The organism is Streptomyces sp. NPDC054863, assembly GCF_053610825.1.
Genome location: NZ_JBSGZD010000003.1, coordinates 48307 through 101872 on the forward strand (window position 1 = coordinate 48307; position 53566 = coordinate 101872).

The 53566-nt window shown below is 71.6% G+C and carries 44 protein-coding genes and 1 pseudogene; 23 read left to right on the forward strand and 22 right to left on the reverse strand.

From position 1 onward, the window contains the following. Window positions 1-93 precede the first annotated feature (93 nt). The 11 genes from ACWGIG_RS01340 to ACWGIG_RS01390 are packed head-to-tail and all read right to left on the reverse strand — an operon-like array spanning window position 94 to window position 12487. The gene (locus ACWGIG_RS01340; RefSeq protein WP_453319399.1) at window positions 94-957 is read right to left on the reverse strand and encodes a TIGR03619 family F420-dependent LLM class oxidoreductase; all 864 of its coding nucleotides are present in this window, start codon (window positions 955-957) and stop codon (window positions 94-96) included. A 53-nt stretch (window positions 958-1010) separates the two neighbouring features. After that, the gene (locus ACWGIG_RS01345) at window positions 1011-2246 is read right to left on the reverse strand and encodes a serine hydrolase domain-containing protein (protein WP_453319400.1); all 1236 of its coding nucleotides are present in this window, start codon (window positions 2244-2246) and stop codon (window positions 1011-1013) included. Between the two features lie 56 nt (window positions 2247-2302). Further along, complete coding sequence (locus tag ACWGIG_RS01350) at window positions 2303-3022, reverse strand: HAD-IA family hydrolase (protein WP_453319401.1); 720 nt, start codon at window positions 3020-3022, stop codon at window positions 2303-2305. Further along, window positions 3019-4101 (reverse strand): sugar phosphate isomerase/epimerase family protein, encoded by a 1083-nt coding sequence (locus tag ACWGIG_RS01355; protein WP_453319402.1) that lies wholly within the window; start codon window positions 4099-4101, stop codon window positions 3019-3021. The genes ACWGIG_RS01350 and ACWGIG_RS01355 overlap by 4 nt, the downstream gene beginning before the upstream one ends. Then, on the reverse strand, window positions 4098-4868 hold the full coding sequence (locus tag ACWGIG_RS01360) for an SDR family NAD(P)-dependent oxidoreductase (RefSeq protein WP_453319403.1): 771 nt from the start codon (window positions 4866-4868) through the stop codon (window positions 4098-4100). Before ACWGIG_RS01360 ends, ACWGIG_RS01355 begins: the two co-directional genes overlap by 4 nt. Beyond that, complete coding sequence (locus ACWGIG_RS01365) at window positions 4868-6079, reverse strand: alcohol dehydrogenase catalytic domain-containing protein (RefSeq protein ID WP_453319404.1); 1212 nt, start codon at window positions 6077-6079, stop codon at window positions 4868-4870. The genes ACWGIG_RS01360 and ACWGIG_RS01365 overlap by 1 nt, the downstream gene beginning before the upstream one ends. 53 nt (window positions 6080-6132) lie before the next feature. Beyond that, window positions 6133-7266: an ROK family protein gene (locus tag ACWGIG_RS01370; RefSeq protein ID WP_453319405.1), complete on the reverse strand. Its 1134-nt coding sequence runs from the start codon at window positions 7264-7266 to the stop codon at window positions 6133-6135. Between the two features lie 12 nt (window positions 7267-7278). Then, complete coding sequence (locus tag ACWGIG_RS01375) at window positions 7279-8229, reverse strand: aldo/keto reductase (protein WP_453319406.1); 951 nt, start codon at window positions 8227-8229, stop codon at window positions 7279-7281. Between the two features lie 44 nt (window positions 8230-8273). Then, a complete protein-coding gene (locus tag ACWGIG_RS01380) occupies window positions 8274-9929 on the reverse strand; it encodes an FAD-binding oxidoreductase (RefSeq protein ID WP_453319407.1) in 1656 nt (551 codons plus the stop codon). Then, window positions 9926-11248 carry an acyltransferase family protein gene (locus ACWGIG_RS01385; protein WP_453319408.1) on the reverse strand — a complete coding sequence of 441 codons (1323 nt, stop codon included), beginning with the start codon at window positions 11246-11248 and terminating at the stop codon, window positions 9926-9928. Before ACWGIG_RS01385 ends, ACWGIG_RS01380 begins: the two co-directional genes overlap by 4 nt. A gap of 15 nt (window positions 11249-11263) precedes the next feature. Then, complete coding sequence (locus tag ACWGIG_RS01390; RefSeq protein ID WP_453319409.1) at window positions 11264-12487, reverse strand: sedoheptulose 7-phosphate cyclase; 1224 nt, start codon at window positions 12485-12487, stop codon at window positions 11264-11266. A 296-nt stretch (window positions 12488-12783) separates the two neighbouring features. Here ACWGIG_RS01390 and ACWGIG_RS01395 point away from each other — a divergent pair, with 296 nt between their 5' ends. Then, window positions 12784-16914, forward strand: a complete 4131-nt coding sequence (locus ACWGIG_RS01395) for a type I polyketide synthase (RefSeq protein WP_453319410.1) — start codon at window positions 12784-12786, stop codon at window positions 16912-16914. Between the two features lie 103 nt (window positions 16915-17017). Further along, window positions 17018-17725, forward strand: coding sequence for a TetR/AcrR family transcriptional regulator (locus ACWGIG_RS01400; RefSeq protein ID WP_453319411.1), 708 nt, complete (start codon window positions 17018-17020; stop codon window positions 17723-17725). On the opposite strand, the gene ACWGIG_RS01405 is transcribed toward ACWGIG_RS01400, so the two are convergent. Both ACWGIG_RS01405 and ACWGIG_RS01410 read right to left on the reverse strand, forming a co-directional pair. Continuing rightward, window positions 17674-18450 (reverse strand): response regulator transcription factor, encoded by a 777-nt coding sequence (locus ACWGIG_RS01405; protein WP_453319412.1) that lies wholly within the window; start codon window positions 18448-18450, stop codon window positions 17674-17676. The genes ACWGIG_RS01400 and ACWGIG_RS01405 overlap by 52 nt on opposite strands. Next, window positions 18447-19565: a sensor histidine kinase gene (locus tag ACWGIG_RS01410; RefSeq protein ID WP_453319413.1), complete on the reverse strand. Its 1119-nt coding sequence runs from the start codon at window positions 19563-19565 to the stop codon at window positions 18447-18449. The genes ACWGIG_RS01405 and ACWGIG_RS01410 overlap by 4 nt, the downstream gene beginning before the upstream one ends. Window positions 19566-20152: 587 nt before the next feature. On the opposite strand from ACWGIG_RS01410, the gene ACWGIG_RS01415 reads away from it, so the two are divergent. Both ACWGIG_RS01415 and ACWGIG_RS01420 read left to right on the forward strand, forming a co-directional pair. Next, window positions 20153-22363: an MMPL family transporter gene (locus ACWGIG_RS01415; protein WP_453319414.1), complete on the forward strand. Its 2211-nt coding sequence runs from the start codon at window positions 20153-20155 to the stop codon at window positions 22361-22363. 443 nt (window positions 22364-22806) lie between these two features. Beyond that, complete coding sequence (locus ACWGIG_RS01420; protein WP_453319415.1) at window positions 22807-23160, forward strand: hypothetical protein; 354 nt, start codon at window positions 22807-22809, stop codon at window positions 23158-23160. Window positions 23161-23550: 390 nt separating this feature from the next. Here the strand turns inward: ACWGIG_RS01420 and ACWGIG_RS01425 are convergent, their stop codons facing one another. Next, window positions 23551-24657, reverse strand: coding sequence for a helix-turn-helix domain-containing protein (locus tag ACWGIG_RS01425; protein ID WP_453319416.1), 1107 nt, complete (start codon window positions 24655-24657; stop codon window positions 23551-23553). Between the two features lie 53 nt (window positions 24658-24710). Then, window positions 24711-24953 carry a hypothetical protein gene (locus ACWGIG_RS01430; protein ID WP_453319417.1) on the reverse strand — a complete coding sequence of 81 codons (243 nt, stop codon included), beginning with the start codon at window positions 24951-24953 and terminating at the stop codon, window positions 24711-24713. Window positions 24954-25604: 651 nt separating this feature from the next. Here ACWGIG_RS01430 and ACWGIG_RS01435 point away from each other — a divergent pair. The 3 genes and pseudogenes from ACWGIG_RS01435 to ACWGIG_RS01445 form a co-directional block, all read left to right on the forward strand. Then, a pseudogene (locus tag ACWGIG_RS01435) lies at window positions 25605-25917 on the forward strand (transposase); the annotation flags it as partial. A gap of 682 nt (window positions 25918-26599) precedes the next feature. Continuing rightward, window positions 26600-27046: a TIGR03618 family F420-dependent PPOX class oxidoreductase gene (locus tag ACWGIG_RS01440; protein ID WP_453319418.1), complete on the forward strand. Its 447-nt coding sequence runs from the start codon at window positions 26600-26602 to the stop codon at window positions 27044-27046. A 253-nt stretch (window positions 27047-27299) separates the two neighbouring features. After that, a complete protein-coding gene (locus ACWGIG_RS01445) occupies window positions 27300-27836 on the forward strand; it encodes a hypothetical protein (protein ID WP_453319419.1) in 537 nt (178 codons plus the stop codon). 348 nt (window positions 27837-28184) lie between these two features. Here ACWGIG_RS01445 and ACWGIG_RS01450 read toward each other — a convergent pair whose 3' ends face one another. The 3 genes from ACWGIG_RS01450 to ACWGIG_RS01460 all read right to left on the reverse strand — a co-directional run bounded on the left by ACWGIG_RS01450 (window position 28185) and on the right by ACWGIG_RS01460 (window position 29078). Continuing rightward, window positions 28185-28412 carry a hypothetical protein gene (locus ACWGIG_RS01450; RefSeq protein WP_453319420.1) on the reverse strand — a complete coding sequence of 76 codons (228 nt, stop codon included), beginning with the start codon at window positions 28410-28412 and terminating at the stop codon, window positions 28185-28187. A gap of 109 nt (window positions 28413-28521) precedes the next feature. Continuing rightward, window positions 28522-28713, reverse strand: a complete 192-nt coding sequence (locus ACWGIG_RS01455; RefSeq protein ID WP_453319421.1) for a hypothetical protein — start codon at window positions 28711-28713, stop codon at window positions 28522-28524. Window positions 28714-28778: 65 nt separating this feature from the next. Beyond that, window positions 28779-29078, reverse strand: a complete 300-nt coding sequence (locus tag ACWGIG_RS01460) for a hypothetical protein (protein WP_453319422.1) — start codon at window positions 29076-29078, stop codon at window positions 28779-28781. 129 nt (window positions 29079-29207) lie between these two features. Here ACWGIG_RS01460 and ACWGIG_RS01465 point away from each other — a divergent pair, with 129 nt between their 5' ends. The 4 genes from ACWGIG_RS01465 to ACWGIG_RS01480 all read left to right on the forward strand — a co-directional run bounded on the left by ACWGIG_RS01465 (window position 29208) and on the right by ACWGIG_RS01480 (window position 35448). Then, entirely contained in the window at window positions 29208-30101 is an 894-nt protein-coding gene (locus ACWGIG_RS01465) for a maleylpyruvate isomerase N-terminal domain-containing protein (RefSeq protein WP_453319423.1), read from the forward strand. Window positions 30102-30441: 340 nt separating this feature from the next. After that, the gene (locus ACWGIG_RS01470; RefSeq protein WP_453319424.1) at window positions 30442-31986 is read left to right on the forward strand and encodes an alpha/beta hydrolase; all 1545 of its coding nucleotides are present in this window, start codon (window positions 30442-30444) and stop codon (window positions 31984-31986) included. Window positions 31987-32156: 170 nt separating this feature from the next. Then, window positions 32157-33068 carry an isopenicillin N synthase family dioxygenase gene (locus ACWGIG_RS01475; RefSeq protein WP_453319425.1) on the forward strand — a complete coding sequence of 304 codons (912 nt, stop codon included), beginning with the start codon at window positions 32157-32159 and terminating at the stop codon, window positions 33066-33068. Between the two features lie 244 nt (window positions 33069-33312). Continuing rightward, window positions 33313-35448 carry an ATP-binding protein gene (locus ACWGIG_RS01480; protein WP_453319426.1) on the forward strand — a complete coding sequence of 712 codons (2136 nt, stop codon included), beginning with the start codon at window positions 33313-33315 and terminating at the stop codon, window positions 35446-35448. Window positions 35449-35644: 196 nt separating this feature from the next. Here ACWGIG_RS01480 and ACWGIG_RS01485 read toward each other — a convergent pair whose 3' ends face one another. Beyond that, on the reverse strand, window positions 35645-36280 hold the full coding sequence (locus tag ACWGIG_RS01485; RefSeq protein WP_453319427.1) for an AMP-binding protein: 636 nt from the start codon (window positions 36278-36280) through the stop codon (window positions 35645-35647). A gap of 295 nt (window positions 36281-36575) precedes the next feature. Here ACWGIG_RS01485 and ACWGIG_RS01490 point away from each other — a divergent pair, with 295 nt between their 5' ends. Next, entirely contained in the window at window positions 36576-37847 is a 1272-nt protein-coding gene (locus ACWGIG_RS01490) for a PucR family transcriptional regulator (protein WP_453319428.1), read from the forward strand. Window positions 37848-37857: 10 nt separating this feature from the next. On the opposite strand, the gene ACWGIG_RS01495 is transcribed toward ACWGIG_RS01490, so the two are convergent. Further along, window positions 37858-40209, reverse strand: a complete 2352-nt coding sequence (locus tag ACWGIG_RS01495) for an FdhF/YdeP family oxidoreductase (RefSeq protein WP_453319429.1) — start codon at window positions 40207-40209, stop codon at window positions 37858-37860. Between the two features lie 234 nt (window positions 40210-40443). Here ACWGIG_RS01495 and ACWGIG_RS01500 point away from each other — a divergent pair, with 234 nt between their 5' ends. From ACWGIG_RS01500 to ACWGIG_RS01550, 11 genes are all read left to right on the forward strand, one after another. Then, window positions 40444-41529, forward strand: coding sequence for a Dyp-type peroxidase (locus ACWGIG_RS01500; protein WP_453319430.1), 1086 nt, complete (start codon window positions 40444-40446; stop codon window positions 41527-41529). Further along, window positions 41526-42338: a family 1 encapsulin nanocompartment shell protein gene (locus ACWGIG_RS01505; protein WP_453319431.1), complete on the forward strand. Its 813-nt coding sequence runs from the start codon at window positions 41526-41528 to the stop codon at window positions 42336-42338. The genes ACWGIG_RS01500 and ACWGIG_RS01505 overlap by 4 nt, the downstream gene beginning before the upstream one ends. Next, on the forward strand, window positions 42335-42976 hold the full coding sequence (locus tag ACWGIG_RS01510; protein WP_453319444.1) for a DUF1345 domain-containing protein: 642 nt from the start codon (window positions 42335-42337) through the stop codon (window positions 42974-42976). The genes ACWGIG_RS01505 and ACWGIG_RS01510 overlap by 4 nt, the downstream gene beginning before the upstream one ends. Before the next feature lie 202 nt (window positions 42977-43178). Beyond that, window positions 43179-43862 carry an urease subunit gamma gene (gene ureA / locus ACWGIG_RS01515; protein ID WP_453319432.1) on the forward strand — a complete coding sequence of 228 codons (684 nt, stop codon included), beginning with the start codon at window positions 43179-43181 and terminating at the stop codon, window positions 43860-43862. A gap of 100 nt (window positions 43863-43962) precedes the next feature. Beyond that, on the forward strand, window positions 43963-45645 hold the full coding sequence (locus ACWGIG_RS01520) for an urease subunit alpha (protein WP_453319433.1): 1683 nt from the start codon (window positions 43963-43965) through the stop codon (window positions 45643-45645). A gap of 108 nt (window positions 45646-45753) precedes the next feature. Beyond that, window positions 45754-46794: an agmatine deiminase family protein gene (locus ACWGIG_RS01525; protein WP_453319434.1), complete on the forward strand. Its 1041-nt coding sequence runs from the start codon at window positions 45754-45756 to the stop codon at window positions 46792-46794. 78 nt (window positions 46795-46872) lie between these two features. Further along, entirely contained in the window at window positions 46873-47412 is a 540-nt protein-coding gene (locus ACWGIG_RS01530; protein WP_453319445.1) for a TetR/AcrR family transcriptional regulator, read from the forward strand. Window positions 47413-47646: 234 nt separating this feature from the next. Then, entirely contained in the window at window positions 47647-48444 is a 798-nt protein-coding gene (locus ACWGIG_RS01535) for an ABC transporter substrate-binding protein (RefSeq protein WP_453319435.1), read from the forward strand. A 13-nt stretch (window positions 48445-48457) separates the two neighbouring features. Beyond that, window positions 48458-49243, forward strand: coding sequence for an amino acid ABC transporter permease (locus tag ACWGIG_RS01540; protein ID WP_453319436.1), 786 nt, complete (start codon window positions 48458-48460; stop codon window positions 49241-49243). Window positions 49244-49249: 6 nt separating this feature from the next. Further along, window positions 49250-50077: an amino acid ABC transporter ATP-binding protein gene (locus ACWGIG_RS01545; protein WP_453319437.1), complete on the forward strand. Its 828-nt coding sequence runs from the start codon at window positions 49250-49252 to the stop codon at window positions 50075-50077. An 81-nt stretch (window positions 50078-50158) separates the two neighbouring features. Continuing rightward, window positions 50159-51631: a protein kinase domain-containing protein gene (locus ACWGIG_RS01550; protein ID WP_453319438.1), complete on the forward strand. Its 1473-nt coding sequence runs from the start codon at window positions 50159-50161 to the stop codon at window positions 51629-51631. A 28-nt stretch (window positions 51632-51659) separates the two neighbouring features. Here ACWGIG_RS01550 and ACWGIG_RS01555 read toward each other — a convergent pair whose 3' ends face one another. Together ACWGIG_RS01555 and ACWGIG_RS01560 are read right to left on the reverse strand one after the other, a co-directional pair. Beyond that, the gene (locus ACWGIG_RS01555) at window positions 51660-52277 is read right to left on the reverse strand and encodes a GNAT family N-acetyltransferase (protein ID WP_453319439.1); all 618 of its coding nucleotides are present in this window, start codon (window positions 52275-52277) and stop codon (window positions 51660-51662) included. Window positions 52278-52319: 42 nt separating this feature from the next. Next, the coding region (locus tag ACWGIG_RS01560) for a cytochrome P450 (RefSeq protein ID WP_453319440.1) at window positions 52320-53566 on the reverse strand (1247 nt) is incomplete at its 5' end.

The window sequence follows — 53566 nt, forward strand, 5'->3', positions numbered from 1 at the left end:
GCGTAGAGGTGCGGGCGGCTTACGTGTAAGCCGAACCTGTTTCCCCGGGCGACTATTCCGATGTGTGCCGTACGAGCCGAATCCTTGACCTTCTCATTGCCCGGCTGCTCTGCCGGCCCGCTCCGCCCGGCTGTTCCGCCCGCCTGCTCCGTCCGACTGCTCGCCCTGCCACTGCGCGATGCTGCGCCCCCAACTGTCCAAGGTGCGTTCGACGGTGTCGCGGTCCTCCGAAGGCAGCAGGGTGAGGACTCGGGTGATCCCCGCCTCCGCGCACTGTTCGAGCGCCCTCGGGTCGTGCGGCAGCCCGGCCAGCACCACCGGGAGCCGGCCGCGCCCCAACTCCTCGGCGCGGGAGTGCAGTTCGGCCACCCGCCGCAGGGTGCGCCGGAAGGTCTCGGGGTTCCCGTAGTCCGGCAGCCAGCCGTCCCCGTAGGCGAGCACGCGGTCGAGGACGGTCGGGCCCATGCCGCCGACCAGGACGGGCGGGTGGGGCCGCTGCACGGGCTTGGGCCACGACCACATCCGCTCGAAGGAGACGTGCTCGCCGTGGAAGGCGGCCTCGTCCTGCTGCCAGATCGTCCTGATCGCCTCGACGTGCTCCTTCATCCTGGCGAACCGGCGGGCCGGGTCCACCCCGTGATGGATCATCTCCTGTTCGACCCAGCCCGCCCCGATGCCGAAGTCGACCCGGCCGGACGAGAGTTGATCGACCGAGGCGACCGTCTTCGCCAGCACGACGGGGTCGTGCTGGGCGACCAGGCAGATCGCGCTGCCCACCCGCAGGGTGCTGGTCGATGCCGCGGCGGCGGTCGCGGCGACGAAGGGGTCGAAGGTGCTGCTGAAGGCCGGGGGAAGCCGTGCGGTCTGGTCCGTGATGGGCAGGTGGGTGTGCTCGGCGAAGTACAGCGCGCTGTGGCCGCGCTGCTCCGCCGCGCGCGCGAGGGGGCCGGGAGCCACGGCGGAGGCCGTGGCGAAGATGGTGACTCCGGTTTCGATGAGGTGACCTCTTCTCAGTTCGCTGCGGACCGGTACGCCGGTACTTCGTTGAGCTTGGCCGCGAGGGCCTTCAGGAGGGATCCGGCCCGCTTGTCGTCGGGGCCGACCGCGATCAGCCGGTTGGGGACGTACGAGACGCCGACACCGGCGCCTGGCCAGGCGAGATGGGCCGAACCGCCGCCGCCGTCGTGGCCGAAGGAGTCGCCGTCGGCGCCGGGACGCGGGGTGGTGCGCAGCCGGAAACCCGCACCGCCGTAGACCATGGGGATGTTGATCAGCTGGTCGACCTTGCGCACGTACTCGCGCCGGGCGTCGTCCGCCACCGCGCGCGAGATCAGCGTGTACTGCTCACCCGGCGCACGCCCGGCGTCGGCCGCGAGGAATCCGTACAGGGCGGAGAGCGACCTGGCAGTCCCGAAGACGTTGGCGGCGGGCACCAGGGAGGTCCGCCGGCTGCTGCGGTTCCAGACCATCTCCTCGTGCGGGAACGGAACGGGGTTCTGCCAGATGCGCTGCGTCAGCGCGTCGCCGCTGGTGAAGAAGCCCGTGTACTGGTCCAGGAAGTTCTGGCCGTACTCCAGCCGGGCGACCCGGTGCTCCAGCTCCGGGGGGATGCCGAAATGGATGTCGAGGCCGTGGGGTCCGGCTATCTCTTCGGCGAAGAACCGGTCGAGGCTGCGGCCGTCCACCCGGCGGACGACCTCGGCGACGATCCAGCCCATCGTGAACGGGCCGTAGAGGATGCCGCCCGCGCGGCTGTCGCTCTCGGGCTCCTGGCCGGCGAGCAGCTTCGCCATGGCGCGCGGATCCTGGATCTCGTCCTGGCCGACGGAGGCGCGGATTCCGGGCAGCCGGGCCGTGTAGGTCACGACCTGGCGCAGGGTGATCGCGCTCTTGCCCGCGGCGCCGAACTCCGGCCAGTAGTGCGCCACGGGCACATCGAGGTCCAGCCGGCCCCGGTCCACGAGGACCAGCAGGGCGATGGCCACGATCCCCTTGCTCGCCGAGAAGATCATCTCCAGCGTGTCGCGCTCCCAGGGCCGTCCGGTCTCCGCGTCGGCGGTGCCGCCCCAGATGTCGACCACGGGCGTGCCGTGCACCCGGGCACAGAAGGCGCCGCCGAGCTCGTCGCGCTCCAGCAGGTTGCGGGCGAACTCCTCGCGTACGGACTCGAACCCTTCGGCGACGTCACCGTGCACGAGGGAGGCCGGGGTCGCGGTCGGTGCCGGTCCCGGCGGGGAAATGGACATGCGGATGCGCTCCAGGAGAGAAGGAAGGACAGAACAGAGAGGAAGAGGCTGGTGCTCTACGGGGCCGGAAGAGGTGCGGTCCGTACCGTCAGACCCACCCGCAGCAGGCCGGAGCCGGGGGCGGTGACGGACACGTCACGCAGGTCGGTGACGCGGATCAGACCCTTCGTCACCGCACCGGCGTACGGGCCGACGACCACCGGCGTGGTGCCCGCGGCGACGGCGGCTTCGAGTCCGGCGGCGGCGTCCTCGAAGACGATGGCCGACACCGGTGGCGTCCCCAGCGTGCGGGCGGCTGCCAGATAGCCCATGGGGTGCGGCTTTCCCTCGGTGACGTCCTCGGCGCCTACGAGGCAGCGGGGGAGGGGCAGTCCGGCCGCCGTCATGCGGCGCACGGCCAGCTCCCGGCCGGCCGAGGTGACGATCGCCCAGCTCTCGGCGGGCAGGCCGGCGAGCAGTTCCGCCGCGCCGGGGACGGGCACGATGCCGTCCACGTCGTCGATCTCCGCTGCCTCCAGCCGCGCCGTCTCGGCTGCCGCGTCCACACCGTCGGGCGCGTACCGGGCGACGGTTTCCCCGGTGCGGCGGCCGTGCGCCGTCGCGAGGATCTCGTCGGCGTCCAGGCCGTGCCTGCGGGCGAAGTTCCGCCAGGTCCGCTCGACGACGACCGTCGAGTCGACGAGGGTGCCGTCCATGTCGAACAGCAGGGCTTCGGCGGTCAGTTTCACGCGGTGTGCCGGAGCCGCGGTGGGGAGTGCGTCGGTGGTGATGCTCATGACCTTCCTTCGGTGGGGTGGTGGAGAAGGCCTGCGTGGCGCCGGGCCCATGCGAGGTCGGCAGCCAGGGGGGCCGAGCCCCTGTGCAGGCTCCATGCGATGTCGGTGGCCAGGGGTTCTGTGTCCATGAGATTCGTGTCCCCGAGGTTGGTGTTCATGGGGTGGGTGTTCATGGGGTGGGTGCCCTCGGGGTCTGTGTCCCCGAGGTCTGTGCCCCCGAGGTCTGTGTCTCCGAGGTCTGCCGTCGGCCGTCCGGTCCGGTCTTCCCGGTGGTCGGTTTCCACGACGAGGGTGCGCACGGGCACGGGTGGTCCTGCGAGCGCGGTGAGCGTTTCGGCCAGGCGGCCGTCGCCCTCGCCCAGCAGCACGCTGCCGCCCGCTCCCCGCAGGCCGTCCTTCAGATGGACCTGGTCGCAGATCCAGGCGGCGTTGACCCGGATCAGCTCGGCCACGTCCACTCCGGCGGCCCGTGTGTTGTACGTGTCGAGCAGGAGCCGGAAGCACGGGGACGCGACCGCTTCGACCAGGTCCCGGGAGTCCGTGGGGGAGAGGGTGTTCTCGCTCGCCAGCAGCAGGTTCCGGTCCGCGGCCTCCTGCGCGGCCCAGGCCAGTACGGTCGCGGTCCTGCGCAGGTCGTGGGCGCTGTTGATCGCGCTGCGTCGGAAGCTGGGGACGAAGGCCAGCGGCACGCCGAGTGCGTGGGCCGCGTCCAGGAGCCGGAGCAGCGTGGTGCGGACGAGGCGCGCCCGCGTGCTGCCCTCAGGCGCCGTCAGCCCGATGTCGTTGAGCAGGTTCCCGGACACCGCGGCCAGGTCCACTCCGGTGGCTTCGGCCCTCTCGCGCAGTGCGGTGAGGGACCCGGGAGCGTCGAGCCGGGCGGCCCGGCCGGGCCCTCCCAGGTCGAGCTGGACGGCGTCGGCGCCGAGCCGGGCCGCCAGTTCCACGGCGGCGGCTCCGGCCACGGGCAGCCGCCAGTCGGCGAGGGCGATCTGCGGAGTCGGCCGCCCGCGCGAAGGGAGGACGGCGGCGGCAGCGGTGGTGGCGGCAGCAGCGGTGGTGGCGGTGGCCGGGTGGCTCACGACGCGCTCCGCCTGCTCTGGGAGACGGGCGCCTCCCCGCCGACCGGCCGCCACTGCCCCGACCCGTCGACGACCAGGCTCTCGCCGTGCTGCCCCGCGCCCGAGGTGAGCGCCAACTCGGTTGCCACCGCGCCGAATTGGGCGGGCTGCATGTAGGAGCTGTAGTCGAAGCCGCCCGGACGGCGCCGGCGGATCCCGGGGCTGTCGACCATGCCCGCCGGAAGCACCTGCACGATGCGGACGCCATCCTCCTCCTGCTCCTGGGCCACGGAGTTCAGCAGCGCCGCGCCCGCGGCCTTGGTCGCCGCGTATCCGGACCGTCCAGGTCCGGCATTGAAGACCACCTCGGAGGAGACGCCCAGGAACAGTCCGGGCCCAAAGGCGCGGCGCAGCGCGGGAAGGGATGCGGCGAGCGTGAGCCAGAGCCCGTGCAGATTGACGTCCACCTGTCTGCGCCACTCGTCCTCGGACGCCTCGCCGAAGAGCGCGCGGCGCTCCCCGTAGTGGACGGCCGAGAAGCAGGCCAGGTGCAGGTCGCCCTCGCTGGCCGAGGCCAACTGCTGCTCGGCGGCTGCGCGGTCCGTGAGGTCCAGGGGCGCCCAGCGCAGTGCTTCGGCGCCCGGTCCTGCGGGGGCGGAGCGGCTGAGCACCAGGACGTCGGCCCCGGCCTGTGCCCAGGCGTCGGCGATGCCGCGGCCGACGCCGGTGGAGCCGCCGACCACCAGGGCGCGTCGGCCCGCGAGCGGTGGGGTGCGAGGTGTCGGCATCAGTTCTCCGTAGGGGTGTGCGGGGTGTGCGGGGTGTGAGGTGTGTGCGTGGGCGTGAGGCGCACCGCGAGTTTGATGAGGCGTCTGCCGTCGGACATGCGGTCCCGGCCCTGCGCCAGCCGGCTCAGCAGGGGGGCCGCCTCTTCGAGGCCGACGCAGTGGGTGACCAGGTCGCGGTAGCGGTCGGGCGCATGGCTCAACTCGGCGGCGGCTGCCCGGAGATGGAAGTTCCCGACGCCCCGGTGGCCGAGCAGACGCACCTCGCTGCCGCTGCTGGAGCGGGTGCGTACCCAGCGGATGGGGTCGGGCAGCCCGGCGCAGTTCGCCGCGCGGACGGCGTTCAGGTCGATGCCGGGCAGCAGCGGAGTCGTCGCGAGCGGGGGCAGCCCCCCGAGCACGTCGACGGTGGTGTCCTCGCCCGCGGTGGACACCGCTTCCTCCAGGCATCGCAGCGTCGCGTCACGAGGCGTGGCGAGGAGGACCGCCGTCGGACCGTCCGCCGAGAGCGCGCGGACGACGGGGGCGTGGTCGTTGCCCTGGAGGAGGAGCAGATCCGCCTCGGCGGCGGGCCGGGCGGCGCTCCACGCCAGGCCCTGCTCGGTGTGGTGCACCAGGACGGTGCGCACGCCTTCCCCGAGCCAGTGGCGGGCGGCCCGTACCGCCAGGTGTCCGATGGTGCCGTCGCCGTGGACGATCAGGGTGCGCGGACGGAAGGCGGCCAGGGCGGAGAGCGCGTAGCGCACCACGGCGAGCGGTTCGAGGAGCGCGGCCGGTTCGGCCTCCGGTGCCCGCGGCAGTGCGATGACCTGGCCTCCGCGTACCGCCGTGGCCGGGATCAGCGTCCGTTCCTGCCAGAGGCCGTTGACGTTGTGCCCCAGCAGGAAGGAGGGGTCGGTGGGGTGGGTGGGGTTGATGACGACGGGAGTTCCCGGCGCGAACTCGCCGCTGACACCGGCGCCGACGGCCACCGTGCGGGCGATGCCCTCGTGGCCGAGGACAGGCGCTTCGTCGTCCCGCAGCCCGCGCAGCATTTGCAGATCGGTGCCGCACACTCCGACGACCTGCGGGGCGACGAGGATCTCGCCGGGCGCGGGTCGCGGTGTGGGAAGGCGGCGGACGAGGACCTGCTGTCCCTGACGGACGAGGGCACGGTGCCCGGGGCGGCCGGGCGCGGGCTCCGGGACTTGCGTCACGGACGACACTTCCGTCACGGATGGCACCTTCGCCGTGGGCGACGCTTCTGCCACGGATGGTGTTGACGCTCTCATACGTACATCTCTCCGGTTTCCTGGCCGTGCGGCGCGATGGCTTCCGTGCCTGCGCCCGCCGTGTCCGTGCCTGCGCCCGACATGTCCGTGACCGCGCCCGCCGTGACCGCGCCCGCCGTGGCCGCGATCGCCGCCCCCAGCAGCCCGTCCGCCTCGCCGCTCACGCAGACGGTGAGGCGGTCCGCGATCCACTGCGGATTCCGGTCGCTGGTCAGATAGAGCCCCTGGCGGTCCAGGTGGGCCAGTACCGCCCTGCGGTAGTGGGCGCCGAGGCCGACGGCCACGCCGCCGGTGAGCGCGATCTCGTCGATCTCCGGGTCGAGGCAGAGCGCGGTGCGCAGCACGTCGGCGACGGGCGCCGTCACTGCCGCGAGGAGCTCCTCGGCGAGCGGATCGCCCGAGTCCAGCGACGTACGGAAGGAGGACTCGAAGGACCCGCCCGCGGCCAGGCCCGCCTGCACGGCGGAGTCCAGCCACCACCCGGGCGCGCGCCCGCGCAACACCTCGGCCATGCGGGAGATCCCGGGACCCGAGGAGTACGCCGCCACATGGCCGGACACCCCGCAGTCGCAGGTCAGCTCCACCGGTCGGCCCAACAGGGCGGCCGTGGCGGGGAGATGGCCGATCTCCCCCTGCAGCCCGCACCCGTCCACCGGCACGGTGCGGGTGCGCAGGTCCAGTACGCGGCAGGCGATGCCGGTGCTGACCGTCGCGAGCAGTATCTTGCGACGGTCCTCGCGACCGGGCGCGGAGGCGAAGTGGAGCAGCGCGGCGGTGACGTCGTTGACGAGGTTCCAGCCGACGTCGGGCCGCGCCCCGCGCAGCGCGCCGAGCAGGTCGAAGGGGGCCCCGGCCGGACCCCACAGCGGCGCCGACGCATACACGACGCCACTGCGGTGGTCCAGCGCCGCCCCGAACGAGATCCCGGCGACCACACCCGGCTCCGCCGGGACGGCGTCGCTGAGCGCGGAGACCATGAGGGCCCGCAACTCGGCGACGGACGCCCGCGGATACTGCCTGCGGCCGGGCGCGGGGCGTACGGTACGCCCGGACAGGCCGCCCTCGGGCGACCAGCGGGCCCACCGCAGATGGGTGCCGCCCACGTCGATGACCACGGTCGGTGGATTCATGGCTGCGGTGCCCTACTCGGAAGCGCCGAGGGGTTCGGGGAGCGCGTCGAGCTCCGCGATGTCCTCGTCGGTGAGCCGGACCTCGGCCGCGGCGGCGTTGTCCTCCAGGTACTTCGCCCGCTTGGTGCCGGGGATGGGGATCACGTGGCGGCCCCGCTCCAGCAGCCAGGCGAGGGCGATCTGGGAGAGCGTCACGTCGTGCCGTACCGAGACGGCGCGCACGACGTCCACGATCGCGTTGTTGTGCGCCATGGCCTCCTCGGTGAAGCGGGGCATGAACTTGCGCCAGTCGCCGTCGGGCAGGTCCGCGGGCTTGCTGAAGGCACCCGCGAGCACGCCCCGGCCCAGCGGCGAGTACGGCATGAAGGAGATGCCCCGCTCCTCGCAGTACGGCAGGACGTCGTGCAGGGAACGCCGGGTGAACAGCGAAGCCTCGGACTGCACCGCCGCCACCGGGTGCACGGTCTCGGCGCGCCGGATCTCCTCCAGGGAGACCTCCGACAGGCCCAGGGCCCGGACCTTTCCTGCGGCGACGAGCTCCGCGAGGGCGCCCCAGCTCTCCTCCAGGGGGACGCCCGGGTCGATCCGGTGGATGAAGTAGAGGTCGATGAAGTCGGTGCCGAGCCGCTTGAGGCTGGCGTCGACGGCGTCGCGGAGCTGCTCGGGGCGCCCGGCGTTGGGGTGGATGCCGTTGTCGTCGACCGTCTGGCCGCCCTTGGTGGACAGCACGACCTCGTCGCGGCGGCCCGCGACGGCCCGGCCGACGAGCTCCTCGTTGGTGAAGGGCCCGTACACGTCGGCGGTGTCGAGCAGGGTGACGCCCAGCTCGATCGCCCGGTGGATGACCTTGACGGAGGTGTCGTCGTCCCTGCCGTGCGGGTCGTACCCGAAGGACATGCCCATCGTGCCGAGTCCGATACGGCCGACTTCCGGGCCGTTCGCGCCGAGGGTGGTGGTGCGCATGGGGGTGCTTCCGTTTCTCTGGGGGGTGTGCGTGGTGGCTGTGGTTACGGGCGGATCGACTGGCGGTGGCGGAAGACGTTGTGGGGGTCCCAGGTCCGCTTGGTCCGCTGCAGCCGCTGGTAGTTGCCCTTGTAATAGAGCTCGGTCCAGGGCACCCGCGAGGTGTTGAACTCCGGGTCGCTGATGTCGGCGTCCGGGTAGTTGATGTAGCAGCCGTCGGTGTGCTCGTTCGGTACGGGGACGCCGCCCGTGTCCGCGTAGACCGCCCGGTAGGCGTTGCGCACCCAGTCGATGTTCGGCGCGTCGTCGGCGCGGTCGTTCCAGTACGTCTCGTACGTGATCTTCATGACGGAGTCGCGCTGGGCGACCGCGGTGTCGGACGCGGACCGGCTGCTGATCGCACCGCCCGCGGCGGGCAGTACGAGGCCGGCGAACCGGGCACGGTGCTCGGTCGACGTCAGCTGGTCGTGGATGGTCTCGATGGCCCTGGTGCTGAGTCCCCGGCGGTGGAAGGCCGACTTGTGCTTGCCGCGCAGCGTCGGATCGGTCTGCTGGGCGGCGCTGGTGCCGACGAAGCGGGTGGCGCGCAGCCAGGGGAGCCGGTAGGTGGTGAAGTGCTCCGAAATGCTCCGGTCGCCGCTCTGCTGCGGCACCTTGTGCGTCTCGCTCCCGCCGAGGGCGCGGGTGAATCCGGCCAGGAAGTCCGTCAGCAGCTTCGCCGCGTTCGGCACGGTGGCGTCCATCTGCACCAGCATGCCCAGCGAGCCCAGGGAGCGGTGGTTCAGGAAGAGCCACGAGCAGAGGTCCGCGTAGGGGGACCGCGGGGAGCTGTTCGCCTCCAGCCACTTGCCGTAGAAGTCGACGAGCCTGACGAACCCCTCCCGGCTGACCTTCTCCCACGGCCAGGAGGCGCTGGTGACCAGCACTTCCGCGGGAGGCGCGGGCAGCAGCTGCCGGGGGTCGTCGCCCGTCGCGCCGGGGGAGCGGAACCAGTACTTCGTGATGACGCCGAAGTTGCCGCCCCCGCCACCGGTGTGTGCCCAGAACAGGTCGTGGTGCGGGTCGTTCTTGTCACGGCCCGCCACCACGCTCCTGGCCTTGCCCGAGCCGTCGACGACGACGACCTCGACGGCTTCGAGGTGGTCCACGGTCAGCCCGTACCGGCGGGACAGCATTCCGTATCCGCCGCCGCTGACGTGCCCGCCGACGCCGACCGAGAAGCACGCGCCGCCGGGCAGGGTCACCCCCCAGCTCTTGTAGAGCTCTTCGTAGACCCGCAGGAGGGTGGCGCCGCCCTCGACGGCGAAGGCGCCCCGCTGTTCGTCGAAGTGGACGTCGTCCATGAGGTTCATGTCGATGACGACCTGGACCTCGGCGTTGTGGACGAAGTCCTCGAAGCAGTGACCGCCGCCGCGCACGCTGATCCGCCTGCCGCGGGTGACGGCCCCCTGGACCAGTTCCACCACCTGAGCCGTCGTCCTGGGCAGCACGATCTGCTCGGGGGCGGACGTCCAGCGCTGGTTCAGACCGGAGGTGAGGTCGGAGTAGCGGGCGTCCTGCGGCGTCACCGTGAGCACGGCGGACCTGTCGGCGGCGGCGGGGGCCGCCGCCTGGGCGGTCGTGCCTTCGGCGAGAGTGGCGCCGAGGGCGGCGGCCGAGCCCGCCACCAGGAAGCGGCGGCGGTTGAGGTTGGTCATCATCTGCTTGAATTCCCTGTGGATATGGGGTCGTTGACCGCGCCGGCCTTCGTGGGGGCGGCTGCCCGGTCGGACTTCGACCGGGACCAGCGGCGCATGGCGGGGCGCTCGACGGTGATGTGGAGCAGCCAGCCGAGGAAGAGGCTCAGGGCGAGACTCAGTGCCATCAGGCCGAGCGCCTGGGCGGTGTCCCAGTGGCGTCCGGTCGGCGGGTCGGCGGTCGCGAGCCGCATGGGCCCGTAGTACAGGACCAGGAAGTGCACCATGTAGAAGGCGAAGGAGACCTCGCCCAGCCACACCGCCCACCGCCCGGTCAGCAGGGACCGCTTCTGCTTCACGTCCGCCGTGGCGCAGGCGGCGATCAGCAGGGCGATGGGCAGGGCGGTCGGAGCCACCAGCCCGTACGCGTCCGGCAGGAGGACCATGAGTGCGTAGCCGACGGCCAGCAGGAGCAGCGCCGGGAGCCGCCGCAGCCCGATCCAGCGCCCCGCCAGTACGATCCGCGCCATGAGGATGCCGAGCACGAAGTCCAGCAGCCGGGTGGCCGGGCAGAAGTAGACGAACCAGTACTTCCACCAGGACACCGGCTGGTCCGGGGCCGGCGGGCCGTCCGGGAGCAGCTGCGCGATCAGCGGCACCGCCCAGAACGCGGCGACGACGACACCGGCCGCGAGCCAGAGCCGCTCCGGCCTGATCCTCCTGATCGGTTTGATCAGGAAGGGGAAGGCCAGATAGAAGAGCAGCTCGCACACGAGCGACCAACTGGGGCCGTTCGGGCCGGCCATGATCTTGAGGTCGGGTACCCAGCTCTGTACGAGCAGCAGGCTCGGGAGCGCGTTCCCCCACCACACGTGCGCGCCCACGCCGAGCATGAGCAGCAGTCCGGCCAGCCAGGTGACCAGGTGGTTCGGGTAGACCTTCGCGAGCCGGCGCCTGATGAACCGGCCGGGGGTGTCCCCGGCCCGCGCGGACCAGGCGAGCACGAACCCGCTGAGGACGAAGAAGAATCCGACGCCCAAGTACCCCGCCCGGCTCAGGTACTTCCAGAACGCGTGGTTGAGCGCATCGTCGGTGAAGGGCGCGACGACCGCCACGTGCGTCACGAAGACGGCGACGGCGGCGAAGAACCGCATCCCCGTCAGGGAGGGCAGCCGCGAGGAATTCATGGGCGGGGGTACGGAGTTCACGGGCGGGGGTACGGAACCCACGGGCGGGAGTACGGCCACGGGCGGGGGCCGCAGCGGTACGGAGGTGTCCGGGGCGCCCTGGGTGTCCGGGGTGCCCTGCGTGCCCTGGGTGCTCTGGGTGTCCTGCGTGTGCATCGACGTGTCCCGCGGTCAGCTCGCCGCGGCCGGCACGCGGGAGTCCGCCCGGCGCAACTCGTCGACGGCCGCGCCGAGTTCCTCGGCGGTCACGTCGTTGACGAAGACCGCGTCGCCGATTCCCACCGGCAGCGGGAGCCGCTGCTGTCCGTCGCGGTGGCGCACCGTCTCCGCAAGCGCGGCGGTCAGCAGTGAGGCGTCCAACAGCGGGTGCCAGCGCGGGAGTTCGAGCGTGCGCATCACGTTGAGGACGCGCTCGGCCTGCTCCTCGGTGACCAGGCCGCGCCGCTGGGCGATGACCGTGGTCAGCGCCATGTCCAGGCAGACGGCCTCGCCGTGCAGCAGGGCGGGAAGGGCCCGCATCTCGATGGTCGGGCTGAAGGTGTGGCCGTAGTCGACCACCCGCTCCAGCTCGGTCTCCCAGAGATTGGGCTGGAGCTCCTCCAGCATGCCGTGCACCGCCCGCTGCACCACCTGGGCGGCGACGCGCCCCTGGGAGAGCGGGTCGCCCTGGAGCTTCGTCTCCAGCAGCCGGTCGCCGTGCTGCTCCAGGAGTGCGAAGAGGTGCCTGTCCTTGATCAGGGCGATCTTCAGGACCTCCGCGAGGCCGTTGGCGATGTGCCGACGGTCGACCGTGGCGAGGAAGGAGCGGTCCAGGAGGGTCAGGGAGGTGGCGAAGTACGTCCCGAGCCGGTTCTTGTGCCCGTTGAAATTGACCCCCGTCTTCACGCCCACCCCGGCGTCGACCAGGCCGATCAGCGTGGTGGGCACGCGCAGGACCGGTGTGCCGCGCCGGTAGAGGTTGGCGACGAGTCCGACGATGTCCATGAGGACGCCGCCGCCGATCACGATGATCGGCTCCTGCCTGCGGTTGATGCCGAAGGCGTCGAGGGCCTGGACGATCCCGCCGGCGGTGTCGAAGTCCTTCACCGTCTCGTCGGCCTTGACGGGGTGCAGCCGGAAGTCGACGCCGTGGTGCGCGAAGTACTTCTCGATCCGCTCGCCGTGCAGCGCGGCCACTTCCTCGTCGATCACCACGAACCGCCGCAAGGGGCCGGCGCCGGAGCCGGTGCCCGCGCCTTCGAGCAGCGCCGTGCTCCGGAGGTCGAACGCGTCCTCGCAGACGCGGACTTCGTAGGACAGCGGCTTCGCCGAGCGCACGGTCCAGGAGTCGATGTGCTCGCTGTGGGTGTAGAGCCCGGATGAATGGAACGGCTCGGCATGGAACGGCTCGGTCATGAAAAAAATCCCCCCCGGGGTACGTGGACAGGACCCGAAGAGGGCCCCGGAACGGTCCGTTGCGCCGACCGCTGACGTAAATGTATGCAGCAATCTAACTTTGGACGCAAGTCCATGTGCTGCACGCAACATCCACTTGACGTGGAATTGACACGTCCCCTGCTCCTCGCCCCGCATACCTGGTACGTCGCAGGTCAGGTGGCTGACAGACCCTTAACGAGGTGTTCATACGGGACGTCGGGACAACCTTGGGTCCGCGTGTATTTTTGTGCTGGAAGATGATCCAGGGGGTTGGGATGGGGCGGGCTGCTGTGCCGGAGATCGCGATCGTGGGGATGGGCTGCAGATTTCCGCAGGCCGGGGGGATCGAGGCGTACTGGCGCCTGCTCGAAGGGAACGTCGATGCCGTCTCCCTGATACCGGGGGACAGGTTCGACATCGCCGAGCACTGTGTCCCCGGCGATGCGGGACCCGGCGATGCGGGACCCGGCGATGCGGGACCCGGCGATGCGGGACCCGGCGACGCGGGACCCGGCGACGCGGGATCAGGCGACGCGGGATCCCGTGCTGAGGAGTCCGGCGCCGGGGAGTCCGGTGCCCCGGTGCCGGGCAAGTCCGTCTCCCGGTACGGCGGTTTCCTCGACGACCTGTTCCGCTTCGACGCCGGGTTCTTCGGCATCTCGGCGCGCGAGGCCGCGACGATGGACCCCCAGCAGCGTCTGCTCCTCCAGGTCGTCTGGGAGTCCGTCGAAGACGCCGGGATCCGGCCGTCGGACCTTGCGGGAACCCGTACCGGAGTCTTCGTCGGACAGGCGACGGCCGAGTACGCGGACGTTTCCCCGGCAACGGCGGCGAAGGACGTACGCGCCATGGTCGGCAGCCGCCTCAGGGCGGCCACGGCGGGCCGGGTCTCCTTCGCCCTCGACCTGCACGGGCCGAGCCTGGTCCTGGACACCGCCTGTTCGTCGTCCCTGGTGGCCGTGCACACCGCCCGCCAGTCCCTGCTCACGTCGGAGAGCGACCTGGCCATCGCGGCCGGGGTCAACGTCGTGCTCTCACCGGACGACGCCATCGCCTACTCGCAGGGAGGCATGCTCGCGCCGGACGGGCGGTGCAAGTTCGGCGACAGCTCGGCCGACGGATTCGTCCGCAGCGAGGGCATCGGCGTCGTCCTGCTCAAGCGGCTGCCCGACGCACTGCGCGACGGCGACAGGGTGCTGGGCCTCCTGCTGGGCAGCGCCGTCAACAACGACGGCCGCGGCAGCGGCCTGCTGCTGCAGCCCGCGGTGTCGGGACAGGTCGAGATGGTGCGCGAGGCGTGCCGCACCGCCGGCATCTCCCCGTCCCGGCTGGACTACGTGGAGGCGCACGGCACCGGCACCGTCGTCGGCGACGGCGTGGAGCTCCGGGCCCTCGCCGAAGCACTCGCGGGGGAGCGGAGCGCCGCACACCCGCTGCCGATCGGCTCCGTCAAGTCCAACATCGGGCACGCCGAGGCGGCGGCCGGCATGGCCGGACTCATCAAGGCCGTACTGACCGCCCGACACCGGATCATCCCCGCGTCCCTGCACGTCACACAGCCGCACCCGCTGCTGGGGGAGGGCGGGCTGCCGCTGCGGGTCGTGAGCCGCAACACCGCACTGGAGCCGGCCGGGGACACCGCCCTGCTGGGCGTCAGCTCGTTCGGCATCTCGGGCACCAACGCCCACGTCGTCGTGGGCGAATACCGGGAGAGCGCCCACCGGGAGAGCGCCGAAGCGGCCCCCGCCCCACCCGCGCGCCTCACCGGCAGACCCGAACTGCTGGTGCTCAGCGCCCGTACCCCTGCCGCACTGCGCGCACTGGCACTCGACTACGCCGACCACCTCGGACCCTCCGGTGCGGGGCGGGAGTCCGACCTGGGGGACATCTGCTACACGGCCGCGCTCGGACGCGACGCCCACCCCTACCGCATGTGGGCGGCCGGAGCGGACCACGACGCACTCGCCGCCACCCTGCGCGCCCTCGGCCACGGCGAGGAGGACCCGCACGGAGGCGCCGCCGACACGGGCTTCGGCGGCGACCGCAAGACCGCCTTCGTCTTCCCCGGCCAGGGCTCGCAGTGGCTGGGCATGGGCCGGGAACTCCTCGCGTCCTCCGCCGTGTTCCGGGAGACCATGACGGAGTGCAGTGCGGCCGTACGGGAGGAACTGGGCTGGTCGGTCCTCGACGTGCTGACCGGGGGCGCGGCCGAACTCCCCACGGAGGAACGGCCCGGCGGCGAATTCCCCGGTGACGTCGAGGTCGTGCAACCGGTGCTCTGGGCGATGGAGGTCTCCCTCGCCGCACTGCTGCGGGAGCTGGGACTTGAGCCGGACCTCTGCCTGGGCCACAGCATGGGCGAGACCGCCGCCGCGTACGTCTCCGGGGCGCTCTCCCTCCGCGACGCCGCGGCGGTGATCTGCCGCCGGAGCACCTTGATGCAGCGGACGGCCGGCAGCGGCGGAATGCTGGCGGTCGAGCTGCCTGCCGACGAAGCACGACGGGTGGCGGCCCGCTTCGGCGACACGGTGTGCGTCGCGGCGGAGAACGCTCCGGAGGCGACCGTCCTCGCCGGCGACCCCGGCACGCTGGACGAGATCGCGGCGTTCCTCGACGCGCGCGAGGTGTTCTGCCGGCGCGTGAAGGTGAACATCGCCTCCCACTCGCCGCACATGGAAGAACTCCGGGACGCTCTCACGGCCTCGCTCGCCGACCTGACCCCGACGACACCTCGGACCGGCATGTTCTCCACCACCCGGTGCGCACCCGTGGAGGACGCTCCCCTGGACGCGGACTACTGGGCGGACAACCTCCGGCAGCCGGTGCGGTTCGTGGAGAGCGTCGGGGCGGTGCTCAAGGAGGACGACTTCGTCTTCGTGGAGGTGAGCCCGCACCCGCTGCTCGTGCAGGCCCTCCTGGACACCCAGCAGCACTGGGGCAAGGAACCCGCGGCCACCGCGACGCTGGTACGACGGCAGAGCGAACTCGGCGCTCTGGCACGTGTCACCGGACACGTCTTCGTGCACGGCGGCACGGTCGACTGGAGCCGCTGGTTCGCCCACGGGGGCCGGCGCGGTGAGCTCGTGGCCCTGCCGACGTACCACTGGGACGAAGAGGAGTTCGTCCCGGACCGTTCCCCGGGCCGTACGACGGGTGGTGGTACGACGGCTGGTACGCCGGGCGGTACGACGGAGACCGGTTACGTGCGTGAGCTCCACCCGTACCGGCTGGGACTCGACGAGCTGGGCGGGGGAGTCCGGGTGCGCGGGCTCTCCATGGTTCCCCCGGCGGTCCACTTCGGCGCCGTCGCGGAGACCGCCCGGGACCTCGGCGACAGCGGGCACGTACTCCTCGAAGACATCACCTTCACCGGCCCGCCCGTGGAACTGGCCGCGCTGCGCGAGGCGTCCACCGCCCTGCGCGTCCGGCTCGATCCCACGGGTCCTGCTGCCCCCACGGACTCCGCTGCCCCCACGGATCCCGTCGACCCCTTCGGCGCACCGGGCCGCTTCCGGTTCCGCACCGACACCGTCCGCAGTGCGCCGGGACAGTCGCAGGCACCGGGCATCGCGGGCATCGTCCGGGTGGGCCGGGCGGGGGTGCGGGTGCGGGACGCGCGCAGCGCCTCGTACGGGCAGGACCTGCTCGACTCCGCGCTGACCCGCTGCACGGAGTACGTACCCGCTGCGGAGTTCCACCGCCGGGCGCAGGCGCGCGGTTTCGACATCGACCCGGCCCTGCGTACCGTCTCCCAGGTGTGGCGCAGGGACGGCGAGGCGGTGGCCCGGCTGTCGGCCGCCCACCTCCGGGGTCCCGGCGCCCTGGAAGCCGGACTGCTGCCGATGCTCGCCGCATGGCCGCACTCGGCGGCGGGCCACGGCGCGGCCGGGGCGTACCTGCCGGTTTCCTTCGACCGCGTGGAGATCACGGACGAACTCGCGGACAGCCGCTGGAGCGTGGCCCGCTTCGCGGCGGCGGGTGAGGGGGCGGGCGCGGGCGAGGACGCGCGCTGCGACGTCGTCGTACTGGCGGCCGACGGCAGGGTCCTCCTGGAGGTCACCGGCATGGGGCTGCGCAGCCTGCTCTCCGACGACGCCCCGCTGCCCGCACCCGCCCCCGCAGCCCGGGGCACTGCACCCCGTGCCACCGCGCCCCGCCACCCCGAACCTCCCGCCGACCCCGGGGCGCCGCACCGGCCTCCCATGGAACTGGTGGCCGCGGTGCTCGGGACCACGGCGGAACGGCTCGACCCCCGGCGGCCGTTGCGCGATCTGGGCCTGGACTCCCTGATGGCCGCCCAGCTCCGGATCCGGCTGAGGAACTCGTACGGAGTGGACTTCCCCGTCGCGCGGCTGCTGGGCGCGGACGGTGCGGCCACCGTGCTGAGCCCGCTCCTGGGCAAGTAAGGGCTACCTCCGCCCGGGGCGAGACAGGACTGCCGCTCACTATTGTACTGTGGTATACGTATTTCGATGGTGGGGGCCAGTACAAGCAAGGAAGCGGCAACCTGTGTCCGAGAATCCGCAGCAGCCCATGGGCCGCCGAGAACGCAGTAAACAACGTGTCAGGGAGAACATCTACGCGTCGGCCCTGGCCCTCTTCGCGGAACAGGGCTACGACAGCACCACCGTCGATCAGATCAGCGAACGTGCCGATGTGGCCAGGGGCACCTTCTTCAACTACTTCCCCCGGAAAGAGGATCTCGTCACCGCCTGGGCGGCCGAGCGGCAGCGGAAGCTCCAGGAGCGCATGGAGAAGACCATGCGGGACGCCCCGGACGACGTCACCGTCCACCTGGAGCTCTGTATGGCGGCCCTCGCCGACTTCAACGAGGCGGAGCGGGACGTGACCCCCGCCATGCTGACCGCCTGGGTCAAGGCGGGACGCCCGCTGATGGAGGAGCCGTACGCGGGCCGGATCTTCGCCGACATCATCGCCGCAGGGCAGCGCAGCGGGCAGATCGCTCCCGGCATCGACCCCCTCCGGGTCGGGAACGTGGTGCGTGACTCCTACCTGGGCATCCTCTACCGCTGGTCCCAGAACCCCGAGGGCCAGGCGCCGCTGCGCATGGAACTGCGCGAACTCCTGCGGGTGATCCTCACCGGCGTCCTCTCCTACGCCCAGCGGGGCTGGACCTCCCCCTCCACCTCTCCCGCCGCCTGCCCTCAGGACCCCGAACCGGCTGCCGGACGTGCGGTGACCAGGCCCGATTCGTAGGCCGCGATGACCGCCTGGGCGCGGTCGCGGACGGCGAGCTTGTCGAAGATGCTGGTGATGTAGTTCTTGACCGTGGACAGGCTGATGTCCAGGGCGGCCGAGATCCCGGCGTTGTCGAGGCCGGTGGCCATCAGACGCCACACCTCGACCTCGCGGGGGGTGAGTTCACCGCTGGAGCCGGCCGGCCCCGCGGGGGCCGGGGCCGCGTCGCGGGGTGTCCGTACGTAGGTGGAGATCAGCCGGGTGAGCAGGCGCGGCGCGACGACGGCCTCGCCGGTGTGGACGGTGCGGATCGCCGCGCTCAGTTCCTCCGGGGAGCTGTCCTTGGGCAGGAACCCGTAGGCCCCGGCGCGCAGGGCGCCCACGACGTACTCGTCGAGGTCGAAGGTGCTGAGGGCCAGGACCCGGCAGTCGGGCAGGGTGGCGGCGAGTTCCCTGGTCGCGCCGACCCCGTCGAGGACGGGCATCCGGATGTCCATCACCACGACGTCGGGGCGCAGTTCGCGCGCGAGGGCGACGGCCTGCGCGCCGTCCCCGGCCTCGCCCACCACTTCCAGGGACGGATCGGGGGAGAGGATCAGCGACAGGCCGCGCCGGACCAGCGGCTGGTCGTCCACGATCAGCACCCTGATCCTCGGTCCCTGCCCGTGCCCGTGCCCGTGCCCCTGCCCCTGCCCCTGTGCCTCTGCCGGAGTCGGCTGCGTGGCTTCGTCGGTCCCTGTCATCGTTGTGCCCCTTCGTGCTGTACGGCCGCCTCGGCCGTCTCGTCGGTGTTCAGCGGCAGGTCGGCCAGTACGGCGAATCCGCCGTCGGGCTGCGGGCCGACGGTGAGGGTGCCGCCGTGCAGGGCGACGCGCTCGCGCATGCCGATGAGGCCGTATCCGCCCGAGCCCACCGCCTGCGCCCCCTCCTGCGGCGGCAGGCCTCCGCCGTCGTCCCGCACCTCGATGGTGACTCCGTCCTGACGGTATGTCAGTTGTACGGTCGCGTGTGCGTCGCCCGCGTACTTACGGGTGTTGGTGAGCGCCTCCTGGGCGATCCTGAACACCGTGAGGCCCACCGTCGGCGGCAGCGGACGCTGCGTCCCGCGGACGCTGAACACGGTCGGCAGTCCGGCAAGGCGGGACTCGGTCACCAGCCGGTCGAGGTCGTCGACGCCGGGCTGGGGGAGCGCGGGCGAGTCCTCCGGTTCGTCGCCCGCCCGCAGTACGTCCAGGAGCTGGCGCATCTCGCGCAGTGCGAGCCGCCCGGAGGACTCCAGGGTGACCAGGGCGTCCCGGACCACTTCCGGCTGGGCGAGGTTGGCCCGGGCGCCCCCGGCCATCAGCTGCATGGTGGTGATGTGGTGGGCCACGATGTCGTGCAACTCCCGTGCGATACGGCGGCGTTCGTCGGCCACCGCGCGGTCGGCGAGGAGCCTGCGGTTGGCCGCCACCTCCCGCTGCCAGCGGTTCACCGCCAGGGCGGCGCCGACGACGATCAGGGCGGTGAGGGGCGGGTAGACGGCCTCCTGCCAGGGCGGAATCCGGCCCTGGACCTGGCTCTGGCTCAGCAGTGTCAGCGTCATCGTCGCGGCGGTGGCGACCGCCGTCACCCGGCCCGAGCAGGCCCTGGTGACCGAGTACAGGGCGACCATCAGGACCGCGCCGAAGTGGCTGGGCAGCGGCACGGTCAGGGCCGCCGTCACGTCGAGGACAAGGACGGCGGCGAGCACGGCCACCGGGTGGCGGCGCCGGGCGAGCAGCGGCACGGCGGCCAGCGCGACGAGGAGGAACCCGGCGACGCTCACGTCGTGCCGGCCGGCGGGGTCGTTGAAGAACACGTAACTGAGCAGGTTCATCGCACACGCCCCGCCGGTCACGAGCGCGTCGTTGCGCGTCCAGGGCGGCTCGACACCGTCGGCTCGCCACGACCCCCGGGCCTTGCCGGAGCCCGTGCGCCACCACCCCCGGCCCTCGCCGGGCTCCGTGTGCCGCGGTTTCCCGTTACCGCCGCCGGTACTGCCGGGCTCCGTGTGCCGCGGTTTCCCGTTACCGCCGCCGGTACTGCCGGGCTCCGTGTGCTGCGGTTTCCCGGTACCGCCGCCGGTACCGCCGGGTCCGGTGCGTCGGCTCCTGGGCATGTCTGGTTCTCCCTGTGTCCGGGTGTCCGGCTTCGTGGTCCGCCCTCTTGGCCTGCCGGCGTCCCGGCCCCGGAACAGGGTTGCACAGCAGGCGCGGTGACAGCACGGGCGGCGGCCTTCCGCACGTTCCTGACCTGGGCCGGGACCAGGACCCTGGTCCTGGTCGGGGGCCGGGGAGGGACCCAGGGCCCCGGTCCGGATCATCCCCTGCCACGACGTCCGGCGGCCCTCCCGGTGATGGTCTGGAGACCGGCCGGAAACCTCCGGCAGACGACCGCGTGCAAGACCGTCCGCCGGAGGACACAGTGATCCGCGCCCTGACCGGTTACTCCACCAGACACCCGTGGAAAATCATCGCCCTCTGGGCGGTGCTGGGTGTCGTGTTCAGCGCTCTGGCCCCGACCCTGCTCGGTCGCGTCACCCAGAACCGGACCGAGGACTTCCTGCCCCGCAGCTACGACTCGGCCGCCGCGCTGCAGATCGCCCAGGAGCAGTTCGGGGAGAACCCCGACGCCCTCACGGTGACGGTCCTGGTCGCCCGGTCCGACGGCAGGGCCCTCGGCGCCGCCGACCGCAAGCGGATCGCGGCCGAGGCGGCGAAGCTGGGCCAGCGCCGGGTGACCATGCCCAGGGAGGACGACATGCCGCGGTTCCTGGTCCCGGACCGCTCCCAGACGCCCAGGATCGCCCCGTCGATGACGGCGCCCGACCGGAGCTTCGCACTGCTCACCGTCCAACTGGCCGGGATTCCTTCGGACAAGGGGGTCCAGGGCGTCTACCGGACCTTCAGGGACGACGCGCGGACGCAGTTCGCCGAGGCGGGGATGCGCACCGGTTTCACCGGAGACCTCGCCGACAGGGTCGACACCACCGACGCGCACGAGACCGCCGCGAAGGTCGGCTCCACCCTCGTCATGGTGTTCATCATCCTGCTCAACGTGCTGGCCTTCCGCAGCGCGCTTGCGGCCCTGCTGCCGCTGATCGCGGTCGCCCTGATCGGCGCCGTGGCGGCGGGAGCCGTCGCGAGCGCCGCGATGCTCACCGGGCGCAAGCTGGACGCGAGCACCCCGGAGCTGATCAACGTCGTCCTGCTCGGCATCGGCATCGACTACCTGCTGTTCCTGCTGTTCCGCTTCCGCGAGCAACTGCGCAACCGGCCCGAGCAGTCCGCCCGCGAGGCGGCCGAACAGGTCTCGGGTCGGGTGGGCACCGCGATCACCTCGGCGGCGCTGACCATCGTGGCCGCGTTCGCCACGCTGGGACTCGCGACCTTCGGACAGTTCCGCTCGCTGGGTCCCGCGATCGCCGTCGCGGTCCTGGTGATGCTGCTCGGCAGCCTCACCCTGCTGCCCGCGCTGCTCGCCGCCGCAGGGCGCAAGATGTTCTGGCCCTCCAAAACCCTTCTCCACAAGCCCGGCGCAGGCCGTGCCGCCCGTTTCGGCGACCTGATCGCACGACGGCCGCTGATGATGCTGACGGCCGCCGTCGCCCTGCTCGCCGCGCTGGCAGCCGGAATGACCGGCATCCGGATGGACTACGGCCGGGGCGACTCCGGCGACCGGACCGCCGCCGCGGCCACCGCCGCCGAGATCTCCCGCACGCTGCCGGCCGGGGTGTCGGACCCGACGAGCGTCTTCGCCACCGCCAAGGACGGCGGCACCCTCGACGCCGCCGCATTCGACGGGCTCTCCCGTGCGCTCGCCCAGGTCGACGGGGTGGGCAAGGTCGCCCGTACGGTACTGAACGAGGACCGCAGGGCCGCCCGTATCGACCTCTACCCGACCGCCGACCCGCAGAGCCAGCAGGCCCGCGACCTGGCCTCGGGACCGATCCGCGACACGGTCGCCCGGCACACACCCGCCGGGACGACGGCACACGTGGGAGGGACGGCGGCGATCTTCGCCGACGTCTCCGTCGCCGTCGACCACGACCTGAGGATCGTGTTCCCGGTCGCGGCGCTGCTGATCGCGCTGATCCTGCTGCTGCTCCTGCGCAGCCTGCTCGCCCCCCTGGTCCTGATGCTCTCCGTCGGGCTCGGCTTCGCCGCCACCCTCGGCGCCGCCACGCTGCTGTTCCAGCACACCCTCGGCAAGCCGGGCGTCAACTTCACCCTCCCCCTGCTGCTGTTCCTGTTCGTCGTGGCCCTGGGCACCGACTACAACATCCTGATCGCCGACCGGATCCGGGAGGAGATGCAACGGCCCGGATCGGCCCGCGCGGCAGTGGCCCGCGCGGTGCGGCACACGACCCCGTCCATCGCGACGGCCGGACTGGTGCTGGCGGGCTCCTTCGCCACGCTCGCCGCGAACCCGGGAAGCCAGCAGGACGCCTTCGCGCTGACGCTCGGCATCCTGCTCTCCGCGCTCGTACTCTCCCTGGTCCTGGTCCCCGCCCTCGCCGCACTCCTCGGCCGGGCCATCTGGTGGCCGTTCTGCCCGAGGCCCGCCACGAGGGGCCATGCGCAGCACCGTGCGACGGCACCTGCCCCGGAGCCCGAGAAGGTCACTGCGTACTGAGACGGAGGCAGCAACTCCCCTTGCCTGCCATGGCCCGATGGACATCTCCCGGCTTCCCGCAGACGCACGGCAGCGACGCCGCGCCGAGATACGCGAGTTCCTGCGCTCGCGACGGGCGCGGCTCTCGCCGCAGGACCTGGGCATGCCGGTCCGCGGCGGGCGGCGGACGCCGGGGCTGCTTGAAGGGAGCCGTCGAAGAAGCCCGTAGGCCGAGCCGGCCCGGACACGGGTAGAGCTGTCCCTTCGGACAACTCCTCATGCCGGTCGCCACTCAACTTTGACCGGGGACCGTCTACCGGGGCGGCAGTACCGCCCCTAGGTTCTTGGCCCAGCACACACCGCGGGTGCCGAGCGACCGTCGGCACCCCGTCAACTCGCACCACGGGCCAACGCGAGGTGTCCACCAGGGGACCCGGCCCGTGACCGGGAAGGAAACCGACCCGATGACCATTCGTAAGCGCCTCGCCCTCTCCGTGACCGCCGTGGCAGTGGGCTCCGGCCTGGCCTTCGCCCCGCTGGCCTCGGCGGCCCCGCAGGCCGCCGCCAGCTGCGCCTACCCGTACGTCTGCTTCTACAAGGGCTCCACGAAGACGGGCCAGTTCAAGGACGTCACCAGCGGCTGGCAGAACCTCGGTGCCAGCAAGGGCGCCACCTCGATGGTGAACACCCGCCGTGACGACATCGTGTACACGCACTTCACCAACGGCCAGACGTGGTGTACCCCGCCCAACAACACCACCACGTTCGGCTCCTGGGTGGTCGACAAGATCCGCATCAGCTCCGCTTCCAGCTGCTGACCCGCGCCGCGACAGCGACGGCCCGCGCTCACCCGAAGAAGAGTCCCGGAAGAAGAGTCCCCGAAGAGAAGTCCCGGAAGAAGAGTCCCGTTCGTGAAGCTCCGGGCGGGACTCTTCCGGCCAGGTGATCGACGGCCGGCTGCCCCGGCCCGCCCACCTCGTCGACCGGCACGGGAACCTGCGCGCCGAGGGTGGTGGTGACAGACCCAGGCCCGACCGGCACTGCCGCCCGCCCAGGACCTGGTCGACGATCGTCGCGGCCCGAACTCCGGGAGGACTCACCACCCGGCTGGCCCCAGGCCAAGGACGCGCCCCGGGAACACCCCATGCGCAGCAACGGCCGCCCCGTCCCCCGGCAGTACGGCATCGAGGCCGGACGTTCCGACGACCTCACGCCCCGCCCCTGACAGCGGCGCCGGAGGGGTGCACCGGCTTCCGGCCCGGCCCGGCCCAGGCGGCCGACGGCGGCAGAACGGAGGCGAGCCGGTCCCGGGGCGGAGGCGTACTGCCCAGCCTGACCAGGGCAGCCGCCATCCTGTTCATCTGATCCGCACCGAGAAAGCCGACCTCGTTGCGCAGGTATCGGTGCAAGGTCGAGATTCCTATGCCTGTGTGTCGTGCCAGGAGCGGGACGAACTGGCCACCGTAGAACCGGTTCAACGCCTGCAGATCGGTCCTGAGGAGATACCGATCCACGTGCACGGCCCGCTGCCTCGGCCAGGCGGGCCTGGGCAGTTCGGGCCAGCCGCGCGGGCCGTCGTCCTCGCCGGTCGATGCAGCCTCCCCCGAGGCATCCGAAGGCTTTCCTGACATGAGAGCGCGCAGACGCACCTGCTCGCGTGCCGCGTCGAGCCGCCGGCGAGGGCTGGTGCAGGTGCGTTCCAGCAGCTCCAGCCACTCGACCCGCTCCGCGAAACTCGAAACCCGACAGGCGTCGAGAAAGGCCAGCAACCCCCGCACCGTCACGGGCTGGAATCCGTGGGCCATGGCAGCGAGCGTGGAGTGCGCGTAGTCGCACTGCCGAGCCATCGCCCGGAACGACAACGCCCGGTAGGCCCGCAGCCCCGACAGCCAGAACGGCAGCGCCCGAGGGCCCGTGGCACCCGAGGGCGGCGTCAGCCGAGCGGTCTTGTCCCAGCGCCGCCAGGTCCCCCGCCATGCGGGCCGGATGCGGTCCTCGTGGACCATGCGCCGAGTGGGAGACCCCGCCGACGCCGGACGCTCCCCGCGCAGCGCGGCCTCCCGACGGACCAACCACGCGATGGCATCGGCATCGCCACAGGCGGTGACGAACGCCTTGAGCGTCTTCTCGCTGGGTACGTTGACCCCGCTCTGCGCACTGGACAAGGTTCCGGTCGCCAGCCCGGAAATCTGTGACAGAGCACTGAGGGTGAGTCCGGCACGCTCCCGCAGTCCACGCAAGTCCGCTGCTAGCTCCACACAGGGCAGATCCGGCTCGTTCGGCAGTTCGTTGTTAGGCCGTGCCAAGTTGGTCACGCTCCTCTCGACGGAGTAGGGGTGCCGGGCGCCCCGGCACCCCCCTACCTGTTTCAGGACAACCGCAGCCGCAACTCGGCCGCCACGACACCGCTGGCGGCCACCGTCGCCACAGCGATGTGCGGAGTGCAGCCGAGCATGACCAGCCAGCCCACCCCTGCGAGCACCAGGGCCAACACCCCCGCAGCCGCAGGCGGCACAAGCGCGCCCGGAGCAGCGACGACCGCGTCACCGCGAGCGGAGCAGGGCCGGAGGGCCTGGTGGTACGAGAGAGCCTGCGGCAGGGCGAAGGACATGAGTTCTCGATTCTTCCTGTGGAGCCGGATGCCGCAGAGAGCCGCGGCACCGACCCGAGTGACCCGGACAAGGTGTACTGACAAGGTCCAGTTGACGCTGGATGCCCTGCCACGAACATCTTTACCGGCGCGACCAGGACGAGACAGCCTCTCGAACGAAAACTGAAGATCGGGCGCTGTCATTCTTCAATAATCGGAGCGGGAGGGCAGTTTTGAAGAATTGGTTCTCTCCATGAATCCACTGCTCAGGCACTGTTTCTCGGTGTCGGTGTGCGACGGCCGGTTGCGTAGTTACGCTGCCTCAGGCGATCGTCTCAGTAGCGTCGGTGGAGTGTGAACAATCCATGGCGTTTCAGGGCCTCTTGCGTCTCGACCCGGACCAGGACCCCTCAGCAGGGGAGTTGTTGACGCGACGCCACTGCAGCCGGGCGGCAGGGCCCCTCTGCTGCCCGGCGCCGCCCAAGGGCGTCTCCTTCGGATCATCTGTCGTTGACTGGCACCCAGTGGGTGCGCATTGAGCTGCTGCGCCGGATCGGACTTCTCGGCGGGGTGGACGATGGCGTGATCACCGGTTGGTGATCGACGCGATCGCGTTCAAGTACCGCACCAGGACGTTGAGGGGTCACGGCCGGTGAGCCGGACCACCAAGCCCTCGGGCGCTCCCGCGGCGGGCTGACCACGAAGATCCCCCGCCGCGGACAGCCGCAGTACGCCGCTCGCCTTCGTGCTCACACCCGGCCAGGCCAGTGACGCGCCCGCGTTCACCCAGGTCATGGGCCGGCTTCGGGTGCCCCGGCCTCTCAGTCGGCCCAGAACCCCACAGGGGGCAGTTCTGGTCGACAAGGCCTACTCGTCCCGCGTGATCCGGACTCACCTGTGCCGACGTGGAATCCGGGCAGTGATCCCGCAGCCCGCTGACCAGGACGCCCACCGCAAACGCCGGGGCAGCCGCAGCGAACGGCCACCCGCCTCGTCTGGGACACCGCATGCGCCACGATTCGGTTCGAGTTCAACGGACGGCTGGCCCTCCCGACCTCACTCTCCAGATCCGCCGAAACACGCTGCGGCCAACGGGCAGAACACCGCGCTGCAGCGTCGACGTTGAGGTCGACGGAGAGGATCCCCGCAGCATGCCGCAGCCCACGGACACCGCCGACCACAACGCCCCGCGCGGTCTCCTCCTGGACTTCGCCGGGGTACTGGCCGGTGACCCGCGCCCCGTGCACCGCGCCTGGTGCGAGTCCTAGGGGCTTCCCGCGGAAGCCTGGCGGGCGACCCTCAACGACCATCCCGATGGTCAACGGCTGTACACAGCCCTGGAGATCGGCCAGATCGGCCAGATCGGCCAGATCGGCCAGATCGGCCAAATCGGTCAGGCCGAGTGGAACGAGGGAACCGCCGTCCTGCTCGACACGCACGTCGCCCCGGAGAACCTGATGGGACGCGCCTGGGCGAAGGTGCCGTCGGCCCGCCGGATGGCGGCGCTCGCCCGTGCCGCGAAGGGCGCGGGGTACCGGCTCGCGCTCCTCTCGAACCCCGGGTGCGCACCGGACGCCCCTTCCGGCCTCCACGCCCCTGCTGGCCTGCGCCGACGGGGCAGGCTCCCCCCGAGCCGTCCCGCAGGTCCCGGTTGGTAGCCTCCCCTGATGACTGTCACCTTCGACGAAGCCGTCCGTGCCCGCCTGAAAGCCGCTCACATCTGGTACGTCGGCACCGTGTTCGCCGACGGAGCGCCGCAGGTCAGCCCGATGTGGGTGGATCTGGAGGGCGAGGGGGAGCTGACCTTCAACACCTCGGTGGGCCGGGTCAAGGAGCAGAATCTGCGCCGCGACCCCCGCGTCTACCTCTCGCACGCGGACGCCGTCGACCCCTTCGACCGCGTGCAGATCAGCGGTGAGGTGGTCCGCTTCATCGAGGGCGAGGAGGCGCACGACCGGATGGACCGGCTGGCCCGCAAGTACCTGGGCAGCGAGCGGTTCGAGTGGATCATGCCGGGGGAGCAGCGGGTGGCGGTGGTCGTACGCCCGGTCAAGGTGCGGCACATCGTCGGCGTGGAGCGCTTCAGGCCCGGCGGCCCCGTTCCCGCTCCCTGACGGGTCCTCTTCGGCCGGTGGCCCAGTCCCCGACGGCGCTGGAGCGGCTGGGCGGACCCGGCGACGTCGCCGGGGTCCTCGCCTGCATCGTCAGCCCGTCAGTGCTTGCCCTGTGGATCGGGACGCACGGGATGACCTGGGCCTTCTCGGTCCTGCCTGCGCTTCACAGGGATTCGCCGGACCCCGGCCTCGTGGGCGGTCTACGGTACGAATGCACCGCATTACCCACAGTGGTCGCCCGAGGAGGAATCCTGTGCCATCGTCCTGTGACCCCCAGTACGCTCCCGCCGGCGACGTGGGCGCGGCGCTCATGCTGATCGACTCCCGGCTCAAGGGCATCCACGACGGCAGGACCGGGACCGACCCCGAACAGCAGGCGCTGACCGACCAGTTCCTCGCGTCCTTGGGGCCCGAGGGGGCCGAGGACGTGCTGGACGGCGCGTGCACCCTCATCTACATGTTCATGACGTGGCTGCGCAGGGTCCACGAGGACCAGGACAAGGACGTCATCGAGTACGTGGTCCCCAGTCTCGTGGCCGCGCTGCGCATGATGCCCAAGAGCGTCGGCCCCGAGGCCGTCCCCACCATGGCCGGTCTGGTCGTCGCCGCGGGCACCGGACTGAGCCCCGGTCTCTGGCGCACGCAGTACGGACCGTGGACCGAGGACGAGATGAAGCCCCTGGAAGCCACCGTCTTCCTGCTCGCGGAGCACATCAACCGCATCACCGACGACCCCGACTTCGCCACCCGCATCATCACCGAGGCGCTGTCCCGGCTGGGCGAGGACTGAGCCTGCCGCACGGCCGGTCAGGTCGGTCCCGGCCCCGCCCCTCGTGTGGCGGGGCCGGGACCGACGTCTTCACCGGCGCTTCCGGCAGAAGGCTCCTGGCTGAACTCAACGGGAGGCGTCCGTCGCGGACCGCCGGGGCTTTCGCGTCCTGCACCACACCTACCTCCGGCCCGTCGGCACCCCACGGCGGGCGGCGGACCTGCTCGGCCTGCCCAGGGCGACGCGACGTACCGCAGACACCTCGTGGCCGGGACGGAGCGGCTGAGGGAGCGGCTGACGGGGCGGCTGACGGAGCGCTGACGGAGCGCCGACGGGGCGGCTGACGCGGCGGGAACGGCCGGTCTGTTCCTATCTTCCCCAGTGCACCAGCGCCGCCGCGATGAGGACGGCCCCCGCGGTGAGGAGCGCCGTGGCGGCCCACAGCGCTGCGGCGCACGGCGGGCCGGGTTCGGGCGTACGCGGGGGCAGGGGGCGTTGCCCGCAGAGGCAGGTGGCGGGCGAACCGGGCGGTGTGTGTTCGAGCCAGTAGGCGCCGAGCGGTTCGGGAGGGGTATGGGAGGGGGGCGCTTGCTTCACGGGGGCTGCTTGCTTCACGGGGGCTCCAGAGCGGGGCGTACGCGGAGGGAACCGTCGCGGTCCGCTTGCCCTGCATCGCACTCTTCACACACTGCGCCCGACGGGCGCATCAGCGATCCGGCGGCGGGTCCCCGCAAACGAGGGCGTCGGCAAGGGCGGTGCGGAGCGCGAACAGGTCGGTCAGATCGGCGTGCTGGACGAAGGTCTCGATCAGGGTGTCGAGACGCGGCAGGTCGTCGGCCGCGACCGCGTCGACGATTGCTGCGATCTGGGCCCGGGTGTCACTGGAGAAACGTTTCACCGCCTGACCCTGCCCGGATCGCGGTGCTTCTCACCGGACGGGGCGATCGGCTTCCCGCACGTCACTCACGGGCTGTGGTCCGGGGCGGCGGTGCCCGGCTGCCAGTTCGAGGTGCGGACCCGAGTGCCCACCCGCATGCCCACCCACGTACCCGTCTGTGAGCGGAGGGGCTCCTGGTGCGTGCCGCCGGGGAAGCCGTTCCCGGGCCGGGGGCGGGGCCGGGGCAGCTGACGGCCCTGCTCCTTCCAGCTGTGGACGAGGGCGTCGTAGATCGGGGTACCGGCGTCCGCGGGGTGGCCCGGCCGTGGGACGCGGGCCCTGGCGGGGGCCGGAGAAGGGGAGGGAAACGTTTCTTCAGGCTGCATGACCAGTTCAACGACACCGCCCGGCATTGCGTGTCGGGTCGCGGCCGTTTTGTGATCGTGCACGGCCCTGTCGCGGCCGGACTACCCGGCGGTAACCTTCGGGCTCGATCCGAGGCACGGGGGAGTGGCATGGGTGTGGGCACGGGCGCCGTTACGGGATTCGATCCTGTCGCCGAGCACGAGAGGACCCGCGCCGCACTGCGTGCCGCGGTCCCGCGACTGGTGCGGCTGGTGCGCCAGGTCCCCGACCCGGACGCGGCCTCGGGTGTCCCGGTGTGGACGGTGGGTGACGTCGGCGCGCACCTCGCGGCCGTGTATCTCGCCTACGGCTCCGTCGCCTCCTCCCTCTCCACCACCACTGCCGTCTCCTCCGAAGAGCCCGTGCACCGGGAACAAGTCCTGCCGCCGGGCGACATGGCGTTCATCGAGCGGATCACGGCCATGAACGACACGTCCATCGGCCTCGTCAGCGGTGCGGAACGCGCCCTGCTGGGCGAGTTCCTCACCGAGCGGGCGGAAGCCTTCCTGCGGGTGACCGAGGGCATCGCCCCGGACACGCCCGTCGCCGCACCCTGGTACGGACAGGAAGTGACGCTGGCGGCCGTGACCGGTCTGATGCTCAGCGAGAGCCTCGTACACGGTCTGGACATCGCGCGCGGCGCCGGACTTCCGTGGCCGATCGGCCCGGACGAGGCGCGCCTGGCGCTCGGGCAGATGATGCCCACGGTGCTGCCGCTGGCTCTGGACCGGGCGAAGGCGCGGAATGTCCGCATCGCGTACGACCTCGTGATCAAGGGCGGTCTGCGGCTGGCGGTCGTCGTCGACGACGGGACGGTGACGGTGACCCGCGACGCCCCGCCGCGCTCCTACGACTGCAGGATCACGGCGGCGCCGGCCGCGTTCCTGCTGGTCTCCTTCCGCCGCACGCCGATCTGGCAGGCGGTCGCACGCGGCCGGATGCGGGCCGGCGGTCGCAGGCCGTGGCTGGCCGTGCGGCTCGGCGAACTCATCGCGACCCCCTGATCGCCACCTCCTGATCACCACCCTCTGATCAACACCCCCTGACCGGGGACGAGTAGCAGCGGCCGGACTGCGCCCGATCACGGTGCGGCCCAACGGTGCGGCCCAACGGTGCGGCCCGAAGGGCCGGGCTGCTCGCCGGGGCCTCCCCCGATCGAGGGAGCACTTTTTCCCGCCTTGCGGCGATGCGCGTCCCGCGCCCCGGAAGCCAGGATCGTGCCCTGACCAGTTGACCCGAGGACGGCTGATGAACATGCAGGAGACAGAGGCGTTGCCCCCGCACACGGCGCCGGCAGCAGACGCAGTGCGTCCACCGGCTGCTCACCGGGGGCCGACGCGCGTCATGGCGCGCAACACACGAACAGCATGTCTGCTGTCCTTCGGCATCGTGGCGACGTTCGTTTCGGCGCTGACACCGCCCGCGACGGCCATCACCACGTCCGGTACCGCGCCCCGGGCGACCGTCGCGAAGAATCCTCTGCGGCAGTACACGCAGCAGAAGCCACGGTGGCAGCGCTGCGACGCGGAAAACCCCGCCGCCTTTCAGTGCGCGACCCTCCAAGTGCCGCTGGACTACGGCGATCCCGGTGGCAAGAAGATCGAGATCGCGATGTCCCGGCTGAAGGCAAGCAGTGCGAAGGAACGTCGCGGAGTTCTGCTGCTCAACCCAGGCGGTCCGGGCGGGCCGGGTCTGAACATGCCTGTCGACCCGGGAGCGGCCCTGCCCGGGGAAGTGCGGAGGCGGTACGACCTCATCGGATTTGACCCGAGGGGGGTCGGGCAGAGCTCTCCGGTCGGCTGCGGTCTGACCGCCGACGAAATGATCACCGACCGCCCGTACCGCGCCCGGACGTTCGCGAAGGACGTGCAGTGGGCGCGTACGGTGGCCGACAAGTGCCGGGCCAGGGCGGGCGACACGCTCCGGCACCTCACCACCCGCAACACCGCCCGCGACATGGACGTCATCCGTGCGGTGCTGGGAGAGAAGAAGATCTCCTACCTGGGGTACTCCTACGGCACCTACCTCGGCGCCGTCTACACACAGATGTTCCCGCGGCGGGCCGACCGGTTCGTGCTGGACAGCGCGGCCGACCCCGCGCGCTACGGGCGGGGCATGTTCCGGGTGATGGCGGAGGGGACCGAGCCCGCCTTCGTACGATGGAGCGCATGGACCGCCCGGCGGCACACGGCATACGGGCTGGGCGGCACCCCGGCCGAGGTCCGCAGGACCTTCTGGGGCCTGATCGACCGCGCCGACCGCAACCCCCTCGTCCTCGACGGGAAGTCCGTCACCGGCGACGACATCCGTGCCGGGCGCCACACGTTCTTCGACGTCCGGGCAGCCGCGGAATGGGTCGCCGCACTGAAGTCGGCCGCGGAGGGCAAGAAGCCGGCCCGGTCGGGGGCGCCCGAGCTGTCCCCCGGCCCCGCCACGACGGCGTCCGCCCGTGAGGTTCCCCCGGACAACGGGGACGCGAGCAGTTGGGCCGTTCTGTGCGCCGACACCCGTACGTCGTGGCCGGACGACCCCGCGCGGTACCGCCGCGACGCGATCCGCGACAGGATCCGGTATCCGCTGTACGGCGATTTCGCGGCCGGCATCAAGCCGTGTGCCTTCTGGAAGCAGGGCAGCGAGCCCGCGACAACGGTGCACAACAAGGTCCCCACACTGATCCTGCAGAACCAGTGGGATCCCCAAACGCCCCTGGTCAGCGGGCAGGCCATGCACCGGGCCCTGCGCGGCTCGCGGATGGTCACGGTCGCCGGGGGAGAGGGGCACGGCGTCTACCCCTTCAAGTCCTGTGCGGACGAGAGCGCCACGGTCTATCTGGTCACTGGCAGGCTCCCGGCCGAGGACCTGACCTGCCGGACACGCACTGCCCCGTAGGGCAGTTGCCCGGGAGGCCGCGCCCCTGCCCGCCTCGGCCACTGACGCGCGATGCGGGCGGCGGGCTTTGAGCCAGGTGAGGCCGAAAAGGCCGTGGTGACTGATCGTGCGGGATCAATAGCGTGGAGTGGCGATGTGATGTCCCGTACCGCCACAGAGGGGGAATCTCAGTGACCACGCACGTACAACTGCCGGGAAACGCTGCGGAATGGACCTCCGGGGACAGGGCGGCAGTGGCTGCCGAACTGGGTGGGGCCTGGCGCCACGAGGGCTGCTTCTTCGTGCACCACCACGGGATTCCGGCCGGCCTGATCGCGGAGGTCTACGAGGAGACACAGCGGTTCTACCAACTGCCCCTGGAAGAAAAGAACAGGTACGAAGCCACCGAGAAGTCCCAGTTTCTCGGATACCGCGGATTCGGCAGGGAAAAGAGCCGCACGCACAGCGGCGCCGAGGCCTGTGAGCAGTACCGGATCGGGAACGTCACCGACGAGCTCGGCATTCCGGAGTCCGTGGACTTCTACCACGCCCACTTCCCGAAATCCCTGGAACTCTTCCGCCACTTGACCCTGCTGGGCGATGGAATCCTCGCCGCCTGCGCGCTGGGGCTGGGACTGGAGGAGGACTTCTTCACCGGGCACGTGGGTACGCCCCTGCACCGGCTGGGCCTGAACCACTACGGTGCGGCCCACCCGTCCGCGGAGGACTCCGAGGTCGGCTACGCGATGTCTCCGCACATCGACCTGTCCCTGCTGACCATCCTCGACCAGGACGCACCGGGCCTGGACGTCCGCACTCCCGACGGGACGTGGCAGGAGGTCCCGGCCGTACCGGGCGCCCTGTTCGTCTTCCTCGGCGACTACCTGCAGCGCTGGTCGAACGGGCAGTACCGGGCGGCACCGCACCGGGTCGGCGCGGTGCGGGGCGACCGGATGTCGATCCAGTACAAGCACCGGCCCGACTACGGCGTGGTGGTCGCTCCGCTGGACGCGCTGACCGGCCCGGCGGACCCGCCCAGGTACGCACCGCTCAGCACCGGGTCCGAATACATATCCGTACTGAGGTCGCTGCTCGGCAGGTGACGCCTGCCCGGCGTCCGAACAGCGGGAGCACCGTTCGCGGGTTCGAGCGCTCATCAGGGTGCGTGACCGGGGGAGGAAGTGCGCCACCTGGGTGCCGCTGCCGCGTTGGGACTGCTGTGCAGTGACGGTTCTGCACTCGGATTTCACCGGCCGGTCGCGGTGTCGCGCACCAGTCGTGGCGTCACCCATGTGGAGGGATGAGTAAGTGCTCAGTCGTATCGGCAGGCTTGAGGTGCCATCTGCCGTGAAAGGGGCCGTGCCCGGCGGTCTGGTCGGGCGCGGCGGGGAGCGGAGAGCCCTTCAGGAGCTGCTGGACGAGCACAGGCTGGTGACGGTGGTCGGCGGGGCGGGCGTGGGCAAGAGCGCCCTCGTGGCCCTGACGGCCAGGACGTCGAAGGGGCCGTGGCGTCGTGTGGTCCATGTGCGCTGGCAGGGCAGCGGGCGTGGCACCCCCGGGGCGCTGGCCGCCGCGGTGTACGAAGCGGTGACCGGGGCGGCGACCGGAACGCGGCAGGGTCCGGAGGCCGTGACCGAGGGGGCCGCGGGCGGAGGGGCCGTGACCGAGGGGGCTGCGGGCGGAGCGCGGCCGGACCCGGGGGCTGCGGCGGGGATGCGGTCGGTTCCTGGGGTTGCGGCCGGAGCGCGGCCGGTCCCCGGGGCTGTGGAGTTTCAGGCGCTGGTGGAGCGGTTTGCCGCGACCGGAGTGCTCCTCGTCCTGGACGACATGGACCTGGTCCACCGGGAATGCGTGGGGCTGGTGCAGGGGCTGCTGATGGCCGTGCCGGGGCTGCGGGTCCTGGTGTCGTCGCGGTCCGCCCTCGGGCTCGGCGAGGAACAGGTGCTGGAGCTCACGCCGCTGAGCACGCAGGCGCCCGAAGGCGGGAGTGGTCGATCACCGGCGGTCCAACTGTTCCTGGACCGGGCCGGGGACCACGCGGCGGGGCTCGGCGATGACCCGGACCTGCGGTCGGTGACGGCGATCTGCCACGCTCTGGAGGGCTTCCCGCTCGCGATCGAACTGGCCGCCGAGCAGCTGGACCGGCATCGGCCGGCCGACCTCGCGGAGCTTCTGGAGCAGGACCAGTGCTGGCTGAGCCGCCCGTGGTCGGGCGTGCGGAGGCACCGCTCGCTGCGGACCGCCGTCGGCGCCAGCTACGTACTGTGCGACCGGGAGGTGCGGATCGTGTGGGGCCGGCTCAGCGTCCTCGCCGGGAGCTTCGACGAATCGACCGCCGCGGTCATGTGCGCGGGCGGGAGCGTCCTGCCGCATCAAGTTCCCTCCTGTCTCGCCCAGTTGGCGGCGCTGCACGTACTGGAGACGGTGCGCGCCCCCGGCGGGCTGCGGGAACCGCGCTACCGCATGCTGCGATCCGCGCGGGACTTCGGCGCCGAACGGCTGCGCGAGGCCGAGGAGGTCGAGGTGGCCGCGGACCGCCGCGCGATCCACTACCGGCAGATCTCGGTGGTCGCCGAAAGCCTGTGGAGCAGCGGCTCCCAGGCCCAGGCGATGCGGCTCGTGCGGGACGAGCAGGAGGACCTCAGGGCCACCCTGCGCCACGCGCTGCACCATCCCGACCACGCGGAACTGGCCCTGGAGACCGCCCTCAACCTCTGGTTCTGGTGGGCGGTGCACGACGGCGCCGAGGAAGGCCGTGGCTATCTGCTGCAGTTGCTGAAGCTGTGCCCGACCGACCGCCAACTGACGGTGCGTGGGCTGTGGTTGGCGGCCTGGCTCACCTCGTACAGCGAACCTCGGGCCGCCGGTGAGCTGCTGGACCGGGCCTGGCCGGCGGCCGTCCTGGCCGGGGACGACGCGGCGATCGGCTGGATCGCCCACGTCCAGGGCCTGCTGGCACTCGGGGAGGGCGATGCACGGGCCGCCGCCGAGTACTTCGACCAGGCAGCCCGTACGGTCCCGGCGCAGGCCTTCGGCGGGCCCAGCGCGGTGGTGAGCCTGGCCGCCCTGGCTGTCGCCCGGACGGACTTCGCGCCGCGCGCCGCGCAACGTGCCGCACGGCGGGCGCTGACCCGGCCCGGCATCCGCAGTGACGCCTGGGCGTGTGCCCTCGCCCGTTACGCGCAGGCGCTCGTCGACCACCACCACGGCCGCAGCGGTCGCGCCCGGCGCCGGGCACACCGCGCGCTCGCCTCCCTCGAAGGCCCGCTGCCGGGACCCCACGGACCGACCGCGCTGCGTCAGCTGCTGACCGCCGTCGCAGCCGAAGCCGAGGCCGAAGCAGCGGCAGAGGCCGGAGCGCGGGCCGGAGCACAGGCCGAGGCCGGAGCCGCGGCCCCCGCCCCGGCCCTCCTGCCCCCGGTGCCGAGGCCGCGCACCGGGCCGCCCTCGACCGTCCCCGCTGCGACCGAGCCGGTGTCGTAGAGCTGCTCGGCAGGGATTCGGCAGGGATTCGGCGGGGACGAAGTGCCGCATCGGTAAAGGCAGTTCCCGCACCGCCGGAGTTCCTGCCCGGCAGGGCGCAGGTGTACGTCCCGTTCTCGTCGGAGATCTCGGCTCGCGCCGCCGGATCAAGGAGGCACCGGAGTGAGGCCCCAGGACCTGGTACACCGGCAGTGCGTCACCGGGCTCCCGCCATGACGTCCCACGGCCGCAGGGCCCCCACCGCGTCCAGCTGCGGAACCCGCACCAGGCCCGCCCGCAGGGCACCGTGCGTCAGCCTGATGCCCGGGGGCGGTCCGGTCCTCGCTCCGGTCCCGGTCTCTTCGGCCGTCGTCCCGCTCCTCTCCCCGGCGCCGAGCAGGACGGCCGTGTCCTCGTCGGAGCGGTGCACCACATGGGTGTGCTCGGGCCAGAAGGCGACCTGCTCCAGGAAGCCGGGGCCGACGGGGACACACGTCGCCCGCGCGCCGGATGCGGGTTGGGACGCCGCCTCGTGCGAGGCGAAGTACAGCGAAGCCCCGAAGTGGCCGCCGCGCTGCCGCAAGCGGCGCACGTCGGACCGAGGGTTCGCCACCACGGCGGTCGCGCCGACGCGCAGGATGCCGAAGCAGAGTACGGGGAGGGCCGGGACGTTCGGCAGGACGACCGCCACCCGGTCGCCGGAGCGCACACCGTGTGCGAGCAGCCCGCCCGCCACGCGCGCGCTGAGTTCGTCCAGCGCGCCGAGGCTCAGGAAGCCGTCGTCGAGCCGGACCGCGGGCCGCTGCGGATGCCGCGCGGCTGCGTCCTTGAGATCGGTGGCGAGATTGGTCACGCTCGGTTCCCCCAGGGGTACGGATCAAAGTGGTGCGGATCATGGTGGTGCGGATCATGGTGGTGCGGATCAAGGTGTGCGGATCATGGTGGTGCGGATCAAGGTCTTTCGGACCGCGGGCCGGGCCGTTCCGCAGGGCCCCGGCGCGGTCGCATCGGCATGATCGATCTTCCCAGCACCCCGTCGGGCACGGCTATGTACCCACCGACAAGGAAGGGTGTCGGCCCCGACAATTACCTTTGCGGGTACGGCAGATGACGCCTGCCGCGGCGGCCGGCTGCTCTAGGGTCGGGGCATGCAGGACACAAGCCGGGACGGCCGCATTTCCGCCATCGCCCTCGCGCTGAGCCACCGGCTCGACGAGATCGTCGCCGGCATGGCCGATCAGATCTACGGGGAGATCGAGTTCTACCGGAACACGGTCGTCGGGCCGGAGGACCTGCACGACTCCCTGCGGCACAACGTCGGCTTCGTACTCGCCCACCTCACCGACCCCGGGTCGGCCTCGGCGGCGGCCGACCTGTCCGCACCCACCGCGACCGGCCGCAAACGCGCCGAACAGGGCGTTCCGCTGCCGGAGATCCTGCGTGCCTACCGGCTGGGCTTCGCCCTCTTCTGGGACCAGCTCCGGGCCGAGGCGCACCACGCGGGCACGGAAGCGATGAGCGCGCTCCTGCACGCCACCCCCCGCGTCTGGGCCCTGTCCGACAGCTACTCGTCGGCGCTCACGGACTCCTACCGGGAAACCGTCGCCGAGCGGCTGGTGGCGACGGACCGGCGCCGCTCCGCACTGGTCGCCGCGCTCACCGACGGCCCGCTGGCCGGCAGCGACACGATCTGGGAAGTGGCCCGCATGCTCAGCTTTCCCTATCAGGGGAAGTTCCTCGTGGTGGTGGCCGAGACCCTCAAGGTCGGCGACTCCCCGCTGCCCGGCCTGGAGGCCGGACTGCGGGCCCTGGACGTCAGATCGGCGTGGCGCGCGCAGCCCGGCCACGAGATGGGCGTGCTCTCCTGTCCGCGCCGCCTGCCGGTCGGCCGACTCCTCGAAGCCGTCCGCGCCGCGACGACCGGCCGGGCCGGAATCAGCCCCGCCTACGAGCAGTTGGACCAGACCTCCCGGGCACTGCGCTACGCCCAGGTCGCGCTGGAGTCGCTGCCCACCGGCTCCCCTGCCGTACGCCAGCTCGACGACACCCCGCTGACGGATCTGGTCATGAACAACCTGGAGACCACCCGGCGCGCGGTCTACCGCGTACTCGGTGGCGTCCTGTCACTGCCCGAGGAGGACCGCACCACGCTCCTCAAGACGGCCCAGGCCTGGCTCCAGGCGAACGGATCGGCAGCCGAGGCCGGGCGGGCCCTGTACTGCCACCAGAACACCGTCCGGTACCGCATGCACCGCCTGGAGGAATTCCTCCGCGGCCCCTTGGACAACCCGAAGATCGTCGCCGAACTCACCATGGCCCTGGACGCGGTGGGGACCTTCCCCGACCTCCTGAAACACCGCCACCTGCCCGACCCCACCGGGCCCCGGCCGGAAACGGTGCCCGGCGGACCGCCGCTCTGACGGGCCTCGCTCAGGAAGCGGGGTCGATGGTGACGTTGACGTGTTTCATGATCGGCTGGTCGCTCTGGGTGCTGTGGTCGCCGAGCGCGCACAGGACGTTCATCTCGGGCATGTAGCCGGCCGCGCAGCCGCGGGGGATGTCGTACGGGACCGCGACGTAGCGGTGGAGGTGGCGGCGGCTGCCGTCCTTCGCGGTGCTCGTGATGTCGACCGGGCCCATGTCGGCGATCCCGCGCTCGCGCATGTCGTCCCGGTTCATGAAGACCAGCGTGCGCAGGTTCTTGATGCCGCGGTAGCGGTCGTTGTCGGAGTAGATGGTGGTGTTCCACTGGTCGTGGGACCGCATCGTGCCGAGCGCCAGGGTGCCGGGGGCGGGGACGACGTCCGGCAGCGCGGCACTGGAGAACTCGGCGCGTCCGGACGGGGTGAGGAAGACGAGTTCCCGCGCGGGCTGCTTGATGCGGAAGCCGAGCGGCAGCCGCACCCGACGGTTGAAGTCCTCGAAGCCGTCCAGCGCCCGGGCCATGGTGTCGCGGATGCGGTCGTAGTCCGCCACGTACCACTCCCAGGGCGTGGCGCTGTCCGGCAGTGCGGCGCGCGCCATCCCGGCGACGATCGCCGGCTCGGAGAGCAGGTGCGGTGAGGCCGGGCGCTTCATGCCGACCGACAGGTGGACCATGCTCATCGAGTCCTCGACGGACGTGCTCTGGACGCCCTCGCGCTGGTGGTCCTTCTCGGTACGCCCCAGGCACGGCAGGATCAGCGCCCGGCGACCGTGCACGAGGTGGCTGCGGTTCAGCTTGGTGCTCACCTGGACGGTGAGTTCGCACTTCTCCAGCGCCGCACACGTGTAGGGGGTGTCGGGCGCCGCCATGGCGAAGTTGCCGCCCATCCCGACGAACACCGTCACGGTGCCGTCGTGCATCGCCCTGATGGTGCTCACCGTGTCCAGGCCGTGCGCACGCGGCGGGTCGAACCCGCAGGCCTCGGCGAGGCGGTCCAGGAACGCGTCGCCGGGGCGGTGGTCGATGCCGCAGGTGCGGTTGCCCTGGACGTTGCTGTGTCCGCGTACGGGGGAGGGGCCCGCTCCCTCGCGTCCCAGATTGCCACGGAGCAGCAGGAGGTTGACGATCTCGCGGACGGTGTCGACGCCGTGCTCGTGCTGGGTGAGGCCCAGGCACCAGCTGATGATGGAACGGTCGGCCTCGCCGTACACCCGGGCGGCCCCGAGGATGTCGTCGCGGCTCAGCCCCGACTGCCTCTCCAGCTCTTCCCAGGGCGTGGCCTCGCACACCGCGCGGTACGCGTCGAAGCCGCTGGTGTGCCGCTCGATGAACTCCCGGTCCAGGGCCCTGGGTTCGGTCGCGGACCGTTCCAGGACCGCCTTGGCCATGCCGCGCAGCAGGGCCATGTCACCGCCGATGCGCGGTTGCAGGTTCAGCGTGCTGGTCCGGGTCGCGTGGAAGGTGGCCATGTCCTTGAAGTCGTGCGGAATGATGGTGCGGGTGGCCGCCGCCTCGACGAGCGGATTGACGTGCACGATCTGGGCGCCGCGGTGGTACGCCTCGGCGAGGGCGGTGAGCATCCGGGGCGCGTTGGAGGCGGCGTTGACGCCGAAGATGAAAAGAGCGTCGGCCGTCTCCCAGTCCTTGAGGTCGACCGTCCCCTTGCCGGTGCCCAGGGACGCCTGCATGGCCCGGCCGCTGGCCTCGTGGCACATGTTGGAACAGTCCGGCAGGTTGTTCGTGCCCAGCTCGCGTGCCATCAGCTGGTAGAGGAAGGTCGCTTCGTTGCCGAGCCGTCCGGAGGTGTAGAACGCCGCCGCGTTCGGGTCGTCCAGCCCCCGCAGGGTGGCTCCGACCAGCTCGAACGCGTCCTCCCAGCTGATCGGGACGTAGTGGTCCGTGGCGGGGTCGTAGGACATCGGCCCGGTCAGCCGGCCCTGGTTCTCCAGCTCGAAGTCGCTCCATCCGGCCAGCTCGGTCACCGAGTGGGCGGCGAAGAACTCGCGGCCGACCCGCTTGCGGGTCATCTCCCACGTGACGTGCTTGATGCCGTTCTCGCAGATGTCCAGGTGGAGGCCCTTGGTGTCGTCGGGCCAGGCACATCCGGGACAGTCGAACCCGGACTTCTCGTGGTTCATCTTCATGATCGCCCGGGGCCCGTCCAGGGGGAGGGCTCCCTCGCGCGCCATGAACCGGGTGACGCTCTTGGCCGCACCCCAGCCGGCCGCGGGGTGGTGGTAGGGGCGGAACTCAGGCTCGGCCCGGGGGACGGGACCAACGGGGCCAACGGCTCCGACGGGTCCGGCCGGGGGCTCCGAGGTCTCCGGGGGGTTCTGCCCGTCCTTGCCGACGCTCATGGTTCTCACCCTCGTCCGGGGCCCCGGAGGGAAGTTCCGGGGGAAGTAACTGCGCCTTCGGTGCAGGCTATGTTCGCCGGAGCCCGCCTGCCATCCGAGGTCCTGCCATCCGGGGTCCCGCCATTCGAGGTGCGGAGCAGCGTCGGCTGCACGCCGATCTTCCTGCGGTTAGCCTGGCCCTGCCATACGTGGTCCGTTTTGTCCGTATTCAGGGTTTGATTCGGCGGGAGTCCCATGGTCACAGCTCAGCCCGTCATCGGGGCGCCCGCCCAGGCGGCCGTCTTCCTGGTGGCCACCGTGAACCCGGGCGGCGAGGCCGCCGTGCGCGAGACGCTCCAGGACCTGTCCGGGCTGGCCCGCTCGGTGGCGTTCCGGTTCCCCGAGGACGGCCTCTCCTGCGTCGCCGGTCTCGCGTCCGGGGGCTGGGACCGGCTGGTCGGCGGGCCGAGACCGTGTGAACTGCACCCCTTCCGGCCCCTCCAGGGCCCGCGCCACCGGGCACCCGCCACGCCCGGCGATCTGCTCTTCCATCTGCGCGCCCGGCGGATGGACCTCTGCTTCGAGCTGGCCGCGCTGATCGTGGCGCGGCTGGACGGGGCCGTGACCGTCGTCGACGAGGTGCACGGCTTCAAGTACCTCGACGGGCGCGATCTGCTCGGCTTCGTCGACGGCAGCGAGAACCCCGAGGGCGGCGCGGCGGCCGACGCCGTGTTCATCGGCGACGAGGACCCGCTGTTCGAGGGCGGCAGTTACGTACTGGTGCAGAAGTACCTGCACGACATGACGGCCTGGACCTCGCTCACCGCCGAGGAGCAGGAGCACGTCATCGGGCGCACCAAGTCGGCCAACGTCGAACTGTCCGACGAGGCCAAGCCCGCGAACTCGCACGTCGCCCTCAACACGATCGTCGACGTCGACGGCACCGAGCAGAAGATCGTCCGCGACAACATGCCGTTCGGACGGGTCGGCAGCGGAGAGTTCGGCACGTACTTCATCGGATACGCGCGGACACCGGCGGTCACCGAGCAGATGCTCCGGAACATGTTCCTCGGCGCGCCGCCGGGCAACACCGATCGCATCCTCGACTTCTCCCGGGCGGTGACCGGCGGCCTCTTCTTCGTCCCCGGCGCCGCCCTGCTCGACGACCTCCCCGCCCTCCCCGATCACGACGGCCGCCCCGCCCTGCTCGACGACCGTCCCGCCTCCGACGACCTCCCCGCCCCCTCCGCCTCCGACGACCTCCCCGCCCCGCCCCTCGGTGCCACCCGCCCCGGAGACTCCCTGGGCATCGGCAGCCTCAAAGGAGTCCCGGCCCCATGACGACCCCCGCCACGAACAACCTCCACCGCGAGCTCGCCCCGATCACACCGGCGGCCTGGGACGAGATCGAGGAAGAGGCCCGCCGCACCTTCCGCCGCCACGTCGCGGGCCGTCGCGTGGTCGACGTCCCCGACCCGGCGGGCCCGGGACTCGCCGCCGCCGGTACGGGACACCTGACCGAGCTGGCCGCTCCCGCCCCCGGCGTCGACGCACGGCTGCGCGGCGCCCGGCCGATCATCGAACTCCGGGTGCCCTTCACGGTCTCCCGGGACGCCGTGGACGACGTCGAGCGCGGTGCGAAGGACTCCGACTGGCAGCCCGTGAAGGACGCGGCCCGCACCCTGGCGTACGTCGAGGACCGGACGATCTTCGACGGGTACGCAGCGGCCGACGTCGAAGGGCTGCGCGCGCGGTCCTCGAACCCGGTGCTGCGGCTGCCCGCCGAACCCCGCGACTACCCCGACGCCGTCAGCCGGGCGCTGACCTCGCTGCGACTGGCCGGCGTCGACGGACCGTACGCGCTGCTGCTCGGCGCCGACGCGTACACGGCGGTCAGCGAGACCTCCGACCACGGCTACCCGGTCGCGGCCCATCTGGCGCGGATGCTCGAAGGCCCGCCGATCTGGGCACCGGCGCTGCAGGGCGCGTTCGTCCTGTCCACCCGGGGCGGCGACTTCACCCTGCTCATCGGCCAGGACGTGGCCGTCGGCTACACGGCGCACGACGCGAAGGGCGTCGAGCTGTACCTCCACGAGACGCTGACCTTCCTGACCTACACGGACGAGGCCGTCGTCGTGCTGGAAGCCTGAGCCCGGTGAGTCGCCGGCTCCCGCTGTCCGCCGTCCCCCGGCTCGTCGGATCGGCGCTCGCCGGCGCCCTCGTCGGCACGGCGGTGGGCCTGCTCACCACGGCCGCGCTGGGCGTGCTCGCCGGCATCGCCGCCGCGGAGACCCTCTTCGTGGTGACCGGCTGGTGCGTGCTGTGGCCCATGAGCGCCGCCGACACCCGGCGCAACGTACGGCGCGAGGAGTTCCGACCCGTCGCCGAGGAACTGGCCGTCGTCGGCGCGGCCCTGTGCGGCCTGGTCGCCATCGTGGCCCTGCTCCTGGTCGGCAAGGACCTGAACCGCGCCGCGGCGGCCACCGCGCTGCTCGGGGTCTTCATGGCGTGGGCGGCCCTGCACCTGATGTACGCCACCCGGTACGCGTCCCTCTACTACGCGCCGCCCGAGGGCGGGATCGACTTCAACACCCGGGTGCAGCCCCGGTACGTCGACTTCCTGTACTTCAGCTACAACCTCGGCATGACCTACCAGGTCTCCGACACCAACGTCGCCACGTCCGCGCTGCGCGCCGTCGCCCTGCGGCACTGCCTGCTCTCCTACGTGTTCGGTGCCAGCATCCTGGCCACCGCCATCAACCTCGTCGCCGGAATCGTCACGAGCTGACGCGCCGCACGCGTACGGGGCCCTCGTGCAGCGGGGAAATGTTTGAGTCATGCTCAAAACGGCTCACTGTCGCATGCCGCCCTGAACGGGCCCGTTCCACGCCGCTCCATGTGATTCGTTCGAAGGTAGGGCGACAATGCTTCCGCCTGGGCGATCTCATGTTTAGAGTGATGCTCTAACTGGTGCGTGGAGGAGTGACGGCGTGCGACTGACCCCGACCGAACGTGACAGGCTGCTGCTCTTCGGAGCGGCGGAGCTGGCACGGGCCCGCAGGGCGCGCGGGCTCCGGCTCAACGTCCCCGAGGCGACCGCCCTGATCGCGGACACCGTCTGCGAGGCGGCGCGGGACGGACGGCGGCTCGCGGAGGCGATCGAAGCGGCCCGCGGCGTGCTCGGCCCCGACGACGTCCTGCCCGGTGTCGCCGACGTGGTCACCGAGGTCCATGTCGAGGCCGTCTTCGACGACGGCTCACGGCTCGCCGTGGTGAGCGACCCCATCGGGGGCGGCACACTCGGCGGCGACGCGCCTGGCGCCCTGCTACCGGGGCCCGGATACGAAGACCCCGCGCCGGTCGTACGCATCACCGTGCGCAACACCGCCGCGGTCCCGGTGTCGGTCACCTCGCACTTCCACTTCTTCGAGGCGAACCCCCGGCTGGAGTTCGACAGGGCCGCCGGCTACGGGATGCGGCTCGCCGTGCCCGCCGGGTCCTCCTTCCGCTTCGGCCCCGGCGAGAGCGCCGAAGTGGGCCTGGTGCCGATCGGCGGCGACCGCGTCGCGATCGGCTTCGCCGGACTGGTGGACGGCGCACTCGACGCACCGGGAGCAAAGGAGGAGGCCCTGCGCAGGGCGGCGGCGTGCGGCTACCTCGGGGCGACGCGATGAGACGTGCCCCGGCCAGGCCCGGCCCCGCCGAACCCCTCACCCCCGCCCGGTCCGAACCCGCGACCCCCCACCCCACCCCGCGTCCGACGGAGGCGACCCGATGACCCCTGGCATCACCCCCTACGAGTACGCCGCCGTGCACGGCCCCCGGACCGGCGACCGGGTGCGGCTCGGGGACTCCGGGCTCACCGTGCGCGTGGAGTCCGACTCGCAGCTGCCGGGCGATGAATTCCTCGCCGGGTTCGGCAAGACCGCGCGCGACGGACTGCACCTCAAGGCCGCCGCCGTGCGCGACACCTGCGACGTGGTCATCAGCAACGTGCTGCTCATCGACGCCGTCCAGGGCATCCGCAAGGTGTCCGTCGGCATCAGGGAAGGCCGCATCTCGGGCGTCGGCCGGGCCGGCAACCCCGACACCCTCGACGGCGTCGACGTCGTCGTCGGTACCGGGACGAGCATCGTCTCCGGCGAGGGCCTCATCGCCACCGCGGGAGCGGTCGACACGCACGTACACCTGCTGTCGCCGCGCATCATGGAAGCGTCGCTCGCCTCCGGGGTGACCACCGTCATCGGCCAGGAGTTCGGCCCGGTGTGGGGAGTCGGCGTCAACTCGCCCTGGGCACTGCGCCACGCCTTCAGTGCCTTCGACGCCTGGCCGGTCAACATCGGCTTCCTCGCCCGGGGTTCGTCCTCGCACGGCGCGCCCCTGGTCGAGGCGCTCGCCGAGGGCGGCGCCTCCGGCTTCAAGGTCCACGAGGACATGGGCGCCCACACCCGCGCCCTCGACACCGCGCTGCGGGTCGCCGAGGAGCACGACGTCCAAGTCGCCCTGCACAGCGACGGGTTGAACGAGTGCCTGAGCGTCGAGGACACCCTCAAGGTCCTCGAAGGCCGTACGATCCACGCCTTCCACATCGAGGGCTGCGGCGGCGGACACGTACCCAATGTGCTGAAGATGGCGGGCGTGCCGAATGTGATCGGCTCCTCGACCAACCCCACCCTCCCCTTCGGCCGCGACGCCGTCGCCGAGCACTACGGCATGATCGTCTCCGTACACGACCTGAAGACCGATCTGCCCGGCGACGCGGCCATGGCCAGGGACCGCATCCGCGCGGGGACCATGGGCGCGGAGGACGTACTGCACGACCTCGGGGCCATCGGGATCACTTCGTCGGACGCGCAGGGGATGGGGCGGGCGGGGGAGACCGTGCGCCGCACCTTCCAGCTCGCCGGGAAGATGAAGGCCGAGCGCGGCGCCGAGGGCGACGACGACAACGCCCGGGTCCTGCGCTACATGGCCAAGCTCACCATCAACCCGGCCGTCGCCCACGGCCTCGCCCACGAGATCGGCTCCGTCGAGGTCGGCAAGATGGCCGACATCGTGCTGTGGCGACCGGACTCCTTCGGCGCGAAACCCCAGCTGGTACTGAAGTCGGGCTTCCCCGCGTACGGCGTCACCGGCGACCCGAACGCCGCCACCGACACCTGCGAACCCCTCGTACTCGGCCCGCTGTTCGGCGCCCACGGCGCGGCCCCCGCCGACCTCTCGGTGGCCTTCGTCGCCCAGGCGGCCCTGGACCAGGGCAACGACACCATGCCCACCCGACGCCGCCGGGTCGCGGTCCGTCACACCCGGGGCATCGGCCCCGCCGACCTGCTCCTCAACTCCCGCACCGGATCCGTCGACGTCGACAGCCGCACGGGACTGGTCACCCTCGACGGCGACCCGCTGCGCTCGGAGCCCTCGGACTCCGTCCCGCTGAACCGCCTGTACTTCCTCTGACCCCGCTCCGCCCCTTCGTGCTGAACCGCCTGTACTTCCTCTGACCGCCTTTGCCACTGCCCCCCTGTACCTCCTCCGACCCCGCTGCACCCCTTCGTAAGGATCACCATGTTCCGTATGCCCGCCGAGTGGGACCCGCACGAGCGCACCTGGATGGCCTGGCCGGGCCCCAACACCACCTTCTCCGACCCGGACGAACTGGCCGAGTCCCGCGAGGCCTGGGCCGCCGTGGCCCGCGCGGTACGCCGCTTCGAACCCGTCACCATGGTCGTGGCCCCCGGCCAGGCCGACAGCGCCGCCGCCCTCCTCGGCCCCGGCATCGACCTCGTCGAGCACGTACTCGACGACGCCTGGATGCGGGACATCGGCCCCACCTTCGTCACCGACGAAACGGGTGAACCGGCCGCCGTGGACTGGGTGTTCAACGGCTGGGGCGCCCAGGAGTGGGCCTCCTGGGAGCACGACGCGAAGATCGCCGCGCACCTCGCGGACCTCGCGTCCGTACCCGTCCACAGCTCCCGGCTCGTCAACGAGGGCGGCGGCCTCCAGGTCGACGGCGAGGGCACCGTCCTGCTCACCGAGACCGTCCAGCTCGGCCCCGAGCGCAACCCCGGCTGGACCAGGGACCAGGTCGAGGCCGAGATCCACGCCAAGCTCGGCACCACCAAGGCCATCTGGCTGCCGCGCGGCCTGACCGGCGACTACCCTCCGCACGGCTACGGCACCCTCGGCCACGTCGACATCGTCGCCGCCTTCGCCGCACCCGGTGTGGTCCTCGTCCACTCCCAGCCCGACCCGGCCCACCCCGACCACGAACTGTGCAAGGGCATCGCCGCGATGCTGCGCACGGAGACGGACGCCCAGGGCCGCCCGCTGGAGGTGATCGAGGTTCCCGCCCCCGCGGGCCTCAAGGACGAGGAGGGCCACTGGCTCGACCACTCCTACATCAACCACTACCTCTGCAACGGCGGCGTCGTCCTGTGCGCCTTCGACGACCCCCGCGACGAGGAGGCCGCCGCCCTCTTCCGCCGGCTCTTCCCCGACCGGGAGGTGGTCCTCGTCGACGCCCGCACGATTTTCGCGGGCGGGGGCGGTATCCACTGCATCACCCAGCAGCAGCCCGCCCGCGCTCCGAAGCCGATCGGGTAGAACGTACGGGTGAAGGAAGCCCCCGCCCCCCGCCGCCGCAAGACCGCCCCGCCGCGCGAGACCGTGCTCGCCGCCGCCATGGCCGCCATCGCCGACTCCGGCCTGGAGAAGCTGACCATGGCCGGTCTCGGGCGGGAGGTCGGCATGAGCAGCGGCCACCTCCTCTACTACTTCCGCTCCAAGGACGAGCTGCTGCTGCGCACCCTGGAGTGGAGCGAGGAACAGCTCGGGGTGGAAAGGCGCTCCGCGCTGGCCCAGCAGGTCCCGGTGCGCCAACGGCTCGACGCCTTCGTGCGGTTGTACGTGCCGCAGGCGCCGGGCGACCCGCACTGGACGCTCTGGCTTGAGCTGTGGAACCGGGTACGGGCCATCGACGACGCGGCCCGCGGCCGGTTGCTCGACATCGAACTGTCCTGGCACCGCGACCTGGTGGCGCTGCTCGTCGAGGGCGCGTCGCGCGGTGAGCTGCGGGCCGTGGACGCGGAGCGCATCGCGACCCGGATCAGGGCACTGCTCGACGGGTTCAGCACCCATGTGGCGATGGGCCTGCCCGGCTCGGACCGGGACCAGGTCCTGGCCCACATCGGCGACTTCTTCGACGAGACGCTCTGCGGATAGGAGCAGCAGCGGAGCGGGCCCGGCTCTGCGGAGAGGAGCAGCGGGGCCGGTCCGAAGATCGGCTCCGCCCTCCGTGCGTGCTCCCGCGTCCTGTGCGCAACCTCCGTACGACCTGTGCCGATCACGAGACATCCGGCACCTGCGATGGCAAGATCTGCGCAACTCACGTGCACCACGGTCCCGTGAGCCCCCCGCCCACACCGGGCCGCAGCCGAACCTCTCGCTGGAGGCGTCTTGTCCGCTCGCACCGCGCTGCCCCTCATCGCCACCGTTGCCGCCCTCGTCGTCGTCACCACCGGCTGTACGAGTACGAAGACCTCCGGGTCCGGCGGATCGAAGATCGAACTCGTGAAGGCGGGCAAACTCACCGCCTGCACCCACCTGCCGTACGAACCCTTCCAGTCCCGCCAGGGCAACAAGGTCGTCGGCTTCGACGTCGACATCGTCGATCTGGTCGCCAAGGAACTCAAGGTCACCCAGGAGATCGTCGACACGCCCTTCGAAGGCATCCAGACGGGCGAGGACCTCAACGCCGGAAAGTGCGACCTGGCGGCGGCGGGGATGACCATCACGCCGGTGCGCGAGGCGAACCTCGACTTCTCCGCACCCTACTTCGACGCCACCCAGGCCCTGATCGCCAAGAAGGGCTCCCCCTACACGTCGCTCGCGAGCCTGAAGGGCAAGAAGCTGGGGGTCCAGCAGGGCACCACCGGCGAGACGTACGCGAAGAAGAACAGCCCGGGTGTCGAGACGGTGCAGTTCGAGGACGTGGCACTGATGCTCACCGCCGTGAAGACCGGGCAGGTCGACGCCGCCGTCAACGACAACGGGGTCCTCTTCGAGTACGCCCGCAAGAACGCGGACACCGCGGTCACCGCCGAGTTCGAGACGGGCGAGAAGTACGGCATCGGCGTCCGGACAGGCAACACCGCCCTGCGCAACGAGATCGACAAGGTGATCAAGGCCGCACGGGCCGACGGCCGGTACGACGCCCTCTACAAGAAGTGGTTCCCCGCCGCTCCGAAGAAGTGAGGAACTCCCCCCGATGTCAATGTCCCGACGACAACGGACCCGCGCAGTAAGGGGAGTTCAGTACGCCGTACTGATCGCCGTGGTGCTCGTGGTGGCCCTGGCCGCCGACTGGGGCGAGATCCAGCGCGCCTTCTTCGACGTCGAGGTCGCCAAGGCACAGTTCCCCGACATCATCACCACCGCGCTGGTGAACACCCTCATCTACACCCTCCTCGGCTTCGGCTTCGGCCTGTCCCTGGGGCTGCTGCTCGCGCTGATGCGGCTCTCGAAGGTTCCGCCGTACCGCTGGCTGGCCGTCGCGTACATCGAGTTCTTCCGCGGCGTGCCCGCGCTGCTGGTCTTCATCGCCCTCGGCTTCGGTGTCCCGCTGGCCTTCCAGGTGGCGCTCAACCAGTACGTGACGGTCATGCTGGCGCTCGGTCTGGTGGGCGCCGCTTACATGGCGGAGACGATACGGGCCGGCATCCTGGCCGTGCCCAAGGGGCAGACCGAGGCGGCGCGTTCGCTCGGCATGTCGCAGGGCAGGGCGATGGTCTCCATCGTCATCCCGCAGGCGTTCCGCATCGTACTGCCGCCACTCACCAACGAGTTGATCCTGCTGACCAAGGACTCCTCGCTGGTCTATCTGCTGGGCCTGTCGCTGTCCCAGTACGAGCTGGCCAAGTTCGGCAGGGACGCGCTCAACCAGAACCGCAGTCTGACCCCGATCCTGATCGCAGGACTCTGCTACCTGGTGATCACCCTGCCGCTGGGCCATCTCGTCCGGCGGCTCGAAGCACGTACGTCAAGGGCGAGGTGAGTCAAGGTGAAGGACTCTGGGAGCACGGCGGCGTTGGACGCCGCGAGGGCCGCGCCCGCGATCGAAGTACGTGCGCTGCACAAGTCGTTCGGCCCGCTGGAGGTGCTGTCGGGCATCGACTTCACCGTCGCGAGGGGCGAAGTGGTGTGCGTCATCGGCCCCTCGGGCTCCGGGAAGTCGACACTGCTGCGCTGTGTGAACCTGCTGGAGGAGCCCACCTCCGGCACGGTCCTGGTGGCAGGTGACGAAGTCACCGACCCGGACGTGGACATCGACAAGGTGCGCCGAGGGATCGGCATGGTCTTCCAGTCGTTCAACCTCTTCCCGCACCTGACCGCCCTCCAGAACCTCACGCTGCCGCAACGGCGCGTGCTGGGACGGGACAAGACGGAGGCGGCCCGCGTCGCGCGGGAGCGGCTGGCCCGGGTCGGGCTCACCGACAAGGAGTCCGCCTACCCGGCGCAGCTCTCCGGCGGGCAGCAGCAACGCGTCGCCATCGCACGGGCGTTGGCGATGGACCCGCAGCTGATGCTCTTCGACGAGCCGACCTCGGCGCTCGACCCGGAGCTCGTCGGGGACGTGCTGGCGGTGATGCGCGTCCTCGCCGACGAGGGAATGACGATGCTCGTCGTCACGCACGAGATGAGCTTCGCCCGGGAGGTGGCGGACCGGGTGGTCTTCATGGACGGCGGAGTCATCGTCGAGGAGGGCACCCCCGACCAGGTGATCGGCTCCCCGAGCCACGCCCGTACCCGCTCCTTCCTCGCCCGCCTGCTGGACCCGGCGGCGGCGGGGCTGAGCGAGGACGGCGGAGACGGAGCAGGCGGCGCGTGAGGCGGCGCGGTCCCGCGGGCAACTCCTCGCGGGACCGCCGCAGTCACCCCTCAGGGCGACCGGTTCGGCTACCTTCCTCCTGTGGACCAGTTGATCGCGCAAGACCCGACGCACATAGGCCCCTACCGCCTCGTCGCCCGCCTCGGCGCGGGCGGCATGGGCCGCGTGTATCTGGCCAGGTCGGAGGCCGGACGTACGGTCGCGGTCAAGGTGGTGCAGGCCGAGTACGCCGGGCACCCGGAGTTCCGCAGGCGCTTCGCCCGCGAAGTGGCCGCGGCCCGCCGGGTGGGCGGGGTCTGGACGGCGGCCGTACTCGACGCCGACACCGACGCTCCGGTGCCCTGGGTCGCCACGCAGTACGTACCCGGCCCCGACCTGCACACCGTGGTGGCGGAGGACTTCGGGCCGCTGCCTGAGCCTTCCGTACGCGTCCTCGCGCACGGTCTGGCGCAGGCACTCGGGGACATCCACGCGGCGGGGCTCGTCCACCGCGACCTCAAGCCGTCCAACGTCCTGGTGACCGTGGACGGACCACGGGTCATCGACTTCGGCATCGCGCGAGCACTGGACAGCATCTCCGGGGACAGCCTGCGGACGCGCACCGGGATGCTGATCGGCTCGCCCGGCTTCATGTCGCCCGAGCAGGTGCGCGGCCTCGAACTCACCGCGGCGTCCGACGTGTTCTGCCTGGGAGCGGTGCTCGCCCACGCCACCACCGGACGTCCGCCCTTCGGTGCGGCGGACTCCGGGCTGCACGCCCAGATCTTCAGGATCGCCCAGGAGGAACCGGATCTGGAAGGCGTCCCCGAAGGGCTGCTCCCCCTCGTCCGTGCATGCCTCGACAAGGACCCGGCCAGGCGGCCCACCCCGCGGCAGATCGCCGAGCGGACGGCGGCGGACGGGCAGGCGACCTGGCTACCGGTCGAGGTGCTGGCCCAACTGGGCCGCCATGCCGGGCAGTTGCTGGACTTCGCGCCACCGCAGGCGGCCCCCGCCCGAACACCGACCACCCTGGACGGCACGCCGTCCTACACCGCCGCACCCCAGGCCGTCCCGCCCCACGCCGCCGCACCCCAGGCCATCCACCTCCACGCCGCACCGCCCCACGCTGCCGCACCCCAGGCCGTCCCGCCCCACGCCGCCGCACCCCAGGCCGTCCCGCTCCACGCCGTCCCGACCCGTACGGCGACCCCGCCCCCCGTGCCCGCGTACGTTCCACAGCGCAGGCCGGGACCGGGCATCCCCCCGTGGCGCGTCCTGCGGCTCGTCCTGTCGGTCCTGCTGGCCCTCGTGGCCCTGTGCATCAGCGACCCGGCGGTGGAGGCGGCGCTGGACATCACGTGGACCGACAACGTCCGGCCCCACGGAGCCGTCGCGGCAGTCCTGGGCGCGGCCCTGGCCCTGCCGGTGACCCGCCGCGCCCACGGTCGCCCGGGCCCGTACCTCGCCTCGGCCCTGACGGCCGCCCTCGTCCTCAACGCCTTCCTGCTGCTCTGGCACCTGCGCGTCGCACCGATCAGCGATCTGCACCTGCACGTCCCCGGCTTCCGGTAGCCGGTAGAAGGGGGAAGGGCCTGCCGCCTCAGGCGTCCCAGGCGCGAGGGCGGTTCAGCTCCTCCCACTCGGGCCGCAGCAGCGAGAGCACGGCGAGGTCGTGGCGTCGGCCGCGATGGAGGCAGGCGGCGCGGCTGGTGCCTTCGCGTACGAAGCCGGATCTGGCGAGGACGGCGAGTGCGGCGGCGTTCTCGGAGTGGGTCTCCGCCGTGAGGCGGTACATGGGGAGTTCACCGAACGCCAGGTCCACCAGCGCGTCGAGGGCGCTGGTGCCGTGGCCCTGCCCGCGATGCTGAGGAGCCATCATCAGCTCGACCTGCGCGGTGCCGTTGACGATGTTCTGGCCGGTGAGTGCGATGTGGCCGACAGGGGTGCCGTCGGGGAGCAGGACGAGGAAGTCGTCCCGGTCGTCGTCGTCGATGTCGCGCTCGATGCGTTCGCGCAGCGCGGTGAGGGCGCGCGGCCAGATGCCGATCTCGTAGGCGGTGACGGGGTCGGACCGCCAGGCGTGCAGCAGCTCGGCGTCATCCGTGTCGACGGCCGCCAGCCCGACGGACTTGGCCCGCCAGGAAAGTTCCCGTCGAGCCTCTGTGTCGTGAGCCTCGACGTCGTGCTCGTCGTCCGCGCCCTGCGTGTGCTCGGTCATGAGCGGATGCTATGGGTGCCTTCGGCCCGGGGCCACCGGATTTCACCGCAGGGTGAGCCGGCCGTCGAAGTGCTGCGGGACGGGCGCGAAACGGCAGGCCATGGTGAGGGTGCCGGCGTTCGGGACGCTGAGGCGGTAGCGCGTGCAGAGCAGGTAGCACAGGCCCATCAGCTGAGTGGTGGCGATGTCGGCGCCGATGCACCTCTTCGGGGCCCAGCCGAACGGTACGTAACACGACCTGTCGGCCGGTCCGTGCGGCGCCCCGGGCAGGAAGCGGTCGGGGTCGAAGGTGTCGGGCTGCTGCCAGTGGCGCTGATCGCGGTGGATCAGGTGTGGGCTGACCAGGTACCGCTGCCCCTTCTCCAGCCTGGTGGTGCCGAGGTCGAAGGAGACCCGGGCGCCCCGTACGAGAAGGAGCGGCGGGCTCCACATGCGCAGCACTTCCTTGACGAACCGGTGGGTGACGGGCGCCGCCCTGGCCGGTGCGGCGAAGAACCCGGCCGGGTCGACGGCGCCCAGCTCGCGGGTGAGCCGCTCTTCCCACCGCGGATGGCGGGCGAACTCGTACAGCACGCTCGCGACGGCGGAGCCCGGCGGTCCGCCGATCGCGGTGAGTACGGAAGTGACGACGTCGAGCGCGCGGTCCATGCCGAGCTCGGGGAGCAGGTCGACGACCGGGTCGGCGAGGTCCAGTTCGCGGGGGCGGCGGCCACTGGCGCGTTCGCGCAGCACGCGCCGGACGACGAGGCCCGCCCGGATCTGCACTGCGGCGAAGTGTGTGCGACGGCGCAGGCCGCGCCCCGGGTGACGGTCGATCAGACGCAGCAGCTTCTGGTTGAGGTCCTCCGTGATCCGCGCCGACTCGCGGGCGGTGAGGCCGGACAGGGCGACCGGCAGGAGGGACTGTACGGCGACGTCCTGGGAGAGCCGGACGAGGTCGACGTCGTCGCTGAGCCGGGCGTCCATGATCTGCCGCATGCGGGCCAGCAGGGCGGCGTTGTGCTCGGCGGTCGTGAGCAGGTGCAGCTGGGTGAGCCAGGCGGCGCGTACGCGGGACCACCGCATCGGCGTGCTGTGACGGCGCCGGATCATGTCGACGAGGCGGTCGGTCATGAGGAGGCCGTCCCAGTTCGCACTGCTCACCCTGCGGGCCGCGGCCGGCTCGAAGACGGCGAGCTGTTCGTCGTCCAGCCAGAAGACACCGCCCTCGGCCGCGCTGCGCAGCCGCAGATCGTGCAGGAAGTCCTCGCCGTGCTGGGGGGTGGTCATGGCACTGCCTCTCACTGCCC

What these genes read in the sequence shown, in the direction of transcription:
- ACWGIG_RS01405 (WP_453319412.1), bottom strand. Translation starts at nt 18,450, where the DNA reads ATGACAGGGACCGACGAAGCCACGCAGCCGACTCCGGCAGAGGCACAG.
- ACWGIG_RS01465 (WP_453319423.1), top strand. Translation starts at nt 29,208, where the DNA reads ATGGGTGTGGGCACGGGCGCCGTTACGGGATTCGATCCTGTCGCCGAG.
- ACWGIG_RS01385 (WP_453319408.1), bottom strand. Translation starts at nt 11,248, where the DNA reads ATGCACACGCAGGACACCCAGAGCACCCAGGGCACGCAGGGCACCCCG.
- ACWGIG_RS01430 (WP_453319417.1), bottom strand. Translation starts at nt 24,953, where the DNA reads ATGTCCTTCGCCCTGCCGCAGGCTCTCTCGTACCACCAGGCCCTCCGG.
- ACWGIG_RS01380 (WP_453319407.1), bottom strand. Translation starts at nt 9,929, where the DNA reads ATGATGACCAACCTCAACCGCCGCCGCTTCCTGGTGGCGGGCTCGGCC.
- ACWGIG_RS01345 (WP_453319400.1), bottom strand. Translation starts at nt 2,246, where the DNA reads ATGTCCATTTCCCCGCCGGGACCGGCACCGACCGCGACCCCGGCCTCC.
- ACWGIG_RS01395 (WP_453319410.1), top strand. Translation starts at nt 12,784, where the DNA reads ATGGGGCGGGCTGCTGTGCCGGAGATCGCGATCGTGGGGATGGGCTGC.
- ACWGIG_RS01500 (WP_453319430.1), top strand. Translation starts at nt 40,444, where the DNA reads ATGGTCACAGCTCAGCCCGTCATCGGGGCGCCCGCCCAGGCGGCCGTC.
- ACWGIG_RS01420 (WP_453319415.1), top strand. Translation starts at nt 22,807, where the DNA reads ATGACCATTCGTAAGCGCCTCGCCCTCTCCGTGACCGCCGTGGCAGTG.
- ACWGIG_RS01350 (WP_453319401.1), bottom strand. Translation starts at nt 3,022, where the DNA reads ATGAGCATCACCACCGACGCACTCCCCACCGCGGCTCCGGCACACCGC.
- ACWGIG_RS01520 (WP_453319433.1), top strand. Translation starts at nt 43,963, where the DNA reads ATGACCCCTGGCATCACCCCCTACGAGTACGCCGCCGTGCACGGCCCC.
- ACWGIG_RS01410 (WP_453319413.1), bottom strand. Translation starts at nt 19,565, where the DNA reads ATGAACCTGCTCAGTTACGTGTTCTTCAACGACCCCGCCGGCCGGCAC.
- ACWGIG_RS01390 (WP_453319409.1), bottom strand. Translation starts at nt 12,487, where the DNA reads ATGACCGAGCCGTTCCATGCCGAGCCGTTCCATTCATCCGGGCTCTAC.
- ACWGIG_RS01555 (WP_453319439.1), bottom strand. Translation starts at nt 52,277, where the DNA reads ATGACCGAGCACACGCAGGGCGCGGACGACGAGCACGACGTCGAGGCT.
- ACWGIG_RS01360 (WP_453319403.1), bottom strand. Translation starts at nt 4,868, where the DNA reads ATGCCGACACCTCGCACCCCACCGCTCGCGGGCCGACGCGCCCTGGTG.
- ACWGIG_RS01370 (WP_453319405.1), bottom strand. Translation starts at nt 7,266, where the DNA reads ATGAATCCACCGACCGTGGTCATCGACGTGGGCGGCACCCATCTGCGG.
- ACWGIG_RS01375 (WP_453319406.1), bottom strand. Translation starts at nt 8,229, where the DNA reads ATGCGCACCACCACCCTCGGCGCGAACGGCCCGGAAGTCGGCCGTATC.
- ACWGIG_RS01460 (WP_453319422.1), bottom strand. Translation starts at nt 29,078, where the DNA reads ATGCAGCCTGAAGAAACGTTTCCCTCCCCTTCTCCGGCCCCCGCCAGG.
- ACWGIG_RS01505 (WP_453319431.1), top strand. Translation starts at nt 41,526, where the DNA reads ATGACGACCCCCGCCACGAACAACCTCCACCGCGAGCTCGCCCCGATC.
- ACWGIG_RS01540 (WP_453319436.1), top strand. Translation starts at nt 48,458, where the DNA reads ATGTCAATGTCCCGACGACAACGGACCCGCGCAGTAAGGGGAGTTCAG.
- ACWGIG_RS01525 (WP_453319434.1), top strand. Translation starts at nt 45,754, where the DNA reads ATGTTCCGTATGCCCGCCGAGTGGGACCCGCACGAGCGCACCTGGATG.
- ACWGIG_RS01490 (WP_453319428.1), top strand. Translation starts at nt 36,576, where the DNA reads ATGCAGGACACAAGCCGGGACGGCCGCATTTCCGCCATCGCCCTCGCG.
- ACWGIG_RS01495 (WP_453319429.1), bottom strand. Translation starts at nt 40,209, where the DNA reads ATGAGCGTCGGCAAGGACGGGCAGAACCCCCCGGAGACCTCGGAGCCC.
- ACWGIG_RS01530 (WP_453319445.1), top strand. Translation starts at nt 46,873, where the DNA reads ATGGCCGCCATCGCCGACTCCGGCCTGGAGAAGCTGACCATGGCCGGT.
- ACWGIG_RS01440 (WP_453319418.1), top strand. Translation starts at nt 26,600, where the DNA reads ATGACTGTCACCTTCGACGAAGCCGTCCGTGCCCGCCTGAAAGCCGCT.
- ACWGIG_RS01470 (WP_453319424.1), top strand. Translation starts at nt 30,442, where the DNA reads ATGGCGCGCAACACACGAACAGCATGTCTGCTGTCCTTCGGCATCGTG.